The organism is Rhizobium sp. 2MFCol3.1, assembly GCF_000377565.1.
Taxonomy (GTDB): domain Bacteria; phylum Pseudomonadota; class Alphaproteobacteria; order Rhizobiales; family Rhizobiaceae; genus Rhizobium.
Genome location: NZ_KB898356.1, coordinates 471,005 through 520,475, shown reverse-complemented (window position 1 = coordinate 520,475; position 49,471 = coordinate 471,005). Strand labels below are relative to the sequence as shown.

The window sequence follows — 49,471 nt, the reverse complement described above, 5'->3', positions numbered from 1 at the left end:
CCCGCAGCCGCGCGTCACCGGGATGGATGGCGATGTCGAGATGGCTTTTGCCGACATCGATTCCGGCACAGATCATGCTATTATCGGTCATCTTCGTCGTCCCTGTCTTGGATACGAACCCCAAGGTTCCTGCAACCACACGGGCCTGATGAAGAGCCGGTTGCGATCCTGCTCCCCACAGCCCCGAACGGCTGAGAAGGTGACGATCCGACAACCAGCTGCCGGGCGGGTGGCCACCCGCCCGGCAGAAACAACTATCTCATATTTTGATCATCCAAGAAGGTGGCCCGAAGGGTCGGATGAGGGGGCTCCGGGCACTGAGGTCAGCCTAAACTACGCCCCCCAAAAACTAACCATTCCACCGCCGGATCACCGGCTCGCTGAGATCATGCTCATACCCCAGCACGCTGACGCTCGTCGTATCCAGCACGAAATGTGCCCCGCCCTCCGGCGGCAATCCCACCCAGCGAGCCGCCAGCACCCGCAGGAAGTGGGAGGAGGAGAAGATCAGGATCGGGGCGTTCGCCGCGCGGATTGCGGCGATGATGCGGTCGGCGCGGGTCCCGACGTCGGCGGCGTTCTCGCCATCGGGGCAGCCGTCGCGGAAGAGTTGCCAGCCGGGGCGGTTGGCGAGGATCTGCTTGGTCGTCACACCTTCATAGGCGCCGTAGTCCCATTCGGCGAGGTCGTCCTTGATCACCATCCGCTCGCCGAAGCCGGCAAGGCGGCAGGTGTTGCGGGCGCGCTGGGAGGGGCTCGACCAGACTTCGGCGACGGTCAGGCCTTCAAGGCGCGCGCCGAGGCGGCTGGCGGCGGCTTCGCCGTTTTCCGTCAGCGGAATATCGCTACGGCCGGTGTGGCGGCCGGACAGGCTCCACTCGGTCTCGCCATGGCGCACCAGCGTGATCTCGGGATAGGCACTGCTCATCTCGCAACCCTTTCAAAATGAAACAGCGGGAATAAAAAAGGCGCGGGTCTCGCCGCGCCTTTTCGTCAGGTCAGAGAATGACCTTTTCGAGCGGCGGACGCGTTGCCTCGAATTCCTTCAGCTTCGCCTCGTTCGCGGCGATATAGTCGCGATTGTCGGGAGTGGAATACTGGTTCTTGGAAATCTGGATCTGCATGATGAAGAGTTCGTCCCAGCGGAAGCCCATTTCGGAGCCGGCCAGATAGAACTCCCACATGCGGAAGAAGCGTTCGTCATAGAGCGCCACGGCTTCGGCCTTGCGCGCCACGAAGCGCTCGCGCCAATGGCGCAGCGTATAGGCATAGTGCAGCGGCAGGACCTCGACATCGCGGACCAAAAGGTTCGCCTTTTCGATGGCCGGAAGCGTTTCGCCGATCGAGGGGATATAGCCCTGCGGGAAGATATACTTCTCGATGAAGGCATTGGTGCCGAAGCTCGGCTTCGGACGGGCGATCGAATGCAGCACCATGACGCCGTCGTCTGCCAGCAGCTCATGCACCTTGCGGAAGAAGTTGCCGAAATTGCCGATGCCGACATGCTCGAACATGCCGACCGAGACGATGCGGTCGAACTTCTGACCCTTCATCGTGCGGTAATCCTGCAGCTCGAAGCGCAGCCGGTCGGTGAGACCACGCTTTTGCGCCCGCTCGCGCGAGATCTTCAGCTGCTCCTCGCTAAGCGTGATGCCGGTGAGATCGAGCCCCGGTGTGGACTCCGTCAGATACATGCCCATGCCGCCCCAGCCGGAGCCGATTTCCAGCGCGCGCTGGTTGGGCTGAAGCAGGAGCTTGGCGGCGATGTGGCGCTTCTTGGCGACCTGCGCCTCCTCCAGGCTGATGCCCGGCGGATTGTAATAGGCACAGGAATATTGCCAGTCCTCATCGAGAAAGAGCTCGAACAGCTTTTCCGATAGATCGTAGTGATGGGCAACGTTGCGCTTGTTGTGGTTGACGGGCAGACGGCTCTTCAGCTGCTGCAGGGCGATGCGGCCGATCAGGAGGGCCGCCATCGGTATGTCGAAGATTTCGTTGGTGGTGTTCTGTTTCACCAGGGCCAGGAAATCGTAGATGTTGCCCTGTTCCAGAATGAACCGGCCATCCATGTACATTTCGCCGAGCTTGAGGGTGGGGTCTCGGCGGATCAGTCGCTCCGCCTCCTCGTCGGCAACGCGGGCGGCAACCAGTTCTCCGGTGCCGTCCCCGATGGTGTGTGTCTCGCCATTGGCGAGTGTGAGCTTCAGGTTACCCTTGCGGATGATTTTTTGGACAATCGATAAGAAATTCGACGCCATAAGTAAGGCCTCGCAATGTGACAGGATAATCCAATCAACTTAGGCCGTCTGGCCTGCCTTACAAGCGCCGTATTTGACACTTCGGCGACATCGACGCCGAAGTGTGACATTTCTGCAAGGCTTATCCGTAAGCCCTTATTTTCGCTTCATGGCCTCGGCGAGTGCTGCGCCGAACGCCCCCTGGCTCTCCTGCTTGGGGCTCGACGAGCGACGCTCGTTTCCGCCGCGAGGGGCTGGATTTGAACGGGTTTCGCCGCGCGGCGCGGGGGCGCTCGCACCATCGTCCTTGCGCATGGAAAGGGCGATGCGCTTGCGTTTTGCATCCACCTCGACGACGCGAACCTTGACGACATCGCCGGCTTTCACAACTTCGTGAGATCTTTGACGAAGCGATCGGCAAGCTGCGAGACGTGCACCAGGCCGTCCTGATGGACGCCAATATCGACGAAGGCGCCGAAGGCGGCGACGTTGGTTACCGTTCCCTCAAGCGTCATGCCCGGCTTCAGGTCGGAAATCTCGTTGATCCCCTCCGCGAAGGTCGCGGTCTTGAAGCTCGGGCGCGGGTCGCGGCCGGGCTTTTCCAGCTCGGACAGGATGTCCTTCACCGTCGGGAGGCCGAACTTGTCGTCGATGAACTGGCGCGGATCGACCGATTTCAGCACCGCGCTATCGCCCATCAGTGTGCGCAGGTCGCGGCCGCAGGCGGCAACGATCTTCTTGGCGACGCCATAGGCTTCCGGGTGGACCGAGGAGGCATCGAGCGGCTCCTTGCCGTCGCGGATGCGGAGGAACCCGGCGCACTGCTCGAAGGTGCGCTGGCCGAGGCGGGCGACCTTGAGCAAATCACGGCGGGTCTCGAAGCGTCCGGTCTCGTCGCGATGCCGGACGATGGCTTCGGCGATCGAGGTGCCAAGGCCGGAGACACGGGCGAGCAGCGGCACAGAGGCCATGTTGAGATCTACGCCGACGGCATTCACCGCGTCTTCGACCACGGCATCGAGCGAGCGCGACAGCTTCTGCTGGTCGACATCGTGCTGATACTGGCCGACGCCGATCGACTTCGGCTCGATCTTGACGAGCTCGGCCAGCGGATCCTGCAGGCGGCGCGCGATGGAGACGGCGCCGCGCAGCGACACGTCGAGATTGGGGAACTCGGCAGCGGCGGTGGCCGACGCCGAATAGACCGAGGCGCCGGCTTCCGAGACGATGACCTTGGTGGGCTTCGTGCCCGGCAGATCGGCCAGCATGTCGGCCACCAGCTTTTCGGTTTCGCGGCTGCCGGTGCCGTTGCCGATCGAGATCAGCTCGACATTGTGCTTGCGGATCAGCGAGGCGAGCTCGATCTGGGCGCCGCGCACGTCGTTGCGGGGCTGGAAGGGATAGACGGTCGATGTAGCGACCACCTTGCCGGTGGCATCGGTGACGGCGACCTTGACGCCGGTGCGGATACCCGGATCGAGGCCCATGGTCGGACGCGAGCCGGCGGGGGCTGCGAGCAGCAGGTCCTTGAGATTGCGGGCGAAGACGTGGATCGCCTCTTCCTCCGCGCGTTCGCGCAGCTCACGCATCAGATCGAGCGACAGCGACATGGAGAGCTTCACGCGCCATGTCCAGCTGGCGACCTCCAACAGCCAGCGGTCGCCTGGGCGGCTGTTGCCGATCTCGTAGGCCGCAGCGATCATGCGCTCGACCGGCTTGTTCGGCGAGGCAGTCTCGGCGTCGGCCTCGATGGTCAACGTCAGCACTTCCTCGTTCCAGCCGCGCAGCATGGCAAGCGCGCGGTGGCCGGGGGCGGTTGCCCAGCGTTCGGAATGGTCGAAATAGTCGGAGAATTTTTCGCCCGCTGCCTGCTTGCCATCAACCACCTTGGCCTTGAGAAGCGCGGCACCGCGCATATGGGCGCGCAGCTTGCCGAGCAGGTCGGCATTTTCGGCAATGCCTTCGGCGACGATATCGCGGGCGCCTTCGAGCGCCGTCTTCACGTCGGGGACGTCTGATGTGATGTAGGCTTCGGCCAGCGTTGCTGGCTCTTTCGAGCGGTCGGCGAGGATCGCTTCGGCAAGCGGACCGAGGCCGCGCTCGCGGGCGATCTCGGCGCGGGTGCGGCGCTTCGGCTTGTAGGGCAGATAGAGATCCTCGAGCTCGGCCTTGGTGGCCGCGCCCTTCAGCTTTGCCATCAGCTCGTCGCTCATCTTGCCCTGGCCCGAGATCGATTCCACGATCGTATCGCGGCGGGCTTCGAGCTCGCGCAGATAGACGAGGCGTTCGGAGAGATCGCGCAGCTGCGTATCATCCAGCCCGCCGGTCACTTCCTTGCGGTAACGCGCGATGAACGGCACGGTCGCGCCCTCATCCAGCAACTCGATCGCGGCCTTCGCCTGCTCGGGCCGGGCATTGATCTCGGAGGCGATGACTGCGGAGAGCATGCGGATATCAGCGGCCATGATGGTTCCTGCGTTTTAATTGAGGTGGCGGACCACAGCGGCGAAAAGCGGCAAGGCAAGGATGGAGATGGGTTTCCACAGCGGAAGTGGGGCGCGTTGGGGCGTCATCGGGCCAAGGCTGGGATGCTACGCGCCAATTGCGGACCTCCCTCGAAGCACCCATGAAGGTCCGCTCTCGAGCGCATAGCTCAATCGCCAGGGCCGGCAAATAGGACGAGGTTTCCGTCTGGGTCTTGAATGATGAAGTCTCTGGCCCCCCACGGCTCCTTCCTGAGCAGTTGATGGAACGAAACCCCTGCGTTCTGAAAAATCAAAAACAGCTGCTTGATCTCGTCTGCCGTATCGACGGTGATCCCGGCGGAGAGCAGATGTTCGCTCTGGCGTATATTACCGACAAAGACGGGTTTGCAGACCAGCCTGAGAGCGAGGCGCGCACTGTCGCGGATGACCTGTCCGTAGAATGGCGGGTCACCGTAGATGAAGTCGACAGTGAAGCCGAGCTTGCCAACATAGAACTCACACGACGCCTTGACATCGGTGACGTAGAGCTGAGCTGACGTTGAGGTTAGCATCGGATTTGCCGGGCTTGGTTTTCGGTGATGTGCCATCGCTGGAGCCTCTGCTTTGAGCGCTTGCCAGCCTTCGAACCCCATTTGACGCGCGATCAGTTCTTGTGCGTCGGTAAGCTTAAAGCTTGCCTCGAATATTTGCATGTCTTCGAGATTTCGGAAACGCGGCAACGCGGCCCTGATCTCGGCAGCGACCGGATAGTACCGTTCGCGATGCCATCGCAGATATTGCTTGGCTTGCTTTTTGAGATTCTCAAGATTCGGCATGGGCGCAACTGTGGTTACAGTGTAGGTGGGCATTGCCCTTTCGACGTTGTGCCGATGCACCCTATGCAGCAGTGAAAGCGTGCCTGCGCCAAGGCCGATTGTCAATCAACTGAGCCGATCATTGTCGCTCGAAGGCTGCCGAAAGGCACTCCGGTTGCCCAAATCCCCTCCCCGCCCGCTGCATCCCGCTTTTGCAGCTTGTAAACCAGCGCCATTCTTTGCTAGCAGAGGCGACCGTTTTCAGACCCGCAAGGTAGCGCCTTCCCCGTGAAGGCAAGGAAAGTGACATGCCCGATCTGCTGTTAGAACTCCGCTCCGAAGAGATCCCGGCCCGCTTGCAGCGCAAGGCTGCCGGCGATCTGAGGAAGCTTGTGACCGACGCGCTCGTCGAGGCGGGACTTTCCTATGAGGGTGCCAGGGAATACTGGACGCCGCGCCGGCTGACGCTCGACATTCGCGGGCTGACCGCCCGCTCCGCCGATGTGCGCGAGGAACGCAAGGGACCGCGCACCGACGCCAACGAAAAGGCGATCGAAGGTTTTTTGCGCGCAGCCGGTCTGTCCTCGATTTCCGAGGCGCAGGTGCAGAGCGATCCGAAGAAGGGCGATTTCTACGTCGCGATCATCTCCAAGACCGGCCGCAGCGCCGAGGAGATCATCGCCGAGGTGATGCCATCGATCATCCGCGATTTCCCCTGGCCGAAGCCGATGCGCTGGGGCAAGGCCTCGTCGCAGCCGGGGTCGCTGCGCTGGGTGCGGCCGCTGCAGTCGATCGTCTGCCTTTTCGGCACCGAGCATGAGGAAACGACGGTCATTCCGTTCGAAATCTCCGGCATCGTCGCTTCCAACATCACCTATGGCCACCGCTTCCATGCGCCCGAGGCGATCACCGTCAAGCGCTTCGACGATTATGTCGCGAGCCTCGAGAAGGCCAAGGTCATTCTCGATGCCGAGCGCCGCAAGGACATCATCCTGCACGACGCCCGCGACGTCGCCTTCGCCAACGGCCTCGAACTGGTCGAGGACGAAGGCCTGCTGGAAGAGGTCTCCGGCCTCGTCGAATGGCCGCAGGTGCTGATGGGAAGCTTCGAGGAAGCCTATCTCTCGATCCCGTCCGAGATCATCCGGCTGACGATCAAGACCAACCAGAAATGCTTCGTCACCCGCAAACCGGGTGAAGAGACGCTTTCGAACAATTTCATCCTCGTCTCCAACATCGAAGCGACGGATGGCGGCAAGGAAATCATTCACGGCAACGGCAAGGTCGTGCGCGCCCGTCTTTCCGACGCGCTGCACTTCTGGAAGCGCGACCAGGGCGATCTGCCGGATCTTGAAACGCTCGAGGCTTCGGCCAAGAAGTTCAGCCTCAACCTGAAGAAGCCGCTCGACCAGCGCATGGCCAAGCTCGATGCGCTCAACGTCACCTTCCATGCCAAGCTCGGCACGCAGGGCGAGCGGGTGGAGCGTATCCGCGCCATGGCCGCCAAGGTCGCCTTCCCCGCCGGCGCCGACTACAAGCTGGTCGATCGCGCCGTGGTTCTCGCTAAGGCGGATTTGCGCACCGAAGCCGTCGGCGAATTCCCCGAGCTGCAGGGCGTGATGGGCCGCAAGTATGCCGCTCTTCAGGGCGAAGAGGCCGTGGTCTCGACGGCGATCGAGGAGCACTACAAGCCGCAGGGCCCATCCGATCAGCTGCCGCAGGACAAGGTGGCGATTACGGTGGCGCTTGCCGACAAGCTCGATACGCTGATCGGCTTCTGGGCCGTCGACGAGAAGCCGACGGGCTCCAAGGACCCCTTTGCGCTCCGCCGTGCCGCGCTCGGCGTCATCCGCATCATCCTGGAGCGCGGCGTGCACCTGACGCTGCTTCCGCGCATCGTCAGCCACATGGCGCGCATCGACATGGATATCGTAGAAAAGGTCAACGCTGAGAAAGCGAAGCAGGGCGGAGATGTCGTAGATGGACGCGGGCAGCTTGATGAAGGTATGTCGCGCCAGCTCGACCTGCTCTCGTTCTTCCATGACCGCCTGAAGGTCTATCTGCGCGACCAGGGCGCGCGCCACGACCTGATCGACGCGGTGCTGACGCCCGAGACCGACGATCTCCGCATGGTCGCCCGCCGTGTCGAGGCGCTCACGGCCTTCGTCAGTTCCGAGGACGGCAAGAACCTGCTCGCCGGCACCAAGCGCGCCGTGCAGCTGCTGGCAGCCGAGGAGAAGAAGGGTACCGTGGTCGCCGACGGCGTTTCGGATGCGCTTCTGAAGCTCGACGCCGAGAAGGAGCTTTTCGCGGCGATCAAGACGGTTTCGGCCGAGGCATCCGGCGCGATCGAGAAGGAAGACTTCCGCTCGGCGATGGCGGCTCTCTCGACGCTGCGCGCACCTGTCGACCGCTTCTTCACCGACGTGCTCGTCAACGACGAGGACGCGGCGATCCGCGCCAACCGCCTGGCGCTGCTGCGCCTCATCCGCGAAGCCACCGGCACCGTTGCCGACTTCTCGAAGATCGCCGGCTGATCCTTATCAGCCGACGATGCCTAGTGTGATCACCGCCAGGACCGCGTAACGCGCGGTCTTGGCGATCGTCACCAAAAGAAGAAAGACCGGCAGCGGCTCGCGCATCACGCCGGCAACGACGGTGATGGGATCGCCGACGATGGGCAACCAGCTTGCCAGTAGCGACCACTTCCCATACCGCCGGTACCAGCGCTGCGCCCGATCTAGCGCCACCTCCCCCACCGGAAACCACCGCCTGTGGCGAAAGCGCTCGATGCCGATGCCGAGCAGCCAGTTGACCAGCGAACCGAGGATATTGCCGACGCTGGCGACTGCGACCAGCAGCAGCGTGGAATATTGCCCGGAGAGAATGAGCGCGACGAGCCCGGCTTCCGACTGCGCGGGCAGGATGGTGGCCGCGATCAGCGAGATGGCGAAGAGGCCGGCATAGGCTGCAAGCGTGGTCATGTCGCTCTGGGCTCGGTGGTCTGCATGGTGGGGCTTTCGGTTTGGCGACGGCGTGCGTTTGGGTTTCATGATCATGTTGCGGGGCTGGGCGCAAGCGTTAAGGCGATTGAAAGGCGAGATCGACCTGCCTTGACATGATATCATATGCGATATCATATAACTGCCATGATCGTCGTTGATGCAAATGTCATGGTTTCGGCTTTGCGATCCTCGAAAGGCGCCTCGCATCAGCTTGTGCGCGAGATGCTTACCGGTGGCGTCGCCTTCGCTTTGTCGCCGGCGGTGGCGCTGGAGTATGAAGATGTGCTGAAGCGGCCGGGCATTCTCGGCAAGGCTCCCTGGCTCAGCGAGAGCAAGATCGACATCTTGCTCGATGCAGTGTTCAGCAAGGCTGTGCTCGTCTCGCCGTGGTTTCACTTCAGGCCGTTCCTCGCTGACCCGAAGGACGACATTTACATCGAGTGCGCCCTGGCAGCCGGAGCCACCTTGATCGTCAGCAACGATCGCCATTTCCGGCATCCCGCAGTCAGCGCCTTTGGCATGTCAGTCATGACCGCAGGAGATTTCATCGCACAAAGGAGACAAGAGACATGAGCACCTATCCTCTCAGATTAGCCGATCATGTGATGGAAGAAGCCAAGCGTGCGGCGGCGGAGGACAATGTATCGCTGAACCAGCTGCTTTCCGCTTTCATCGCTGATGGCATCGGGCATCGGCGGGCGATCATGAGCTTGAAGAAGCGCGCGGAACGGGGCGATGCCAGTGCGGCGCTCGCCATCCTCGACAGCGTTCCCGATAGCGAACCCGATGAAGGCGACGCATTGGTCGCTGCGAAGAAGGCAAGCGGGAAGTAGGAAGGCAAACGGCTGGGCAGTGCGGTGTACTGGGGAGTCTGTTCTCCGCAAGGTCCATTCACGTCGAGCCCATCGATACCAGCAGATGCTCGGGACGAGCCCGAGCATGACGTCGGCGGGTGGGGTGCGCCTCAGCAAGCTATTGAAAATAAACGTCTTCCCCATTCTCGACGTCATCCTCGGCCTCGTGCCGAGGATCTAAGCACGTCTCCAGGAATGCAACATGGATGGCTCTCACGCAAAGCCGCACCACTGATCGCGCGCGCCCAATAAACGCGAAACAGCCGCCGGATCGCTCCGGCGGCTGTCGTCATCTATCGCTGTTCCCGCAAGCCTTACGCGGCGCGGCGTGTCTGCGCTGCCCCGTACTCGGCCTGTGTGCCGACGCGGAAGCCGCGGATGAGGTTGAGGAGTTCGTCGGTGTCGCTGGCGAGCGATTCCGCCGAGGCTGTGGTCTCTTCGGCCATGGCGGCGTTCTGCTGGGTGGCGGCGTCGAGCTGGTTGATCGAGGAGGTGATCGAGCGCAGCGTCGTGTCCTGCTCGGAGGCGCTGTGGGCGATCTTCGAGACGATGTCGTTGGCCGCCTTGATCTGGTCGGAGATGCGCTTCAGCGCCTCGCCTGCCTCGCCGACGAAGCGAACGCCCTGTTCGACCTGGCCCGAGGAGCGGGCGATCTGGTCCTTGATCTCCTTGGCGGCGGCCGCCGAGCGCTGGGCCAGTTCGCGGACTTCCTGGGCAACGACCGCGAAGCCCTTGCCGCTTTCGCCGGCGCGCGCAGCTTCGACACCGGCATTAAGCGCCAGAAGGTTGGTCTGGAAGGCGATGTCGTCGATGACGCCGATGATCTTGCCGATTTCCTCGGACGACTTCTCGATGCCGCCCATCGCTTCGATCGCCTGGGTGACGACGGCGTCGCTGCGGCTCGCCTCGGAGCTCACCGAGTGGACGCGCTGGCTTGCTTCATGCGCGCCTTCGGCGGTCTGGCGCACGGCGACGCTGAGCTCGTCGAGGGCGGCCGAGGTTTCTTCCAGGCTTGCGGCCTGGCGCTCGGTGCGCTGCGACAGTTCGTTGGAGGCGCGGCGGATTTCTTCCTTGCTGACGGCGATGTCGCCGCCCTTGACCGAGACCTTTGACATGGCGGCCTCGAGATGGCCGAGCGCATCGTTGAAGTTGTCGCGCAGGGTGGCGTATTTCTGGCCGAGATCGGCGCAGCGGACCGTGAGATCGCCACGGGCGATCTGCTCCAGCGCCTGGCCGATGGTGGAGACCACATGGGCTTGGACGGCGGTTTCGTCGCGCTGGAGACGCTGGTTGTTCTCGCGCTCGTCGTCGAGCGCCATCTGCTGAGCAGCCTCGCGCTCGGACATGGCGTGGCGCTCGCGGACCTTTTCCTGCAGCGCCTTCGTGGCCTTGGCCATCATGCCGACTTCGTTGTTCATGTCGGTGTGGGGAATGGCGATCGTGACGTTCTCTTCGGCGACAGCCTGGAGGGCGGTGTGGATGCGGGTCAGCGGGCCGGAAATGCTGCGAACCACGAAGAAGGCGGCGGCGGCGCCCAAGAGCAGCACGACGAGGCCGCCCGACAGCGCCTTCAGCACGTCTGAGCGAACCTGCGCGTCGAGATCGTCGAGATAGACGCCGGTGGCGACCACGACCTGCCAGGGTTCGAACGCCTTGGTGTAGACAGCCTTGCGGAACTGCGCATCGGCCGGCTGGCCGGGCTTCGGGCCATAGAAATCGACGATGCCGCCGCCGGCGCGACCGACCTTGACGATCTCGTCGCGGTAAGGCTTGCCGCGGCTGTCGGGCGAGCCCTTGCTGCTCTTGCCGAGCTTCGGCGTATCATAGGTGATGCGCATGACGACGTCGTAGTCGTAGCCGATGAAATAGCCGTTGGGCTCGTAGCGGATCGACGAAAGCTGCTTATAGGCCAGCGCCTGCGCCTGTTCGCGGGTCAGCTCGCCTGATTTCTCGCGGTCGTAATATTGCTGCATGATGGACAGGCCGGATTCCACCTGCGTGCGCAGCATCTCGTTGCGCTCATGATAGATCGCATTGGTCGACGAGCGTATCTGCAGGTAGGAGGCGACGCAAAAGGCCACCATCAGGCCGGCGACGAGCAGAAACAACTGCCTGGAAATTCTGAGATTCTTCATTTGGCCTCGCAACGGAGCTCGGGTGAGATCATCCGGCGCGGTATCCTACCGCGTATGCGCCGGCGCCACGGCGCCCAACGCTGGTACTGCTGCGAAAACGACATGCGGCTACCGGTCGCAGCTAGAAATGGCCTGTTTTTTATAAGAAACACTTAACCAAGGACTAGATGATGTCCCAAACACGAAGTGGGTCCAAGCGCAGCGCCAGCCTGGGCCGGCGAAGTATAAAATAGAAAATGCGCCCCTGCTTCTCTTCAGGAGCGCATTTCACCACCCTTTTGAGGTGGAGCCCCGGATGACCAAAACTTTGGACGGGAGGGGCAGGGAACTTTAAATCAAGGTCTAAGCTTGAAATTAGAAACGTCGAGCGGGCGCGTTTGTTCCGCCGGCTGGCCTGCAGCACCTGCAACCACGGGCTTGGTATCGGCGCCAATGACGGCCGACGTCGTCGCCGTATCGACACCATCGACGGCTGGGGCAGCGGCAACTGCGACCGGCGCGGGCGCCTTGGTCACGAACACGACGGGGGAGCCGCCCATCCAGCCTTCGGTGCGAAACAGCTTCTTTTCGCCATCGACGTCGCGAATCTGCGAGTGCTCGAGCGTGCCGTCGGCGAGCGTCGGGACGATATATTCCTTCTTGGCTTCCACGACCTGAAGCGGCGGGCATGTGGTGCAGGTCATCTTGAGGATGCTGCTGTCGCTCGATGCCGCATTGGCGCCGACCACGTCGATCGACGACGCCATGGCGGAACCCGCCATCAACGCACCGACGACACCCAAAACAACCGCAGAAACCTGACGCATGGAAACACTCCGTCTTACCTTGCACACAGGTTTAACGCGGCTTTATTTCCATCCCGTCAGGGGAAAGGGTAAAAATTTAGAGAACTGATCCGATTTCGATATTGGATCACGCTTTTTCGCGCTTGATCGCCTGCCAGCCGATGTCGCGGCGGCAGAAGCCGTTGCCCCACTCCACCTTGTCGAGCAGCACATAGGCGCGGGCCTGGGCCTCGCCGACGGTCTTGCCGGTCGCGGTGACGTTCAGAACGCGGCCGCCGGTGGCGACCAGCGCGCCATCCTTCAGCGCTGTGCCGGCATGAAACACCTTGGCGCCCTTGCCCGCTTCGGGGATGGACTTGATCGGCGTGTTCTTGTCGTAGGAGCCGGGATAGCCCTTGGAGGCCATGACGACCGTCAGCGCCGGATCGTCGCTCCATTCGGCCGTAACCTTGTCCAGCGTGCCGGTGGCGGTCGCATAAAGGATCGGCAGGAGATCGCTCTTCAGGCGCATCATCAGCACCTGGCATTCGGGATCGCCGAAGCGGACGTTGTATTCGATCAGCTCCGGGCCCTTCCTGGTGATCATCAGGCCGGCGAAGAAGACGCCGGAGAAGGGGTAGCCGCTCTCGGCCATGCCGCGCATGGTGGGCTCGATGATCTCCTTCATCGTGCGCTCGACCATCTCAGGTGTCATGACGGGGGCCGGAGAATAGGCGCCCATGCCGCCGGTGTTCGGACCGGTATCGCCCTCGCCCACCCGCTTGTGATCCTGGGCGGTGGCGAGCGCCAATGCGTGCTTGCCGTCGCTCAGGCAGAAGAAGCTTGCCTCTTCGCCATCGAGATAGGCCTCGACCACGACTTCGGCACCGGCAGCGCCAAACGCGCCTTCGAAGCAATCGTCGACAGCAGCGAGCGCTTCATCGACGGTCATCGCAACGGTCACGCCCTTGCCGGCGGCAAGACCATCGGCCTTGACGACGATCGGGGCGCCCTGCTCGCGGATATAGGCCTTGGCCTTGGGGGCGTTGTTGAAACGCTGGTAGGCGCCGGTCGGGATATCGTAGCGGGCGCAGATATCCTTGGTGAAACCCTTGGAGCCCTCGAGCTGGGCTGCCGCTGCCGACGGACCGAAGACCGCGAAGCCTTCGGCGCGCAGACGATCGGCAACGCCCGCCACCAGCGGCGCTTCCGGGCCGACGACGACGAAATCGATCGCATTGTCCTTGCAGAAGGATACGACGGCGTCGTTGTCCTCGGTGTTGACGGGGACGAGCGTCGCGTGCTCGGCGATCCCTGGATTGCCGGGGGCGGCGTAGAGCGTGGTGAGTTCGGGCGATTGCGCCAGCTTCCAGGCCAATGCGTGCTCGCGTCCGCCCGATCCGATCAACAGAACCTTCATGCCCGTCCCTTTCCAGTTTGTGAGTGGCGGTTAAGGGCAGAGCGGCGAAAGGTCAAGCCTAAAGGCTACCAACCGCCGCCACCGCCACCGCCGCCACCGCCGCCAGAGAACCCACCTCCTCCACCGCCGGACGAGAAGCCACCGCCGCTGCCGCCGGAAAAGCCCGAGGAGGTCGAGGTCACGGGCGCGGGGAGCGTCGAGGCGATGGTGGAGGCCATCGAGGAGGAGAAGCCGCCGATGCTGTCGCCGAAACTGCCGGAATGGGTCGGATACCACATGGGCGAATAGGCGGCGGCCGCCGCTCCGGCTGCTGCAGCCGTCGCCAGCCAGGTCTGGAAGGCGTCGCTCCAGGGTTTTTCGACACCGAGGGCCACGGCATAGGGCAGCAGCGTTTCGAAATGTTGTGGCGACATGGCGGGGGCGCCCGCCATGTTCATGCGGTCCTTTTCGGCAACTGTCAGGTAGCGGCGCAGACCATCGATATGGTCCATCAGCCGGCTGCCGAGCGGCGTCGGCGCGCCCATCAGGAAAAAGAACACCACATTGATCATGACGATGCCGCCGACGGCGACGATGACGGGCCAGTGGTCGGCTGCTGTCAACTGTTCCACGGCGGCAGTGACGATGCCGGCGAGGATGGACAGAAGCGTGAAGCCGAAGAAGCCGCCGATGATGACGCCGCCGATCTTGCTGCGCAACGACGCCCCCTTGCGGAAACTGAGACCGAGACGCGACGACAGGATGCCTAGGAACACCGCCGAGAAAACGGTGGCGGCGATGAAGCCGCCGAGATCGGCATCGATTTCGCCAAAGGCCAGAACCGCGATGATGAAGATGACGCTGAGGACGATGCCGCCGACCGTGTAGAGCGCGTTCGAGTGATAATACTTGCCACGATGCTCGCCTTCGATCGCCTGGCGGAACTTCTGGCCGGCGTCGCGCACCTTTTCGCCATTGGACTTGCTGATCGCAAAGCTCTGGCCGGAGCGGCCAACGAGAGAAAGGAAGGCGGCCTGGCCTGATGGCAGGGCTTTCGGCAGCGGCTTGTCGGTGCGGGTGACCGTGATGCTAGAGCCGATATCGTCGAAGGTGACGTATCCCTTGACGGCGAGGTCGAGCGCGTTGGCCGAAAAGGCCGGCCAGCCGGCGCCGTTGAAGCCCTTGTTGTCGATATAGTTGACCAGCGCCGGCGACAGACCCTCGGGTGGGTCCCAGCGCGGCACGACGACACCTCGGACCGGATCACGCCCAACCCTCACCCAGAAGAACACGTAGTAGAGCGCGACGAGGAGAAGGCCGGCGACAGCGATGACATCGGCCATGTGATCGCGCAGCCACCAGGCGCGAAGCTGACTTGTCGATGGCGGGTCGATGACGCCCTTCGGCACGCCAGCGACGACGGTCAGCCCTTCGTTCTGCCCGAGCATGCGAGTCGTCGCGAAGATCGCCTGATTGCCCTCGATGCGCGACGTGGCATTCGTGGCTCGGGAGCCGAACGGCCCGGTATAGGCGGCAAGCTTCGTCACCTCGCCTGATGGCATGGTGATGCGCGCCGAGGCCTGCTCGATGGCAAACTGCCAGCCGGTGCCGGTGACATTCCAGTAGACCTCGTCGTGATCCGGGAAGTAGCGGATCATGCGGTCGGCCTTGTAGGTCAAGACATAGGTGTGCTCGCCTTCAGGCACGATGGTGTCGCTGGAGCCGGCATAGATGCGGATGCCGCCATCGATGCTTTCGGTCTTGTAGGGCTCGGGCCGGCCATCGCGAGTGACGGAGAGGAGATCGAAGCCGACGCGGACTTTACGCCCCTCGCCATCCAGCATGGTGAGCGGGAAATCGCGGAAGATGCCGCGCTTGACCTTGAACCCCTCGGCGACGATCGAGATCGTCTCGGTCACGGTGAGGTCGCCGTCCTTGGCGACCTCGACTTCCGAATGATAGGAGGTGATGCGCTCGTTTGCGGCGGCAAGAGATGCCGCCAGCAGAAGTATCAGAGCGGCAACGAGACCGGACAACCAACGCATCAAGACATTCTCCCCTTGTCTTTTCAGAATTGTCTTTTTTGGATTGCCCGGCGAGATCGGCTGCCGGTTATTCGTCCTTTATCGCAACGCCGAGCGTGGACAGCACCTTCCAGTAATCCGGGAAGGTCTTGCCGACGCAATCCGGGTCCAGAATGGTGATGCCATCGATCTTCAGGCCGGCGAGCGCGAAGCTCATGGCGATGCGGTGATCGGCGAAGGTGTCGATATCGGCCGGCAGGTGCTGGCCTGATAATGCCGGGTCGGAGGAGACGATCAGGTCGTCGCCGTCCTCGGTCGCAAGGCCTGCGCGGATGTTGTTGAGGCCGGTCGAGACGGCGTGGATGCGATCGCATTCCTTGACGCGCAGATTGGCGATGCCGATGAAGCGCACCGGCGTTTCATTGAAGGCGGCCAGCACGGCGATGGTCGGCACCGCATCCTGCATCTGCGAGCCGTCGATTTCGGCGGGAAGATGCGGGAACTGCTTGATGACGTCGTAAGCTTTCGCGTCCGGCTGGGTAAAATCCTCATTGGCGACGCCAAGGTCGATCGCGCCCTTGGTCAGCACTTCGGCGGCCCAGAGATAGGTGGCGGCGGAGGCGTCCGGCTCGATGACGAAATCGGTGGCGATGTAGCCGGTCGGCTCGATCACCCAGGAGGACGGCGTCGGCTGGCTGACCTTGGCGCCGAAGGCGCGCATGACTGATAGTGTCAGGTCGATATAGCCGCGCGCACCGATATCGGCACCGGCAAGCTCGATCGTGAACGGCTCGGAGCCGCAGGCGGCCGCCATCTGCAAAGCGGAGACGTACTGGCTGGAGAGGCCGGCATCGATGACGACCTTGTTGCTGGCAAAACGACCGTTGGCGTCGATCGTCACCGGCGGGCAGCCGGTCGGCGCTTCGATCGCAACACCGAGCGACTTCAGGGCATCGACCAGCGGCTTGATCGGGCGCTTGCGCATATGCTCGTCGCCATCGACCACATAACGGCCATGGCCGAGCGCGAGCGCTGCCGTGAGGAAGCGGGTGGCGGTGCCGGCATTGCCGAGGAAGAGTGATGCTGCGGGCGCCTTGAGCTCGCCGGAACTGGTGACGACGAAGGTGGTCGCGTCAGGCTCCTCCACCGTCACGCCCATGGCGCGCAGGGCTTCCGCCATATAGCGCGTGTCGTCGCTCTTCAGCGCGCCGGTCAGCCGGCTGGTGCCCTTGGCGAGACCGGCCAGAAGCAGCGCGCGATTGGTGATCGACTTCGAGCCGGGAGGCACGGCGCGGCCGGACAGCGGCTTGGCCGCCGGGATGATGGTGAGCTTGTCTTTACTCATGGGCTTGTCTTCACTCATTACGTCTTTTCCGGCAAATGCGCGCGGCCCTATCCGGCCGCGATCTTGCCCTGCTCATAGCAGTTTTTCGGCAAAGGCAAATGCCTGTTATGAGAACTTGGGGATCAGAACTTTACGCTCGGGACGGCGCGATCGGCCTCGTTGGTGATCTCGAAATACTCGCGCTTGCTGAAACCGAACTGGTTGGCGACGAGGTTCGAGGGGAAGCTTTCGACCTTGACGTTGAGATCGCGGGCGGAGCCGTTGTAATAGCGGCGCGCCATCTGGATCTCGCTTTCCATCGTCTCAAGCGAGGTCTGCAGCTCGCGGAAATTCTCGTTGGCCTTCAGATCCGGGTAGGCTTCGGCAAGCGCCATGACGCGGCCGAGCGCTGCACCCAGCAAACCTTCCGCCTGCGCACGGCCGGCGACATCGCCTGCCGGAACCGTCTGCGCCTGGTTGCGGAGCTTGACGACCTCTTCGAGCGTCGTCTTTTCGTGGGTGGCGTAACCCTTCACCGTTTCGATCAGATTGGGGATCAGATCGGCGCGGCGCTTCAGCTGCACATCGATGCCGGACCAGGCCTCCTCGGCCATCTGCCGGGCGCGCACGAGGCCGTTATAGACAAAGACCGCATAGAGCGCGATCAGGACGATGAGGCCAAGAATAATATACATCGCGAATCCCCCGTTACGACGCAAGGTCGGCCGGGAGACTATGCGGCTTGGCGGCGCTTGTCATCTCCCGCCGTTGTAGTTTGGCGCATCCCAAGATCTCGCGATACCGCCGCGGTCAGATAGGGCCTATCTTGACCATGGATCGGCCGACGGCGGCGGGATCCGAACAAGGTCACGAGGATCAATCAGCCATGAGCGCAGCCATCTTCCTGCTCAACATGCTTGCCATCGCTTCGTTCTTCATGCTCAAGGGCGCGCCGCGTCCGGCCGCGCGCACTGTCGAGGTCAAGGCCAACAGGCGTCGCTGATCGATCAGGCAGCCTTGCTGGCGAGATTGACGCCACCGGCGTCGGTCAACAGGAAGGCTTCGCCGCAGGCCTTGGCGAGCGTGCGCACGCGCAGGATATAGCTCTGGCGCTCGGTGACCGAGATCACGCCGCGCGCGTCCAAAAGATTGAACACGTGGCTGGCCTTGATGCACTGGTCGTAGGCCGGGAAGACGCACTTGTGCAGCTTCTGGTTATCGCTGTCTCCAGGCGCGCCCGCGGCGAGCAGCGCCTGGCATTCCTTTTCGGCATCGATAAAGTGGCGATGCAGCATCTCGGTGTTGGCGAATTCGAAGTTGTGGCGGGAATATTCCTGCTCTGCCTGCAGGAAGACGTCGCCATAGCTGATCTTCTCGTCGCCTTCGCGGCCGTTGAAGTTCAGGTCATAGACATTGTCGACGCCCTGGACATACATGGCGAGGCGCTCGAGGCCATAGGTGAGCTCGCCGGCTACAGGCGAGCATTCGAGGCCGCAGACCTGCTGGAAATAGGTGAACTGCGAGACTTCCATGCCATCGCACCAGCACTCCCAGCCTAGACCCCAGGCGCCGAGCGTCGGGCTTTCCCAGTCATCCTCGACGAAGCGGACATCGTGCAGCAGCGGATCGAGGCCGATCGCGGCGAGCGAGCCGAGATAGAGCTCCTGCAGGTTCGGCGGGTTCGGCTTCAGGATGACCTGATACTGGTAATAATGCTGCAGGCGGTTCGGGTTTTCGCCGTAGCGACCGTCGGACGGGCGGCGCGAGGGCTGCACGTAGGCGGCCTTCCAGGGCTTGGGGCCAAGCGCGCGCAGCGTCGTCGCCGGATGGAACGTACCGGCGCCGACTTCCATGTCGTAAGGCTGCAGCACCGCGCAACCCTTGTCTGCCCAGTAGCTGTGCAGCGTCAGGATCAGCGCCTGAAACGAGCGCTTCGGGTTCATGTGGTCGGGAATGCTGGGTGCAGACATGAGGTTAGTCGCCATTCAATTGGATCGGTGGGCGACAGGTGCCACGAGCAGCGATGAGGGTCAAGGGTTTCGCATCCCGATCTCTTCCCCACAGTTTGCAGGGAGGACAAGCGGTGTCGGTTGTCTTATAGTGAGTGCAGGTTTTGGCTTGGAGACGATTATGAGCGTCGAGATCACCGTGACATTGTCGGATCAAGACCTTCGCTTCGCCGAAGAACTGGTCGAGGAAGGGCGCTATGCCAGCGTGCCGGATGTGGTCAGCGCAGCGCTGACGCGGGTCCGGATGCTTGAGCGAGCTTTAGACGACCCTTTGGCGGGAATGGCGGACGAGATTCGGCGGCGCGCGGAATTGCCCAAGGATCAGAGGCTGCCTTGGGACGGCAAGGCCATGGCAGAAAGACTGAACGAAAGGCTGGCTCGGAAATTCAAGGAAGAGGCGCCGGATGCCGTACACGATCACGCAGCACCCGCTCGTCGAAGCCGATCTGTTTCAGATCGCTGAAGTCATCTCGGACTTCGCCGGGCTGCGGATCGGCCAAAGCAAAATAAACGAAATAACAGCGTTCATCGACCGCTTAACCGATTTCCCTCATATCGGCTCCATCCGAAGCGACCTTTATCCCGGGCTGCGCGCCATTCCGGCCTCGGAAAAGGCAGTCGTCTGCTTCACCGTCGACGACGAAGCCCAATCCGTCTTCGTTCTCTGCATCAGCTATGGCCGAGCGGATTGGCAGGCAAGGGTTCGAGAACGAGGCTGATCAAAGCCCTCCCCTCACTCATCATCCTTCTTCAAATGATACTCCCCCGTCACCGGGTCCTTCACCAGCGTGCCGATCGCTCCGGTCTGCTGCTCCCTCTGGGCGCGGCGGGATTTTTCCTGCAGGCGCTTGGCTTCGGCCACGAAGCGGCGGTAGAGGAGCCAGGCGCCCAGGACGAGCACACCCATGATCAAAAGCTGCGGCATGTCGTCTGTCTTCACCCCTCGTTATTTTAGCGCAATTGCCGACGCACAGCCGCGCTGTGCTTTTGCCGCAATTGCGTCAGAGCCCGTATCGGCTCCACAATGCCTTGTCTTCGGCCGTCTCGACAAGACCGGCTGCGAAGCCGGAGGCGGCTCCTTCAAGCGATGATGATATGCCGGGAATGCGGCGTCCGAAAAGCCCCCTTGCAGGCGTTACGAGTTCCAGCTTGGTTTTCGAGCCGTAGCGCTTCTTCAATTCCTGGCGCATGTCGCCGAGACCGTCGATGAGGCCGAGCTCTAGGCCGCGCGTGCCGGTCCAGAAAAGGCCGGAGAAGACCGTCGTGTCATCCTTCAGCTTGCCGGCGCGGCGCTCGCGCACCATGGCGATGAAGACCTGGTGGATCTCCAGCTGCAGCGTCTTCAGATATTCGATGTCCTTTTCCTTCTCCGGCTGGAAGGGGTCGAGGATCACCTTGTTTTCGCCCGCGGTATAGACGCGACGCTCGACGCCGATCTTCTTCAGAAGCTCAGGGAAGCCGAAGCCGCCGGAGACGACGCCGATCGAACCGACAATCGAGGTCGGGTCGGCGATGATCTCGTCGCCGGCCAGCGCGATCATGTAGCCGCCAGAGGCTGCCACGTCCTCGACGAAGACGATGACCTTTTTCTGCTTCTCGCGCGCCAGCTCGCGGATGCGGGTGAAGATCAGCCGCGACTGGACCGGCGAACCGCCTGGCGAATTGATGGAGATGGCAACCGCAGGGGCGTCCTTGAAGCTGAATGCCTTTTCAAGCACCTGCGCGGTCGAGGCGAGGTTCAGCGCCGGGCGGAACTGGCTGCCGCCGGTCATGATCGCCCCCTGGAGCCGGACAACCGGGATCACGATGCCCTCCTTGCGGAAGCGCTTCGGCATCAGTTTTCTCAACAATCCGGCCATTCCCATTCCTTCGTATAGGCTGCGTGAAACGTCTCTCCCATGTATGCGTCGCAACGGCAAACACAATGGGCGAGGCGCAAAACAACTGCGCGCCAAGTTTCTTGTTGCGAATGACTTGCATTATCATTCTAATCGGCCATATTGCTTTTATCGGTTAAACAGGCGGATGCTGCATGGACATTATGACACCCAAGGCCAAGACGGGCTGGCGCCACGAGCGCGAGGAGGCGTCGATGGCCGATGTCCACCGTACAATCGGAACGCAAAAGCACGCCTCGCGCTGGCGCCGCGCCATCGCCTTCGTCGGCCCCGGATATCTGGTGGCTGTCGGCTACATGGACCCCGGCAACTGGTCGACCTCGCTCGCCGGCGGCTCGAAGTTCGGCTACACGCTGCTGACGGTGGCGCTCTTGTCCAACCTGATGGCGATCGTGCTGCAATCACTCTGCGCGCGCCTTGCCATCGGCTCCGGCCGCGATCTGGCGCAGGCCTGCCGCGATGCCTTCCCGCGCTGGGTATCGATCCCGCTCTGGCTGTTTGCCGAAATCGCGATCATCGCCACCGATATCGCCGAGGTGATCGGCACGGCGATCGGCCTCAACCTTCTCTTCGGCATTCCCTTGGAACTCGGCGTGCTCATCACCGCGCTCGACGTCTTCCTCATCCTCTATCTGCAGAAGATCGGCTTCCGCTGGGTCGAGGCCTTCGTGATCGCGCTGCTCGGGATCATCACCGTCTGCTTCGGCGTGCAGATCTTCATGGCCGATCCGCAATGGGGCGACGTGATCCGCGGCTTCTTCCCGACCACGGAGATCGTCTCCAATCCGGAGATGCTCTATCTGGCGCTCGGCATTCTCGGCGCGACCGTGATGCCGCATAATCTCTACCTGCATTCCGGCATCGTGCAGACCCGCGACTACGGCCACAGTGTGCCGGAAAAGCGCGAGGCGCTGACCTATGCGACGATCGATTCCACCGTGGCTCTCTGCTTCGCGCTTCTGATCAATGCCTCGATCCTGATCCTCGCCGCCGCAGCCTTCCATGCCAATGGACGCACCGATGTCGCGGAACTCGGCGAAGCCTCCTCGCTTCTGGCGCCGCTGCTCGGGCTTGCGCTGGCGCCGACGCTCTTCGGCATCGCGCTTCTATGCTGCGGCCTGAACTCGACGGTGACGGCGACCATGGCCGGGCAGATCATCATGGAAGGGTTCCTGAAGATCAGGCTGCAGCCCTGGATCCGGCGGTTGATCACCCGCGCCATCGCCATCGTACCGGCCGGTTTCGTGACCATCTGGTATGGCGACGCGGGCACCGCCGAGCTCCTGATCCTGACGCAGGTCGTGCTCAGCCTGCAGCTTTCCTTCGCGGTCTTCCCGCTGGTGATGTTCACCGCCAACAAGGCGAAGATGGGCGATCTCGTGGCACCGCGCTGGCTCTCGGCCATCGCATACACGATCGCCATCATCATCGCCGGGCTGAACATCAAGCTGCTGTTCGATTTCGTGATCGGCTAACGTCTCGGATAGGCCGCGCGGCCGTTGTTGAAATCGTCGACGAAGGGGGAGAACTTGTGGCTCCCCTCTTCGTGCATGATCAGCGGCGCGCGCAGCGACAGACGGGCGCGTGAGCCCTTGATCGCGGTCACCAGGATACGAACGGCGTTTTCGCCTTCGCGCGGATGGATGGCCGTGATCTCGATGCCGCCGAAGCGACGGCCGCAGGCATCGATGATCTCGGCGATCGATTCCGGGCGGGCGATCAGCGACAGCTGGCCGCCGGGGATCATGATGGCGCCGGCCGTGCGCAGCCAGCTTTCGAACAAGTCCTCCGTCATCGCATGCGCCTCTGCCTTCAGCGCATCCGGCGTCTTGCGGTCGCCGGGATCGTTGAAGGGCGGGTTGAGGATGACGTGGTGGAAGCTCTCGTCGATGAGGCCGGCGTCATTGCGCGCCTTGGCCTTCAGCGTCACATCCGCCTCGATGACGGTGACGCGGCCCAGCATGTGGGTGTTTTCAGCAAGATCCAGGCTGCGGCGGGCGTAATCCGCCATCTCGGCGGAGCGCTCGAAGAGCACGACCTCGGCCTTCGGCAGCCGCGAGGCGACTGCGAGACCCGCCGCACCGGCGCCGGCGCCGAGATCGGCAACCTTCACCGCTCTCTCATCATCCACCAATGCGGCAAGCAGCATGGCGTCCATGCCGGAGCGATGCCCTCTGCCCTTCGGCTGGAGAATATGAAAGGCGCCGCGGTGGAAGGCGTCGATGGTCTCGGTTACGGGCTGATCGGGCGTGGGCTCGCTGGTCACGGGGTCGCTCACTTCTGCTCGCGCAATTCGTCGCCAAGGCCGGCGTCGATGAGGATGCGGCGGGCGCGGTCGGCCTGGTCGTCTTCGACAAGCAGGCGGCGCGGTAGCATGCCGAGCGAGCCTTCCAATATGCTCATGCCCTGATCGGCGATGAAGCAATGGATGCCGGCATCCTTCATCAGGCTTTCAGCGAAGGAGAGCAGCACGGGATCGTTGGCGCGGATAAGTTCATGCATTTACCGTGAAATCCCTTTCAATTTTCCGCGACGTGGCAATTTCGCCTCTTGCCGCTCAAGCCGCCCCTTTCTATTGTCAAATCCAATGAGTGAACAGGAGTCCGGGTCGTTGGGCGTGGTCATACCGCTTGAAGAAAGCAAAAACAAACTGGCATCCGTCAAGCCTTTGGTGGATCTAACCAAGGCGGACATGGAGCGGGTCAACCAGTTGATCCTTTCTAAGGCCGGTTCAGACGTGCAGATGATCCCCGAAGTGGCGAACCATCTGATCTCGTCCGGCGGCAAGCGCCTGCGCCCGATGCTGACGCTCGCCTCCTCCGCGCTCTACGGCTATCAGGGCGAAAACCACATCAAGCTCGCGACCGCGGTCGAGTTCATGCACACGGCGACGCTGCTGCACGACGACGTCGTGGATGAAAGCGACCTGCGCCGTGGCAAGTCCACCGCCCGCATGATCTGGGGTAACCAGGCAAGCGTGCTCGTCGGTGACTTCCTGCTCGGCCAGGCCTTCCGCATGATGGTCGACGTCGGCTCGCTCGATGCGCTCGACGTCCTCTCGTCCGCCGCCTGCGTGATCGCCGAAGGCGAAGTGCTGCAGCTTTCCGTCGCCAAGAACATGGAAACCACCGAGGACGACTATCTCTCGGTCATCCGTGCCAAGACGGCGGCGCTGTTTGCGGCCGCCGCCGAAGTCGGCCCGATCGTGGCGGATGCCGGCAAGGCCGGCCGCAACGCGATGAAGTCCTACGGCATGAACCTTGGTCTGGCCTTCCAGCTGGTCGACGACGTTCTCGATTACGGCGGCAAGGCTGCCGATCTCGGCAAGAATGTCGGCGACGACTTCCGCGAAGGCAAGATCACGCTTCCCGTCATCCTTGCCTACCGGCGCGGTACCGAGGAAGAACGCGCCTTCTGGCGCAAGGCGATCGAGGGTGGCGAAAGCAACGATCAGAACCTCGAAAAGGCACTTGGTCTGATCACCAAGTACGGAACGCTGAACGATACCATCGGTCGGGCGGTCCATTATGGCACGATTGCACGCGATGCATTGGCGCCGCTTCCCGATACGGCATGGAAATCCGCACTGATGGAAGTCATCGACTTCTGCATCGAGCGCGTCAATTAACCGACGATCATTGGTCCAAGGCTGATTTTCTTGCGGGGTCGCTTCAAAAAAGCCATCCTGTCGTGAATCAGTCTTCTCAACTGATTTTGCAGTCGACGCTGGTGGGCTGTTCTCACGAAAGGTTTTCTAATGCGGCGGAAATTTGCCATACGTCTTCTTTCGAGCGCGTCGCTTGCGGCAGTTCTGTCGCTGAGCGTGCTCGGCGGCGCCAATGCCGAAGACGCGGCCAAGAAGGACGACGCCAGCGCGACCGTGATCTTCGATCCTGACAGCGTCAACACCTTCTCCGGCGCATTGCTTGCCGCCCGCACCGCCGATGTCGACCACGATTACGAAACGGCAATCGAGCTCTACAAGAAGGCGCTGCAGATCGAGCCCGGCAATCCGGAGATCCGCCAGCGCCTGATGATCTCGCTGCTGCTCAATGGCGACATCAAGGACAGCGTGCGCTACGCCAACGAGCTGAAGAACGATCCGAGCATCGAGCGACTCTCCACCATCGTGCGCGGCGCCGATGCGATCCGCCGCGGCGAATACAAGACGGCCGAGAGCGCGCTGAAGACCACCGGCCCGACCGATCTCGACCGCGTCATGAACGACCTGATGGCCGCCTGGGCACGACTGGGCGCCGGCAAGGGCAAGGATGCGCTGTCGCAGGTCGAGAAGCTGAAGGGGCCGGAGTGGCTCGCCATCTTCCAGAACTACAATGCCGGCGCGATCGCCATCGTCAACGGCGACGTGCGCTCGGCGCGCAAGCACCTGAACGACGCCGTGCTCGACAAGGATGGCGCTGCCACTGCTCCCGATACCTTCATGCGCGCCATCATGGCGCTCGCTCGCCTGGAAGCGACGCAGGGCAACAAGCAGAAGGCGCTCGACACGGTTTCGGTTGGCGACAACCTGCTGCCCAACTACGCGCCGCTCAATGCGCTGCGCCAGAGCATCACCAAAGACGAAAAGCAGGTGCAGCAGATCACGACCGCCAAGCAGGGTGCGGCCGGCGTGCTGTTCTCCTTTGCCGGCGCGCTGAACCGCGACGGGGCGGAAGACATCGTCTCGCTCTACCTGCAGATCGCCCGCGCGCTCGACCCTGACAGCGCGGATGCGCTGGTCATGCTCGGCGGCATCGCCGAAAAGCAGAGCCAGCTCGACCGCGCCATCGCGCTCTACAAGGAAGTGCCCGACAATTCGCCGATGAGCCGCATTTCCGAGCTGCAGCTTGGCCTGGCGCTGGCCGAAGGCGGCAAGGTCGACGAAGCCCGTGCGCATCTGCAGGGGCTGATCCAGTCGGACCCGAAGGATATCCGCAGCTACCTCGCCTATGGCAGCGTTCTCTCCGACGCCAAGGACTACAAGGCGATGGCCGAGAACTACGACAAGGCTGTCGATGTGATCGGGCCGCTGCCGGGCAAGAACACCTGGACTGTCTTCTTCCAGCGCGGCATCGCCTATGAGCGGCTGAAGCAGTGGGACAAGGCCGAGCCGAGCTTCCGCAAGGCGCTTGAGCTCAACCCGAACCAGCCGCAGGTCTTGAACTATCTCGGCTATTCCTGGATCGACATGAACAAGAACCTCGACGAGGGTCTGGAGATGATCAAGAAGGCCGTCGATCTGCGCCCCGACGATGGCTACATCATCGATTCGCTCGGCTGGGCCTATTTCCGCCTCGGCAAGTTCGACGACGCCACCGAGGAACTGGAGCGCGCGGCACAGATCAAGGCCGGCGACGCGACGATCAACGACCATCTGGGCGATGCCTACTGGCGTGTCGGGCGCAAGCTCGAAGCCGTCTACCAGTGGAACCGGGCGCTGGGCTCGGAGCCCGAGGCCGCCGAGATCCCGAAGATCAAGGACAAGATCGCCAACGGCCTGCCTGCCGTGACCGACGACGCCAAGACCGTCGACAAGAAGATGCCCGATCCGGCCCCTGTCGACCCGAAGCCGGCCGACAAGAAGACCTGATCATCCATGGCTGACACAGGCTTCGCCGACGGCGTTGCGATCAGCGAGCATGCCTTTGCCAAGATCAATCTGGCCCTGCATGTGACGGGCCAGAGAGACGACGGCTATCATCTGCTCGAAATGCTGGTGACGTTCACGCGGTCGGGCGATCGGCTGGCCTTCGCGCCTGCCGATACCGACGAATTTCATATCTCCGGCCGCTTCGGCGACGCGCTTGCGGGAGATGGCGGCACCAATCTGGTGCTGAAGGCGCGCGATGCGCTGCGCGCGGTCGTGCTTGAGGCGGGTGGAGCGGCACCGCCCGTGAGTATCCACCTGCGCAAGGACCTGCCGATTGCCTCAGGCATCGGCGGCGGCTCGGCGGATGCGGCGGCGGCGCTACGCGGGCTGATGCGGTTGTGGGGCACTCCCTTGTCCGCCGCGACCATCGACGCCATCGCCATCAAGCTCGGCGCCGATGTGCCGATGTGTCTGGCGAGCCGGCCGCTGATTGCGCGCGGGATCGGCGAGCGGATCGAGACGGTGCGCGACCTGCCGGTTTTCCATATGGTGCTCGCCAATCCGCTCAATGGGGTTTTGACGCCGGACGTGTTCCGCCGGCTGGCGACGAAGACGAACGGCGCACTTGTGGTTGATCCGGGCCTTTCCTGGCTCGACGCGCTGCGCGGCATGCGCAACGATCTCGAACCGCCGGCGCGCGCCTTGCTGCCCGAGATCGCCGAGATTTCCGATATGCTCTCCGATCAAGGCGCGCTCTTCGTGCGGATGTCGGGATCGGGCGCGACGTGTTTCGGCATATTTGCAAGCGCGGACGAAGCGAAGGCCGCAGCGCGGGCGCTTCACGGCAAGCGGCCGGACTGGTATTTCGAGGCAACCGAAACATTGGCGGGAGACGATGATGACAGGCGTTGACGACACGCGTCCGTTCATTCCAGTGGGATTTGCCGTGCTGACGGTTTCAGACACGCGCACCACCGCAGACGATCGCTCCGGCGATACGCTGGCGGCGCGCATCTCGGAGGCCGGGCACCGGCTGATCGCACGCGCCATCGCGCCCGACGACCGGCAGGCGATCGCCGCGCAGGTGCAGGCCTGGACCGCGCAAGCGGATGTCGACGTGATCATCACCACCGGCGGAACCGGCTTTACCGGTCGCGACGTGACGCCCGAGGCGCTGGAGCCACTGTTCGACAAGCGCATGGATGGCTTTTCGGCTGTCTTCCACCGTATCTCGCAGGACAAGATCGGCACATCCACCGTGCAGTCGCGCGCGACGGCGGGGCTGATCGGCACCACCTTCGTCTTCGTGCTGCCGGGATCGCCCGGCGCCTGCAAGGACGCGTGGGACGGCATATTAAAGGCGCAGTTCGATTATCGCCACATGCCGTGCAATTTCGTGGAAATCATGCCCAGGCTCGACGAGCACCTGAAGCGCGGAGCTTAAGAGACTAGCCCCGCGCCGAACGCGCAACCCAAGACGGGATGAGCTCGGCCGATAGCTTGCGCAGCTTCTGCCCCTTGACGAATTCCGCCAGCTGCATGCCGCTGCGCGCCGTCGCCAGCGCATGTTTTTTCGGCAGCAGCAGGCCAAGCTCCAGCGGCGCCAGACGGCGCAGGCGCTGATAGAAAGGCCGGCGATAACCGCGCGAGGCGGTGAAGCGAGCGGGCAGCTTGTTCAGCGCCACATATTCGGCGATCTCGTCGATCCAGCCGCTCTGCGGGCGCGCGCCGGGCTCGACGAACAACAGCCATTCGCCGCGCGCCGAGCGCAGTATGTCCTTGATATCCCAATGCTGATGGAAGCGGCAGCCGGCGGCGTCCGCGACCTTGGACGAGCCATCGCGCGAGCCGTGGTCGAGCACCACCACGTCGCTCACCAGCCCCTCCACGGCACCAGCAACCAACACCGATAACGTCTGCGCCAGCTCAGGTTCCTGATCCCGGCATTCCAATACGACAGTCAACATTGCTCATTTATAGTGCGACGCACAAAACATTACCAGCGACAGTTTTCCAAATTTGTTCTTGCATTGTTCTCATTTCAGCGATAGGAATTTAATCACCAGAACGGATGGGGACGACGAGTCTTCCATCGACGGAGAAACCCGATGAACGAACAGTCCCTTGCAGGGCAGGCCGCATTCGCGCCTGCCAATACGGCGGATATTGCCGACGCGATGATCGTTTCTTCCGGCCTCAGGATCGAGGTCGACCGCCGGCGTGGCCGCGGTGCGGGGCTGAACCCGAGCGGGCGCTTCGAGCCACAGAGCCGCGAAGGCTTCGACGATGGCTGGCAGACGCTGGAAGAGTTGCCGCCGTTCAAGACCGAGGTGCAGATCGAAAAGCCGCGCACGGCAATCACCCGCAATGAATCGCCGGACATCCCCTTCGACCGTTCGATCAATCCCTATCGCGGCTGCGAGCACGGCTGCATCTATTGCTTCGCGCGGCCTACGCACGCCTATATGGGGCTCTCGGCGGGGCTCGATTTCGAAGCCAGGCTGTTTGCCAAACCGGATGCTGCCAAGCTTTTGGAGCGCGAGCTCGCAAAGCCGGGCTACAAGCCGCGGGTGATCGCCATCGGCACCAATACGGATCCGTACCAGCCGATCGAGAAGGAATGGCGCATAATGCGGGATATCCTCGAGGTGCTGGAGCGGGCAAACCATCCGGTCTCGATCGTCACCAAGTCGGCGCTCATCCTGCGCGACCTCGATATCCTCCAGCGCATGGCGGAAAAGAACCTGGTGCGCGCATCGCTGTCGGTGACGACGCTGGATCGCAAGCTGGCGCGGACGATGGAGCCGCGCGCCTCGACCCCGTCGAAGCGGCTCGATGCGCTGAAGGCGCTGAGCGACGCCGGCATCCGCACGTCTGTGATGATGGCGCCGGTCATTCCAGCGCTGAACGACCATGAGATCGAGCGCGTGCTGGATGCAGCGCATGCCGCCGGCGCCACGGAAGCGGGTTATGTGATCCTGCGTTTGCCACTGGAGGTGTCGCCACTGTTTCGCGACTGGCTGCTGCAGCACTATCCTGATCGTTACCGGCACGTCATGTCGCTGGTGCGCTCGATGCGCGGTGGCAAGGACTACGACGCCGATTTCAGCAAGCGCATGAAGGGCGCCGGTCCCTATGCGTGGCAGATCGCCCGGCGCTTCGAGATGGCCACGAAGCGGCTCGGCATGACCCGCCGCAGCATGCCTTTACGCGACGACCTGTTCGTGCCGCCCAATGGCAGCGGCGTGCAGCTGTCGCTGCTCTAGTTTTGCAGCATGTCGTTGTCGCAAAACCGCTGCACACTTTTGCGCGACATGCTCTGACATTCCCTTACGGACGGCTGACCCTGGCCTTCCGTTCTCAAGTCCCCGGCCCGCCGCCCTGATCCGGGGACTTGCAGGAAATCGGGTTGGCGTGCGAAGTTCAGCCGCATGAAACGTCGCACGCCACCCGATTCTCCCATGCTTTTCGAAGATGTCCCGCTGCTTCCAGATTTCCGGCTGGAGCTGAAGGCGCGCAAGGCCGGCCATTGGCCGGTTGCCGGCGCCGATGAGGCAGGGCGCGGGCCGCTGGCGGGGCCTGTCGTTGCCGCCGCCGTCATTCTCGATCCCAAGCGCATCCCCGATGGCCTGAACGATTCCAAGCAGCTTTCGGCGCAGAGACGGGAAGAGCTGTTCGAGCAGATCCTTGCCACCGCGACCGTCGCGATCGCCTCATCCAGCTCGCGCCGCATCGACGAAACCGATATCCGCAAGGCGAGCCTCGATGCCATGCGCCGCGCAATCCTCAGCCTCTCGATACCGGCAAGCTATGTGCTGACCGACGGGCTCGACGTGCCTCCCGGGCTTGATTGCCCCGGCCAGGCCGTCGTAAAGGGCGATGCCCGCTCCGTGTCAATCGCCGCCGCCTCCATCGTCGCTAAGGTCACGCGCGACCGGATGATGACCCGCGCCGACCTGATCTTCCCCGCCTATGGTTTCGCCGCGCATGCCGGCTACGGCACCGCGCGCCACCGCGCCGGCATCGACAGCCATGGCCCCTGCCCGCTGCATCGGATGAGCTTCGGGCGGCTCAAGCAGTTCCAGGTCACCGACGGCGAGTAAGCGACACCTCGGACGTCGTTTCAGCCGCTACCACGAACAACATCCCCAAAACGCAAAAAGCCCCGGCGAACCGGGGCTTTCAAATGCGATAGGACCGATCTCAGTTGAGGCGGGTCTTTACCTGGCCGAGGGCGTTGCCGAAGAGTTCGGACTGAACCTTGGCATCGGCCTTCTTGACGAGAACCGTTTCAGCGGCGGCGATGGCGAGGTCGACGGCTGCGGAACGAACCGCCTTCATCGCATCGGCTTCGGCCTGCTTGATCTTCGCTTCCGAAACCGCGGTGCGGTTGGCGACGAATTCCTCGGTCTTCTTCTTGGCTTCGGCGGTGAACATTTCCGCTTCGCGCTCGGCGGCTGCCAGGATATGGGCAGCTTCCGCTTCGGCTTCCTTGCGCTTGCGCTGATATTCGGCCAGCAGGTGCTGGGCTTCTTCACGCAGCCGCTTGGCTTCCGACAGCTCGTTGCGGATCTGATCGGCGCGGTCGTCGAGCGACGTCGCCATCATACCGGGAACCTTGAGGTAGACGACCAGCGCCAGGAACAGGACGAGACCGACGAATGCGAAGAATGTTGCGTCCAGTGCAAATTCCATCGATCAAGCTCCCTTCTTGGCCGCGGTAACGGCGGACGTGACTTCAGCCTTGGTGGCGGTGCCACCGATCAGCTGCTCGACGACGGCCTTTGCCGTTTCCTCGGCGATCGTGCCGACATCCGCGAATGCCTTCGCCTTGATATCGGCGATGTGGCCTTCCGCAGCCTTCAATTTTTCGCCCAGAGCGGCTTCGACCGCGCGGCGGTCGGCCTCGGCCTTGAGCTTGGCGGCGTCGCGCGCTGCCGTGCCGATTGCGTTCGACTTGGCGCGGGCTTCTGCGAGTTCGGCTTCGTAGGCAGCAACGTCTGCGTCTGCCTGCGCCTTCAGGCGTGCAGCCTCATCGAGGTCCTGGGCAATGCGCGTGTGGCGCTGCTCGAGGATACCGCCGATGCGCGGTGCAATGACCTTTTGCATGAGCACGAAGAAAATGACGAAGGTAATCGCCAGCCAGAGCAGCTGGGACGCATACGTCGAAGTATCGAAAGGCGGGAAAACGCCGCCATGGTGTTCGGCTGGCACGCCGGTCTCGGTATGAACCTCGCCTGCGGCCGGGGCAGCATGCGCGTCTGTACCGGTCGCTGCACCAGTTTCTGCGGTTCCCGCCGGGGCTTCTTCAGCGTAAGCCGGGGTCACAAAAAACATGCTCACCTCCAGGTGTACTGCAAATACAAAGGATCACGGCTCGCTGTTCGCAGGCCGTGATCCCTCAGTGCGCCGAAATTAAACGGCGAACAGCAGAAGGAGAGCGACGAGCAGCGAGAAGATGCCCAGAGCTTCCGTAACGGCGAAGCCGAATACCAGACGGCCGAACTGGCTGTCAGCGGCAGACGGGTTGCGCAGGGCGCCCGACAGGTAGCTGCCGAAGATGTTGCCGAGGCCGAGAGCCGTACCGGCCATACCAAAGCAAGCGAGGCCTGCACCGATGAATTTTGCTGCTTCCGCGTCCATGTTGTACTCCTTTGAAATGGTTGTTGCGGCGAATTGACTGACGCCCGCGGGCGTCAATGTCGGTATCCCTTAGTGGCCACCCGGATGGATCGCGTCGTTGAGGTACATGCAAGTCAGCACCGCAAAGACGTAAGCCTGGAGGAAGGCGACGAGGAACTCGAGACCCGTCAGGGCGACGGTCATGATGAGGGGAAGAACAGCGCCGCCGATACCAACAGCACCCATGGCTCCAAGCGAGGCAACGAAGCCCGCGAACACTTTAAGGGTGATGTGACCGGCCAGCATATTGGCGAAGAGACGAACGGAGAGCGAAATCGGACGCGACAGGAACGAGATGATTTCGATGGCGACGACCAGCGGCAGCAAGATGCCGGGAACGCCCTGAGGCACGAAGACATTCAGGAAGTGGAAGCCGTGTTTGTAGAAGCCGTAGACCAGAACCGTACCGATGACGAGCAGAGCGAGAGCAAAGGTGACGATGATCTGGCTGGTGATGGTGAAGAAGTATGGGAACATGCCGAGCAGGTTTGCGGTCAGCACGAACATGAAGAGCGAGAAGACCAGCGGGAAGAACTTCATCCCCTTGGATCCGGCGCCCTCTTTCAGCATTCCCGCGATGAACTCGTAGGACATTTCGGCGACCGACTGCGAGCGGCCCGGCACGATGGCGCGGTTCGACGTCGAGAAATAGAGGAAGCCGGCGGCCACGGCAGCGGAAGCCGCCATGAACAGCGAGGCGTTCGTAAACGAGAAATCAATCCCGCCGATTTCGATCGGCACAATCTTCTGGATCAGGAACTGATGAGTCGGATCGTTAGACACCGCTTGTTCTCTCTATATCTTATACCCGCACGAGACGGGATTATTGCACTGGATCGAACGCCTGAACGTTCCGCCCTATTTCCGGTCGCTTTCGCGCATATCGAGGTCAGGTTTCGCAACCTTGCCCGCAGCGCGCATCACGTTCAGCACGCCGGCACCAAATCCAAGAAGAAGAAGTACGATCAATCCCCAAGGCGCAGTGCCGACAAAACGGTCGAAGAGATAGCCCAGGACAGCGCCGACCACGACTGCGGAAATGAACTCGCTCGAAAGCTTCATCGCCTGGGCATAGCCCTTGCGGCTTACCTCGGCGCGGGCCTCGTCGGCCTCGTCCTTCCCCGCCTCGATGCGCTTGGTCGCGAGTTCCGCTCCCAGTTGCGCACGGCGCTTTTCCAGACTCTCCTCGCGGTCATCCGCCATCGTGCTCTCCTCCGCCTGCCGCCGTCCGCTACGCCGCTACCCCGGTTTACCGGACAACGACCCCAAGGCTGAAGAACCTTCCGGCCCGCTTTGAAGTCGCGCGCAACATAGTTTTAGCAAAATCCATAGTCAAGGCGTAGCAGGCCGATGTCCAGCCATAAAATAAGCGATCAAAAACATATGGTTAGATCGATACGGGCGGGTTGTGGCGGAATCGGGGGAAAGAATCCGAGGGCTGACGCGGCAATAAGGCGCGAAAACGCGCCTTTTACCGGGTTTTTGTCAGCTCCAGCCGCCGCCATAGGTGCGGTAGAAGACGTGCAGACCGATGCGGCCGACCTTTTCCATGGTCTTTGCCCATTTCGGGCGGACATAGACGGCGTGGTAGTGGGTTGCGGAGCCAACCTGGGGAAGCCAGATGCGGCCGGCGGTGACCGCCATCGCCACATCGCGAGCGATTCTCCAATGGGCCTGCGAGTTCACGCGGTCCTTGATGTTGTCGCAGGCGAAGGAGAACTGGCAGCGGTTGCGCCAATCCTCGTTCTGGTAGACGACGCCGCAGATGGTCTTCGGATAGGCCGGATTGCGCACGCGGTTGAGGATCACCTGGGCGACGGCCGCCTGGCCCTTCACGGTTTCACCGCGCGCCTCGAAATAGATACCTGACGCCAGGCACTGCTGCTCGGCCGGCGAGAAGACGCTGGCCGGTAGGATGCTGGCAGCCCAGGCGTGATCCTTCGGGCCGATCTGCGGCACGAAGCGGCCGTTGTCGGCCTTCTCCGTCAAGATCGAATCGAAGGGGGACTGGCGAGCATAATCGGGAGCGGCGGGGGCGAAGGCGGTTGCCAGCACGTCGGACTTGTTGCTGGTGACGAGATCGGCCAGCATCGGCGAGATGTCGGCTGCGGGCTTCGGCGGCTGCTTGCGATAGAAATTGGTGGCGATCTCGATTTCCTTGCCGCGGATCTTCGGCTTCACGAAGGCCGACTTGTCCTTCAGGTTGAAGGTCGGCTGAAACAGAAGACGGGTGCGCTGCAGGATCGAGCCGGCGGAAAAATCCTTCGGCGGCTGCACGCGCTCGACGGCGACCACCCTACCCTTCTTGGTGGCGCGGTTGACGCGGTCTTCATCGGGCGTGTCTTCGTGGCCCTTGTTCTCCGCAGTGAAGGCGACCTTGCGGCCATCGGGCAGCACCATGCCGGCGCCGGATGCGATGGCGCCGGTGACATCGGGATCGGCGAAGGCGAGCTCGGCCTGGTGGATGGAGCCGGCGGGAGAATTGGTCAGCACCATGCGCCAGTTCTCGCGACCCTGATCGAGGCCAGCCAGCAGAGCGGCCAGATCGGCATGCGAGGCCATGGTGGGAAACGCCAGCCACGCGCAGACGCCGAAGAGCGCGGGGGAACTCCATCTTTGCAGCAAGGGGCGCAGCTTATCGAAGCGGCGCGACGCACCAGGGGTGCGTGATTTGCCAGGGACACGACTATTTCGACGCAACACCAGACTCCGGCATGGGACGCATGAACATGCCGATAAAAATGTCTCATTAACCTTGATGCTTGGTTAATACGCCGCCCTCAATTGATACAGCATTTGCTTATAGACACTGAAACGCAAAAGCCCGGCGCGAGGGCCGGGCTTTCGAGGGATGGGCGGCGCCGTCAGATGATGACGTGCGAGCCGAGCTCGACCACGCGGTTGGCCGGCAGGCGGAAGTAATCCGACGGGTTGGCGGCGGCGTTGGCGAGCGCGATGTAAAGGCGGTCCTGCCAATAGGGCATGCCCGACTTCGCGTCCGGCACCAGCTTGCGGCGGCCGAGATAGAAGGAGGTCGACATGATGTCGAACTTCAGGCCGGTCTTGCGCAAGGTCGCCAGCGCCTGCGAGACGTTCTGCGATTCCATGAAGCCGAACAGAAGCTCGACGCGCGAGAAGCGCTCGGAAATCTGCTCGACCTTGTAGCGATCGGCGCTCGGCACGCGCGGCTTGTTGACCGTGCGGATCGTCAGGATCACGTTCTTGTCGTGCAGGACGTGGTTGTGCTTCAGATTGTGAAGCAGTGCCGCGGGTGCGGATTCCGGATCGCTGGTGAGGAAGATCGCGGTTCCCGGGACATGGGCCGGCGAGTGATCACTCTTGCGCTCGATCGAGGAGATGAACGAGGCCAGCGGAATATCCGTGTGGCGGGTCTTTTCCATCAGAAGCGCCGAGCCGCGACGCCATGTCCACATGACGACGACGAAGGCGGTGGCGATGAGGACAGGAATATAGCCGCCATCGTGGATCTTGATGAGGTTGGCGCCGAGGAAGATCATTTCCAGCACGAAGAGCGGAGCCAGCACGGCGGTCGCCGTCAGCACCGACCAGTTCCAGCGGACGCGCACGAACTCGAAGGCCATGATGGAGGTCACGACCATGGCGCCGGTGACGGAGATACCATAGGCCGTGGACAGCGAATCCGACGAACCGAAGGAGATGACCAGGAAGATCACGCCCAGGAACAATAGCAGATTGACCGACGGCACGAAGATCTGCCCGGTGTTGGTCTCCGAGGTGAAGAGGATTTCCATGCGCGGCAGGAAGCCGAGGTTGATCGCCTGGCGGATCAGCGAGAACGCGCCGGTGATAACCGCCTGGCTGGCGATGATGGTGGCGGCGGTGGCGAGGATAACGGCCGGCAGCAGCGCCCACTTCGGGAACATCAGGTAGAAGGGATCCGACATGGCATGCGGGTTGCCGAGCACCAGCGCGCCCTGGCCGAGATAGTTCAGCGTCAGCGCCGGGAAGACCAGCACGAACCACGCCCACTGGATCGGACGGCGGCCGAAATGGCCGAGGTCGGCGTAAAGCGCTTCGGCGCCCGTCAAGGTCAGGAACACGGCGCCAAGCACGATCACCCCGAAGAAGCCCTCATGCATGAGGAAGCTCACGGCATAATAGGGGTTGAAGGCGGCGAGGATGCCGAAATCATCCGAGATGTGCGAGATGCCGACAACGGCGAGCACAATGAACCAGAGCGCGGTGATCGGCCCGAAATAGCGCGCCATCGTTCCTGTGCCGCGCGACTGCACGGCAAAGAGCACGGCGAGAATGGCGACCGAGATCGGCACGATATAGCTGCTCAGCTGCGGCGCGACGAGCTTCAGACCTTCGACGGCCGACAGAACCGACAGCGCCGGCGTGATCATCGCATCGCCGAGGAAGAGTGCGGCGCCGACGAGGCCGAGCATCATCAAAAGCGCGGTGTGGCCGTTGGCGGTCTTCAGCAGAAGCGCCAGCAGCGACAGCGTGCCGCCCTCGCCTTCGTTGTCGGCGCGCAAGAGAAGCAGGACGTATTTGATTGTGACGATGATGGTCAGCGCCCAGATCATCAGCGAGACGACGCTGATGACCTCGAAACGGGTGAGGCCATCGGCGGCGACGGGCTTCAGCGCTTCGCGAAACGCGTAAAGCGGGCTGGTACCGATATCACCGTAGACGACGCCGACAGAGCCCAGCGCAAGATAGAAGAGCTTGCGCGGGCTCATGTTCTGGTCGTGTGAATGGCTGTCTGCGGACATGAAACAAAAACAGGCTCTTCAGAGCCAGCCTTTCCAACGGAAGAAGAAGAAGGGGATTACGGCGGAAACCAGCATCAACCCGAGCGAATAGGGATAGCCCTGGGCGAAATGCAGTTCCGGCATGAATTCAAAATTCATACCATAGATGGAGGCGACCAGCGTCGGCGGCAAGAAGACCACCGATGCGATCGAGAAAATCTTGATGATCGAGTTCTGCTCGATGTTGATCAGACCCAGCGATGCATCGAGCAGGAAGGTGATGTTGCCGGCGATATAGGACGAGTGCTCGTTCAGCGACTGGATATCGCGCGAGACGGTGCGGCACAGTTCCTTGGTGGCACGGTCCTGCTGGACGGCAGGGACATTGTAGAAGAAGGTCATCAGCCGCGACATGGAGGCCAGGCTGTCGCGCACCTTGCTGACGAGACGCTGATGGGCGGCGATATCGCGCAGCTTCTCCTCGAGATAGTTCGAGGGCTTGCGGACCTTCTTGGCGCGATCGCCGAAGACGTGGGTCGACAGTATATCGATGCGGGCGACCGAGATTTCGAGAATCTCGGCGGTGCGATCGATGATGGTCTCGAACAGCTTGGCCAGCAGCGAGGCGCCATTGCGCCAGTGGGCGGGAATGCGATGCAGGGCCGCGATGAAGAGCGCGAAGGACTTGGGCTGCGCGTAGCGGATGGTGATCAGGCGCTTGCCAGCGAGGATGAAGGCAACATCCGTCAGGACGGGCGCATCGGTCTCGGCCTTCCAGACCAGCGAGGCAGTCATGAAGACGGCGTCGCCTTCGGTATAGAGACGGGCTGAGGGCTCGATGTCCTTCAGGTCCTCGCGGGTCGGCACCTCGATGCCGAGCGCCTTCTCGACATAGGCCTCTTCCTCGCGCGTCGGCTCGATCATGTCGATCCAGACGATATCGTCGCGCATGGTCTCGACCTTGGTGAGATCACCGAGCTCGACCGATTGGCAATTGGAGCAGTAGGCAGTGATCACCGGGCGCGTCTCCCGTGATCCAGGGCTGTGAGGGCCATCGCCGTTCGCATCAAAAAACCTTCCGCGAAGCGCCAGAAAAAGCGGCGCTCAAGCTGCAAGTCTTCGAGATTAACGAAAGCGGCTGAAGAATGTTCATCAATATCCCGTCATAGCCGGCCGAAGCTCGGGTATGCACTATGCTCAACCGCATCGCAGTCACCAATCCTTCGATCGACAAGAGAACTCCGAACATGCAGCTGGCATTCGCCGCTGCAGGGCTGGCTATCATCGAGCATTCGCACACGCCGCCCTCATGGCGACGGCGCGCCATATGACGGAAACCCACGCAAGAATCAAGACATCTTACGTGAACTGCGTTGTTTGATCACATTTTGCCCGCAATTGGGAGTCTAGCCGCACGCCCTGAAACGGCACACTTTACTCGAATACGATAGCGGGAGCGGCACGCTGCGGCTTCTGCTCGAGCTGCGCCCAGACCTTGGCGGCGATGTCGCGATAGATGCCGGCGACGATGCCGTTCGGCTCGCTGGCGACCAGCGGAGTGCCGGCGTCGGAGGCTTCGCGGATGTTGATCGTCAGCGGCACTTCGCCGAGGAAGGGCACGCCGATGCGCTCGGCTTCGGCGCGGGCCCCGCCATGGCCGAAGATATCGTAGCGCGCGCCGGTATCGGGGGCGATGAAGTAGCTCATGTTCTCGACGATGCCGAGAACCGGCACTTCCACCTTTTTGAACATGTTCAGCCCCTTGCGGGCATCGATGAGCGCCAGGTCCTGCGGTGTCGAGACGATGACGGCGCCGGCGAGCGGCACCTGCTGGGCCATGGTCAGCTGCGCGTCGCCGGTGCCGGGCGGCATGTCGACGACGAGAACGTCGAGCTCGCCCCAGGCGACTTCGCGCAGCATCTGCATCAGAGCCGACTGCACCATCGGGCCGCGCCAGATCATCGCGGTTTCCTCATCGACGAGGAAGCCCATCGACATGACCTTGAGGCCGTAATTCTCCATGGGATTGATGATGCGGCCATCGGTCTGTGTCGGGCGGCCGGAAATCTGCAGGAGGCGCGGCATGGACGGGCCGTAAATATCGGCGTCGAGAATGCCGACGCGCAGGCCGTTTGCCTGCAGGCCGAGCGCGAGGTTGACCGACGTGGTGGACTTGCCGACACCGCCCTTGCCGGAGGCGACCGCGACGATGGCGCCGATCCCAGGCACGCCGATCTTGCCGGCACGCTGCTGCGGCTGCGCGTGTGCGTGGCCTTCATGACCATGGCCGGCATGGCCATGGCCAGCCTGCGGCGGCGTGCGGGAGGCGGCAGCGCCCGAGGGCGCGCCCTTCTTGTCGGCCGTCAGCGCGACCAGGGCGCCCTTGACGCCGGGCATTTCCTTGATGACGCGCTCGGCGGCGAGCCGCAGCGGCTCCAGCTCCTTGGCGCGCTCGGCGGGGACGGTAATGGAGAAGTAAACCTTGCCATCCGAGATGAACACATCGGAGACCATGCCGAGCTCGACAATGTTATGCTCGAGATCGGGGCCGCGCACCGTTGCCAGCGTTTCCAGCACCTGTTCCTTGGTGACTTCAGTCATATCGTCCTCACACCCTTATCTGGCTCTGTAGATAGAGGAGCGCGAAGTGATCGCCAAACAAAATCGGTGACGATCAATAGCCGGGAACGAGGGGAGTTTCCAAAGGAGACCGCTGAGCCATCAAGTCCGCCGGGCTTTCGCCCTGATGGCACAACGGTCACCCAAGTGGATAAGGGGTTTCTAGGGCGTCAGATCTGAAAGACCAGTCAGAATTGAGGGAAAAATGCATGAGCCCGCGCTTATAGGCCGGGAGGCGTATCCCAAAAACAACAAACCGCCGCTCGATGTCCAGCGCACTAGGCTGCCGGGATCGAGCGGCGGGTTGAAGGTCGCGCCTTTAATATGGCGTCTTTGCCAAGTCCCCTCTGGACCGCTGACAATCAGGAAGCAGAAAGCGTGCCAATTCGAAATGGCGCCGAATCTGGCCCTATCCGCAGCGAACGAGGCTGGATTGCCGGCGCCCTGGCGCAATTTTTAGGCTGCCGCGACAATAGCGCACAGTATTTGGGCAGCTACTTGATCAGGCCGATGCGCAACGCCTTGGCAACGGCCTGCGTGCGATTGACCGTGTCGAGCTTCTTGGTGGCGCGGTTGAGGTAGTGATTGACCGTATGCTCGGACAGGCCAAGGATGTCGGCGATCTCAACGCTCGTCTTGCCGGCAGCGGTCCAGTTGAGACAATCGATCTCGCGGTCGGTCAGGGCATCGACCACCCGGTTGTCGAGCGCGCGGATCTCGGCCAGCCTGTCGAAGACATGCGTCGAGATATAATGAAGCTCCAGCATCTCCTCGGGCGCGAAGGGCTCGCGATCGCCGGAGAAGGAGACCGCGCCGCGGGCGCCGGAGGGATCATGCGTCGGGAAATAGGCGCAGCGCATCATGCGGAAGCGCTCGAACAGGGCCATGACAATACCCGACTTGCCGTCCGATCGATCCAGCTTCGCTTTCGACAGGTCGTTGAAGAACGGCACTGTCGATGAGCGCAGCTTGCCCATGACGGGACTGTTGGTCAGCAGCGCCTCATGATCATAGGCCGACAGAAGCTCGGCCGGCCAGTTGGTGATGACGGTGTTGCTCTGCAGATCGCGTGCGGTGGCCGAGGGAAGATTGAGCACCATGAAGGCGCGAACCCGGTAGGCTTCCGTCAGCCTCTTCATGAAACGAAAGATATCGAACTGGGTGTTTAATCCCGATACCTCATTTACGTATACGTTCACGGAAGTCTGGTGCGGCAAAGGGTTCATGGTGACATCAGCTCAAAAAATCAGAAACGTGGTAAGCGGCATGCTTGGATCGCACGCCGACGGCAGCATCGCCGTCAATATAGCCTACGGCACTACACCCCAGGACTTGGGGTTGACAACTGGCAATTGTGATGATTCTTCACAAAATCACAATATGCCTACACCGTGAAAATAGGCATATTTCTGTACGAAAGGTGATGGACCGTCTCCAGATTTGACAATTGTCAAATTGGCAGGGTGTCAGCGGCGCGGGCCAAGGCCGATCCGCATGCCGCTCATGATGCTTTCGGCGGCCCGGCGGACGGGCAGCGCCCACTCCTCCAAGCGCTCGAATGTCAGCCGATAGGCCGGTCCGGTGACGGAAACACCCCCGACGAAAGAAAGGTCCTCGGAGTAGACGGGTGCCGCCACACAGCGGATGCCGACCTCGTGTTCCTCGCGGTCGAAGGCATTGCCCGAGTGGCGGATGTCGCTGATCTCGCGGCGCAGCGTTTCCGGCGTCAACGTGTGCTCCGTGAATCGCTGGAACGAGACGCTTGATATGATCGCGTCCAACCGCTCGTCCGGCAGCGCCGAGAGCGCCGCCTTGCCGACACCGGTGCAATAGATGGGCGAGGCATTGCCGATCTGCGAATACATCCGGACGGGCTGGCTGCCCTCGACCTTGTCGAGATAGATAACGGATGCACCGCGCAGGACACCGAGATGCACGGTCTCGCCAGTCAGCTGCTGCAGGGCGTTCAGATGCGGCTCGGCGATCAGCCGGAATTCGTTGCGCGCCCAGCTGCGCGAGGCGAGATCGAGAAGGCGCAGGCCAGGTGCATAGCGGCCGTCGGCCAGCACTTCCAAGAGGCCTTCCTCGGTGAGATGGCCAAGCTGGCGATGCAGCGTGCCACGCGGCTGGCCGGCGACCGCGAGAATGTCGGTGAAACGCATCGGGCTGTCGGCGTGCGTGACGATATCGAGCAGCACCATCAGCTTGCCGAGCGTGCCGGTCTCACGTTTGTCCGCAGACTCATTTTTATCCATGATGTCGCCATCAGTCGCGCTCATGCTGGTCCTCATGCCTTGACAGAGACCCAAGGCTAATCCGATAATTCCATATAGTCAAATTGAGTTCTGAATAATGGAACTATCGGGAGGATAGTGGTGGCGGAGCTTGGAGCGCAATATCCCGAATTCAGGGACCGAAGCGTGGTGGTGACGGGCGGCGGCTCCGGGATCGGTGCCGCCATCGTCGAGGGGTTCGCGCGCCAGGGCGCCAAGGTCTCCTTCATCGATATCGCCGAGGACGAGAGCCACGCGCTGGTCGACCGCCTGTCGCGCGACAGCCTGCACCCGGTGCGCTTCCACCATGCGGATCTCCGCGATGTCGCGGCGATCCGTGCGACCATCGAGGCGATCGTCGCCCATTCCGGCCCGATCGGCGTGCTCGTCAACAATGCGGCGCGCGACGACCGGCATGATTTCGATGAGGTGACGCCCGAATACTGGGACAACAATCAGGCGACCAATCTGCGGCACGTGTTCTTCGCGGCGCAGGCGGTGGCGCCATCGATGCGCGAGGCCGGCGGCGGGGCGATCATCAACATGTCGTCTATAGCCTTCATGCTCAACATGCCCGACTTCCCGGCCTACACGACGGCGAAGGCGGCGATCATCGGGCTGACGAAGAGCCTGGCGGGCAAGCTCGGACCCGACAATATCCGCGTCAACTGCATCCTGCCGGGCATGATCGTAACCGAGCGGCAGATGAAGCTGTGGCTCACCGAAGAGGGCATTGCCGGGATGATCGAGCGGCAGTGCATCAAACGCGTTTTGCAGGCCGACGCCATTGTCGGGCCCTGCCTGTTTCTAGCATCCGACGGCGCCTCCGCAGTGACGGCGCAGTCCCTTATTGTCGATGGAGGCATTTTCTGATGGCAACACCCCGATATATCGCGGTCGACTGGGGCACGAGCAGCTTCCGGCTGTGGCTGATCGGCAGCGATGGCAGCGTGCTGAATGAAAGCCGCAGCGATGAGGGCATGACGACGGCGGCCAAAACCGGCTTCGCCGAGGTGCTGGCCAAGCATCTGGCCAAGGTCGAAGCGCCCGCCGATATTCCCGCCATCGTCTGCGGCATGGCCGGTGCCAAGCAGGGCTGGGTCGAGGCCGGTTATGTCGACGTGCCCACGTCGCTTTCGGCGATCCTGACCGGGGCCGTGCCTGTGCCCGGCCAGAGCCGCGACATCCGCATCCTGCCGGGCCTTGCCCAACGCGACCGGGCATCGCCCGACGTGATGCGCGGCGAAGAGACCCAGCTGCTCGGCGCGCTCGGCCCTGACAGTACCGGCGCGCAGGCCGTCTGCATGCCCGGAACGCATTCCAAATGGGTGCATGTGCAGGAGGGTGAGGTCATCGGCTTCTCCACCTTCATGACAGGCGAGCTGTTCGACGCGATCACCAAGCACACGATCCTGTCGCATGCGGTTGCCGGAGCCGAGCAATCGCCGGCCGACAACTCCGCCTTCAAGGCATCGGTCTCGACCGCCTTCCGCCAGCCGCAGATGGCGACCAACCTGTTGTTCACCGCCCGCTCCGGCCAGCTGCTGCACGGCATGACCGCTTCGGCGGCGCAGGCGCGGATTTCGGGCACGCTAATCGGCCTGGAGATTTCCGGCGCGCTGGCCGACGCGGCCAACGACACGCCGATCGCGCTCGTCGCCTCCGGCCGCCTGCAGAAGCTTTACGAGACCGCCTTCAAGGCGCTCTCGCTCAACGTCACGACCATCGATGCCGATACGGCGGTGCTTGCCGGCCTTTCGGCCGCCGCAAACGCCATCTGGCCCAACTAAGCCCAATCAAGAAAGAACAGAGCGATGAACCGCATCCCCTTCCCCGCCATGAAGCGCCCGCTGATCGCCATCCTGCGTGGGATCAAGCCCGAGGAGACCGAAGGCGTCGTCGGCGCGCTGATCGAAAACGGCCTGACCGCGATCGAGATCCCGCTGAACTCGCCAGAGCCGTTCAAGTCGATCGAGATCGCCGCCAAGATGGCGCCCGCCGACGTGCTGATCGGTGCCGGCACCGTTCTGACCACCGAGGCGGTGGATAATCTCCACAACGCCGGCGGCAAGCTGCTGGTGACGCCGAACGTCGAGCCAGACGTGATCATCCGCGCCCGCGACTACGGCATGGTGACGATGCCCGGCGTCTTCACCCCCACGGAAGCGCTTGCCGCGGCGCGCGCCGGCGCCACGGGGCTGAAGTTTTTCCCGGCCAGCGTGCTTGGCCCCTCCGGCATCACGGCTATCCGCGCCATCCTGCCGCCGGAGCTGACGATCGCGGCTGTCGGCGGCGTCTCCGACAAGAATTTCGCCGAATACACCAAGGCCGGAATCCTGGCCTTCGGTCTCGGCACGAGCATCTACAAGCCGGGAATGACTGTCGCTGAGGTTGCCGAGCGCGCCAAGGCAACCATTTACGCATACGACGCAGCAGTGGGAGCTTGAGCGTATGACCGACATTCATGAGTTCGCGGGGCGGACTTTGTCGAGCACCAATTCGGTGCTGGGCGAAGGACCGACCTACGATCCCGATACCAATACCATCTGGTGGTTCAACATTCTCGGCAAGGAATTGCACGAGCTGAACCTCTCGACCGAAGAGAAGAAGGTGCACGCGCTGCCTGTCATGGCGAGCGTGCTGGCGCGGATCGATGACAAGCGGCAGCTGCTCGCGACCGAGCAGGGCCTGTTCGTACGCGATATCGAAAGCGGCGGCCTGACATTTTACGCGGCACTCGAAAACGACCGGCCGGAAAACCGATCCAACGACGGGCGCATGCATCCCTCGGGCAGCCTGTGGATCAGCACGATGAGCAAGCGGGCCGAAACCCAGGCCGGCGCGATCTATCATGTGGCACGCGGCAAGGTGACGAAGCTCTTCGGTGGCATCACCATTCCAAACTCGATCTGCTTTTCGCCCGATGGCTCGGTCGGCTATTTCACCGATACGCATCTCAGCCGGCTGATGCGGGTGATGGTCGATCGCGAGACCGGCCTGCCGACCGGCGAGCCGATCGTGCTTGTCGACAGCATGGAGGAAGATGGCGGGATCGACGGCTCCGTGGTCGATGCCGACGGCTATATCTGGAACGCGCGCTGGGGCGCCGGCACCGTCGATCGCTATAGCCCCGATGGCCTGCGCATCGCCCGCTACAAGGTGCCCGCGGCACAGCCCTCCTGCCCTGCCTTCATCGGCCCGGATGCGGACCGGCTGGCGGTCACCACCGCCTGGGAAGGCCTCGACGACGCAGCCCGCGCCAACCAGCCGGATGCCGGGGCCCTGCTTGAGCTCGGCGTCAGTGTCCGCGGCGTATTCGACGCGGCCTATATTCTCTAAGGCATCCTCCAGGATGTGTTTTAAAGGGCGTCCCTCGGGGCGCCCTTTTGCGTTGCGAGCGAGCGATGATCTTGCACCCGCGCAGTCCCGGCGCCTGAAAAGTTCCGAAAATTCCGTCAGTTTCTGCGTGTATTTTTCTGGGAACCATTAGCCAACCCATTCATTTACTTCACGAACCGGCCGAGCTGATACAGCTCTCGCTAGAAGAGAAAAGCTTGGCCAGAGATCACCCAAGGACACTGAAAGTAGGTACGATATGACACGCAAACTTCTCACCACCGTTGCCGCTGGCGCCCTGTTTGCCACGGCCTTCGCACCGGTCGCTTTCTCGCAGAGCGCGACCCAGCCGGCCTCGCCGAGCGCACCGTCCATGTCGGCACCGGCCGACCCGGCAGCGCCGAAGCCGGATGCCATGAAGCCGGCAGGTGATGCCGCACAGGCGACCGCACCGGCTGCCACCACCGATACCGCACAGGCGGGCGGCGGCACTTATCTGACGGAGCAGTCCGCGGATCAGGTCAGCGCCAACACCTATATCGGTCAGGCCGTCTATAACGGCACGAACGAAAGCATCGGTAACGTCAACGACCTGATCATGAAGAAGGATGGCGGCCTCGTCGCAGCCGTGATCGGTGTCGGCGGCTTCCTTGGCATCGGCGAAAAGAACGTCGCCGTGCCGATGGACAAGATCACCGTGGCCCAGAACACGACGGATGGCAGCGTCAAGCTGACGACCTCGGAAACGGCCGAAACGCTGAAGGCAGCGCCGGAATTCAAGACGCTGCAGATGCAGTCGGCCGAAAAGGCCCCGGCTCCGGGTGCGATGGACAACACCGCAACCGGCTCCACGACAGCCAAGTAAACACTGCATCGTTAGTCGCAGTGCATGCGTAACCGATGGCGTCCGAGAGGGCGCCATCGGCTTTTGTGGTATGTGGAGTTCGTTGCGGTTGAGTTGCAGAGGTGGCACAATCGGCGGCATGGAACATCGCGCCGCCAAAGCCATCACTGATGACATGCGTTCGACGCTGAACACAGTGCTCGGACAGCTGGCGCGTATCGACAGCAAGCTCGATTCCAAACCCGATCAGGGCTGGATCATCAATGTGGTCTGCAGCATTCTCGGCGTCGTGCTCGCCGCAATCGCGGCCACCGCAGGCCTCTTCACGCTGATCAAGTAAAGACCGGCGCTTACGCCATCGCCCGTTCGCCGGTATCGTATTCGTTCTCGTGCAGGAACCTCAGCGTCGCGATGGCGTCGGCCGGCTTGCCGAAATAGTAGCCCTGCCCCATGCCGCAGCCGAGCATGCGCAGTTTCGCAGCTTCCGAGTAATCCTCGATCCCTTCAGCGACGACTTCAAGATCGAGGCCTTCGCACATGGTCAGGATCGCCTTGATGATGTGCTCCGAAGCGCGGTCGGAATTGATGCGCGAGACGAAGGCGCGGTCGATCTTGATCTTGTCGAACATGAAGTCGCGCAGGCGGCCGAGGCTGGACTGGCCGGTGCCGAAGTCATCCAGCGAGATGCGCACGCCGGCCTGGCGCAGGTCGGCGATGATGCGGTTGGCGGTGTCGGCCGAGCCCATCACGGCGGTCTCGGTGATCTCGAGTTCGAGACGGTGCGGATCGAAGCCGACGCGGCCGAGGATCGACAGCACGTTGGCGCTGGTGCCAGGGTCCATCAGCTGCGCGGATGAGAGGTTGAAGGACAGGAACATTTCGCGCGGCCAGGAGAGTGCCGCTTCGGCCGCCTTGCGCAACAGCGCTTCCGAGAGCGCATCGATGAAGCCGCGTTCTTCGGCGAGCGGCACGAAGACGCCTGGCGAGACGAAGCCGAGATCCGGGTCGTTCCAGCGCGCCAACGCCTCGAAGCCGAGGACCTGGCTGGTGGCGAGTGAGACGATCGGCTGGAAATGCACGTCGATGGCATCGGAGATGATGGCGTTTCGAAGCGCCTGCTCGAGCTGCGTGGCGCGCTTCATCTCCTGCGCGATCTCGCGCGAATAGACGGTGATCTGGCTGCGGCCGCGGCGCTTGGAGCGATAGAGCGCGGTCTCGGCGCTCTTCAAGAGTTCCTCGAACTCCTCGCCCGCGAAGGGATAGATGGCGAAGCCGAAGGAGGCCGAGAGGCGGACGTTGCGGTCGCCGAGATCGTAGGGCGCCGACAGGACCTCGCGGATCATCTGGCCGAACTTTTCGGCGCTGGCGCGCTCGAAAACCAGCGGCAGGACGAAGGCGAATTCATCTCCATCATGGCGCGTGACGACGGCGCCATCGGGAATGCAGGCTTTCAGGCGGTGGGCGACCTGGCAGAGAATTTCGTCGCCGGCGGCCGAGCCGAAGAGGTCGTTGATCGGCTTGAAGCTATCGAGATTGGCGATGCCGATGGTAAATGGTGCCGGATCGTCGGCGCGTTCGGCCGAGATCTGGGCGATACGGTCGCGCATGCGATAGCGGTTTCCGAGCCCGGTCAGCGGGTCGGTATAGGCCATCGTCTGAAGCTCGTTCTGGCTTACCGGTGCCAATGGCATATCCGCCAACATCATCATTCTGATCCAGAGCTTCCCCAATACCCGGCAGAATGGCGGGCAAGTCTTAAAAATTCGATATTCGACAACCCTGGATCATCGTGAATTGCCTCCCAAGAATTGGGGAGTTGACCGCAATCAACGCTTAAAGAGAGGCCCGCTGTGCTTCCGGCTGCATGAATTTCTGGAAGACCGTTTCCAGAATATCCGGACTGACGGGCTTCATGATCACGTCGTCCATGCCGGCATTGGCGCATTCGGCGCGGTCACGCTCGAAGGCCTGGGTGAGTACACCGATGATGGGGGTGCGGGGTCCATCGCCTTCCACCTGGCGGATCAGGCGGGCGGCCTCGAAACCGTTGAAGCCGGGCAACGAGATGTCCATCAGCACGATCTTCGGCCGGTATTCCGTCCACATCCTCACGGCTTCGTCGCCGGTGGCGGCGATGCGGTAGCGGTAGCCGAGGCCTTCGAGGATCTGCGAGAAGACGATCTGGTTGATATCGTTGTCTTCGGCCACCAGCACATCGAGCTCAAGCTGGTCGTCCGACGTGGTGATCTCCCAGTCGCTATCGATCCGGTCGGCCATGGCGCCGCGATTGTTGCGGTTGAAATGACGGGCGATCTGGAAGGTGAGTTCGGTGGAAATCTGGAAACCATCCATGACCAGCGACGAGATGCCGTACTGCTCGGCAAGTTCCAGGCAGCGCATGCCCATCTGGTTGTCGATGATGACGAGATCGAGCGAAAGGCCGGCCGACGAGGCGATCTCCAGGAACTGCTCCTGCTCGTCCTCATTGCGCACCGAGCATGCCTCGAAGCCATATTTGGCCAGCGTTCGAAGCGCCGCGGTCTCGGCGGCGATATCGCCCGTGACGACGAGGATGCGGCGGCCGGAGAAATTCTCGGGCACGATGGCTTCCATGGCGGCCGGCTCGCGACGCTCGCTGCCGCCATCCATCGGAACATAGGCGCGGCGATAGCTGCTCTTGGCCGATGTCGTGACGCTCGATGCCTTTTCGAATTCCTCGAGATCGCCGCCCTCGCGCGGCAGGTCCTGCATGGTCGAGACCAGGAAATAGCGTCCCGGCTTGCCGATGCGGTGCTTGCGCGAGATGATTTCGCGCTCCGAGCCGTCGCGGGCGATCTGGCGCTGGCGCACGACCGACATTTCGCCGGTTTCGAGAACATGGCGGTCGCTTTCCTCGAAGCGGGCGGCAACTTCGGGCGAGAAGAGTTCCGTGCTCTTGCGGCCCAGCACCTCATCGGCCGTCGTCTGGTACTTCTCGCAGAAGGCGACGTTGACGGCGACGTAAGTGAGGTTGCGGTCCTTGACGAAGAGCGGGAATGGCAGGTTGTCGAGAATATCCTCGGTGAGCTGCACGCGCTCGAGATCGAGACGCCACTGCTCCTCGCGCTTCTTCACTTCCGAGATATCGGAGATGACGCAGACGCCATAGCCATTGGCGAGCCGGCGCTTCTGGAAACCGACCCAGCAATCGTTGCCGTAGCGCTCGACCGCTTCGTAGCGCTCGCGCCAGTGCGTGGCGATCTTCTGCGACAACCAATCCTCGCGGCTGAGCGCGCCCTGCTTGCCGGCCGAACGGCTGCGGATACCGGTCTCGTAGACGGCGCCGAGGAAATCGCGAAGCCGCGTTCCGGGCTGCAAGAGATCGGCACAGATCGGGAAGAAATCGAGCACCTGCCGGCTGCCGAAGACGATGTGATCGGTCTTGTCATAGACGATGAAGGCGGAGGACAGGCTTTC

General features: G+C 62.5%; 47 protein-coding genes and 1 pseudogene (1 of these 48 only partly in view). 18 read left to right on the top strand and 30 right to left on the bottom strand.

Annotation, left to right across the window (positions count from 1 at the left end; translation table 11 throughout):
* Positions 1–349: 349 nt before the first annotated feature.
* The 4 genes and pseudogenes from D460_RS0111260 to D460_RS0111245 form a co-directional block, all read right to left on the bottom strand.
* Positions 350–928 (bottom strand): histidine phosphatase family protein, encoded by a 579-nt coding sequence (locus D460_RS0111260; RefSeq protein ID WP_018898650.1) that lies wholly within the window; start codon positions 926–928, stop codon positions 350–352.
* A 70-nt stretch (positions 929–998) separates the two neighbouring features.
* Positions 999–2,258 carry a cyclopropane-fatty-acyl-phospholipid synthase family protein gene (locus tag D460_RS0111255; protein ID WP_018898649.1) on the bottom strand — a complete coding sequence of 420 codons (1,260 nt, stop codon included), beginning with the start codon at positions 2,256–2,258 and terminating at the stop codon, positions 999–1,001.
* 135 nt (positions 2,259–2,393) lie between these two features.
* Positions 2,394–4,702 (bottom strand): annotated as a pseudogene (locus D460_RS32910) (Tex family protein).
* Positions 4,703–4,890: 188 nt separating this feature from the next.
* Positions 4,891–5,538 carry a VOC family protein gene (locus D460_RS0111245; protein ID WP_026283032.1) on the bottom strand — a complete coding sequence of 216 codons (648 nt, stop codon included), beginning with the start codon at positions 5,536–5,538 and terminating at the stop codon, positions 4,891–4,893.
* A 287-nt stretch (positions 5,539–5,825) separates the two neighbouring features.
* On the opposite strand from D460_RS0111245, the gene glyS reads away from it, so the two are divergent.
* On the top strand, positions 5,826–8,054 hold the full coding sequence (gene glyS / locus D460_RS0111240) for a glycine--tRNA ligase subunit beta (protein WP_018898647.1): 2,229 nt from the start codon (positions 5,826–5,828) through the stop codon (positions 8,052–8,054).
* Between the two features lie 6 nt (positions 8,055–8,060).
* Here the strand turns inward: glyS and D460_RS0111235 are convergent, their stop codons facing one another.
* Entirely contained in the window at positions 8,061–8,501 is a 441-nt protein-coding gene (locus D460_RS0111235; RefSeq protein WP_018898646.1) for a YqaA family protein, read from the bottom strand.
* Between the two features lie 144 nt (positions 8,502–8,645).
* On the opposite strand from D460_RS0111235, the gene D460_RS0111230 reads away from it, so the two are divergent.
* Positions 8,646–9,095, top strand: a complete 450-nt coding sequence (locus D460_RS0111230; RefSeq protein WP_196809332.1) for a putative toxin-antitoxin system toxin component, PIN family — start codon at positions 8,646–8,648, stop codon at positions 9,093–9,095.
* Complete coding sequence (locus tag D460_RS0111225) at positions 9,092–9,355, top strand: hypothetical protein (RefSeq protein ID WP_018898644.1); 264 nt, start codon at positions 9,092–9,094, stop codon at positions 9,353–9,355. Before D460_RS0111230 ends, D460_RS0111225 begins: the two co-directional genes overlap by 4 nt.
* 335 nt (positions 9,356–9,690) lie before the next feature.
* On the opposite strand, the gene D460_RS0111215 is transcribed toward D460_RS0111225, so the two are convergent.
* From D460_RS0111215 to D460_RS0111180, 7 genes are all read right to left on the bottom strand, one after another.
* A complete protein-coding gene (locus D460_RS0111215) occupies positions 9,691–11,511 on the bottom strand; it encodes a methyl-accepting chemotaxis protein (RefSeq protein ID WP_018898642.1) in 1,821 nt (606 codons plus the stop codon).
* Between the two features lie 335 nt (positions 11,512–11,846).
* Entirely contained in the window at positions 11,847–12,317 is a 471-nt protein-coding gene (locus tag D460_RS0111210) for a plant virulence effector HPE1-like domain-containing protein (protein WP_018898641.1), read from the bottom strand.
* 106 nt (positions 12,318–12,423) lie between these two features.
* Positions 12,424–13,695: a phosphoribosylamine--glycine ligase gene (gene purD / locus D460_RS0111205; RefSeq protein ID WP_018898640.1), complete on the bottom strand. Its 1,272-nt coding sequence runs from the start codon at positions 13,693–13,695 to the stop codon at positions 12,424–12,426.
* Positions 13,696–13,760: 65 nt separating this feature from the next.
* A complete protein-coding gene (locus D460_RS0111200) occupies positions 13,761–15,719 on the bottom strand; it encodes a DUF2207 domain-containing protein (protein WP_018898639.1) in 1,959 nt (652 codons plus the stop codon).
* A gap of 67 nt (positions 15,720–15,786) precedes the next feature.
* A complete protein-coding gene (locus D460_RS0111195; RefSeq protein ID WP_026283031.1) occupies positions 15,787–17,043 on the bottom strand; it encodes a 3-phosphoshikimate 1-carboxyvinyltransferase in 1,257 nt (418 codons plus the stop codon).
* Positions 17,044–17,165: 122 nt separating this feature from the next.
* Positions 17,166–17,717, bottom strand: coding sequence for a LemA family protein (locus D460_RS0111190; protein ID WP_018898637.1), 552 nt, complete (start codon positions 17,715–17,717; stop codon positions 17,166–17,168).
* Between the two features lie 312 nt (positions 17,718–18,029).
* Complete coding sequence (locus tag D460_RS0111180; RefSeq protein ID WP_026283030.1) at positions 18,030–18,992, bottom strand: glycine--tRNA ligase subunit alpha; 963 nt, start codon at positions 18,990–18,992, stop codon at positions 18,030–18,032.
* A 160-nt stretch (positions 18,993–19,152) separates the two neighbouring features.
* On the opposite strand from D460_RS0111180, the gene D460_RS32905 reads away from it, so the two are divergent.
* Together D460_RS32905 and D460_RS0111170 are read left to right on the top strand one after the other, a co-directional pair.
* Positions 19,153–19,494, top strand: coding sequence for a hypothetical protein (locus tag D460_RS32905; protein WP_196809331.1), 342 nt, complete (start codon positions 19,153–19,155; stop codon positions 19,492–19,494).
* Entirely contained in the window at positions 19,436–19,750 is a 315-nt protein-coding gene (locus D460_RS0111170; protein WP_018898633.1) for a type II toxin-antitoxin system RelE/ParE family toxin, read from the top strand. The genes D460_RS32905 and D460_RS0111170 overlap by 59 nt, the downstream gene beginning before the upstream one ends.
* A 14-nt stretch (positions 19,751–19,764) precedes the next feature.
* Here the strand turns inward: D460_RS0111170 and D460_RS0111165 are convergent, their stop codons facing one another.
* On the bottom strand, positions 19,765–19,956 hold the full coding sequence (locus D460_RS0111165; RefSeq protein WP_018898632.1) for a membrane protein: 192 nt from the start codon (positions 19,954–19,956) through the stop codon (positions 19,765–19,767).
* A gap of 76 nt (positions 19,957–20,032) precedes the next feature.
* Positions 20,033–20,890 (bottom strand): S49 family peptidase, encoded by an 858-nt coding sequence (locus tag D460_RS0111160; protein ID WP_026283029.1) that lies wholly within the window; start codon positions 20,888–20,890, stop codon positions 20,033–20,035.
* A 173-nt stretch (positions 20,891–21,063) separates the two neighbouring features.
* On the opposite strand from D460_RS0111160, the gene D460_RS0111155 reads away from it, so the two are divergent.
* Entirely contained in the window at positions 21,064–22,404 is a 1,341-nt protein-coding gene (locus D460_RS0111155) for an Nramp family divalent metal transporter (RefSeq protein ID WP_018898630.1), read from the top strand.
* Here the strand turns inward: D460_RS0111155 and D460_RS0111150 are convergent.
* Both D460_RS0111150 and D460_RS0111145 read right to left on the bottom strand, forming a co-directional pair.
* Positions 22,401–23,195, bottom strand: coding sequence for a methyltransferase (locus D460_RS0111150; protein ID WP_051110789.1), 795 nt, complete (start codon positions 23,193–23,195; stop codon positions 22,401–22,403). The genes D460_RS0111155 and D460_RS0111150 overlap by 4 nt on opposite strands.
* A gap of 8 nt (positions 23,196–23,203) precedes the next feature.
* Positions 23,204–23,431: a DUF2007 domain-containing protein gene (locus D460_RS0111145; protein WP_018898628.1), complete on the bottom strand. Its 228-nt coding sequence runs from the start codon at positions 23,429–23,431 to the stop codon at positions 23,204–23,206.
* A gap of 109 nt (positions 23,432–23,540) precedes the next feature.
* On the opposite strand from D460_RS0111145, the gene D460_RS0111140 reads away from it, so the two are divergent.
* From D460_RS0111140 to moaB, 4 genes are all read left to right on the top strand, one after another.
* Positions 23,541–24,557 (top strand): polyprenyl synthetase family protein, encoded by a 1,017-nt coding sequence (locus D460_RS0111140; RefSeq protein ID WP_018898627.1) that lies wholly within the window; start codon positions 23,541–23,543, stop codon positions 24,555–24,557.
* 129 nt (positions 24,558–24,686) lie between these two features.
* Positions 24,687–26,519: a tetratricopeptide repeat protein gene (locus tag D460_RS0111135; RefSeq protein WP_018898626.1), complete on the top strand. Its 1,833-nt coding sequence runs from the start codon at positions 24,687–24,689 to the stop codon at positions 26,517–26,519.
* A gap of 6 nt (positions 26,520–26,525) precedes the next feature.
* On the top strand, positions 26,526–27,431 hold the full coding sequence (locus D460_RS0111130; RefSeq protein WP_018898625.1) for a 4-(cytidine 5'-diphospho)-2-C-methyl-D-erythritol kinase: 906 nt from the start codon (positions 26,526–26,528) through the stop codon (positions 27,429–27,431).
* The gene (gene moaB / locus D460_RS0111125) at positions 27,418–27,963 is read left to right on the top strand and encodes a molybdenum cofactor biosynthesis protein B (RefSeq protein ID WP_018898624.1); all 546 of its coding nucleotides are present in this window, start codon (positions 27,418–27,420) and stop codon (positions 27,961–27,963) included. The genes D460_RS0111130 and moaB overlap by 14 nt, the downstream gene beginning before the upstream one ends.
* A gap of 4 nt (positions 27,964–27,967) precedes the next feature.
* Here moaB and D460_RS0111120 read toward each other — a convergent pair whose 3' ends face one another.
* The gene (locus tag D460_RS0111120; RefSeq protein ID WP_026283027.1) at positions 27,968–28,486 is read right to left on the bottom strand and encodes a glycosyl transferase; all 519 of its coding nucleotides are present in this window, start codon (positions 28,484–28,486) and stop codon (positions 27,968–27,970) included.
* A 141-nt stretch (positions 28,487–28,627) separates the two neighbouring features.
* On the opposite strand from D460_RS0111120, the gene D460_RS0111115 reads away from it, so the two are divergent.
* Both D460_RS0111115 and D460_RS0111105 read left to right on the top strand, forming a co-directional pair.
* On the top strand, positions 28,628–29,785 hold the full coding sequence (locus tag D460_RS0111115; RefSeq protein WP_018898622.1) for a PA0069 family radical SAM protein: 1,158 nt from the start codon (positions 28,628–28,630) through the stop codon (positions 29,783–29,785).
* Between the two features lie 165 nt (positions 29,786–29,950).
* On the top strand, positions 29,951–30,622 hold the full coding sequence (locus tag D460_RS0111105) for a ribonuclease HII (protein ID WP_026283026.1): 672 nt from the start codon (positions 29,951–29,953) through the stop codon (positions 30,620–30,622).
* Between the two features lie 100 nt (positions 30,623–30,722).
* Here the strand turns inward: D460_RS0111105 and D460_RS0111100 are convergent, their stop codons facing one another.
* From D460_RS0111100 to D460_RS0111040, 11 genes are all read right to left on the bottom strand, one after another.
* Positions 30,723–31,214 (bottom strand): F0F1 ATP synthase subunit B, encoded by a 492-nt coding sequence (locus D460_RS0111100; RefSeq protein ID WP_018898619.1) that lies wholly within the window; start codon positions 31,212–31,214, stop codon positions 30,723–30,725.
* A 3-nt stretch (positions 31,215–31,217) separates the two neighbouring features.
* Positions 31,218–31,856 carry a F0F1 ATP synthase subunit B gene (locus tag D460_RS0111095; protein WP_018898618.1) on the bottom strand — a complete coding sequence of 213 codons (639 nt, stop codon included), beginning with the start codon at positions 31,854–31,856 and terminating at the stop codon, positions 31,218–31,220.
* A gap of 78 nt (positions 31,857–31,934) precedes the next feature.
* The gene (locus tag D460_RS0111090; protein WP_015338972.1) at positions 31,935–32,162 is read right to left on the bottom strand and encodes a F0F1 ATP synthase subunit C; all 228 of its coding nucleotides are present in this window, start codon (positions 32,160–32,162) and stop codon (positions 31,935–31,937) included.
* A gap of 69 nt (positions 32,163–32,231) precedes the next feature.
* Positions 32,232–32,984 (bottom strand): F0F1 ATP synthase subunit A, encoded by a 753-nt coding sequence (locus D460_RS0111085; RefSeq protein WP_018898617.1) that lies wholly within the window; start codon positions 32,982–32,984, stop codon positions 32,232–32,234.
* Between the two features lie 75 nt (positions 32,985–33,059).
* Positions 33,060–33,404 (bottom strand): F0F1 ATP synthase assembly protein, encoded by a 345-nt coding sequence (locus tag D460_RS0111080; RefSeq protein WP_018898616.1) that lies wholly within the window; start codon positions 33,402–33,404, stop codon positions 33,060–33,062.
* A gap of 282 nt (positions 33,405–33,686) precedes the next feature.
* Positions 33,687–34,763 carry a cell wall hydrolase gene (locus tag D460_RS0111075; protein WP_018898615.1) on the bottom strand — a complete coding sequence of 359 codons (1,077 nt, stop codon included), beginning with the start codon at positions 34,761–34,763 and terminating at the stop codon, positions 33,687–33,689.
* 302 nt (positions 34,764–35,065) lie between these two features.
* A complete protein-coding gene (locus tag D460_RS0111070) occupies positions 35,066–36,964 on the bottom strand; it encodes a potassium transporter Kup (protein ID WP_018898614.1) in 1,899 nt (632 codons plus the stop codon).
* An 18-nt stretch (positions 36,965–36,982) separates the two neighbouring features.
* Entirely contained in the window at positions 36,983–37,960 is a 978-nt protein-coding gene (gene corA, locus D460_RS0111065; RefSeq protein ID WP_018898613.1) for a magnesium/cobalt transporter CorA, read from the bottom strand.
* Positions 37,961–38,377: 417 nt separating this feature from the next.
* On the bottom strand, positions 38,378–39,544 hold the full coding sequence (gene apbC, locus D460_RS0111050; RefSeq protein WP_018898610.1) for an iron-sulfur cluster carrier protein ApbC: 1,167 nt from the start codon (positions 39,542–39,544) through the stop codon (positions 38,378–38,380).
* Positions 39,545–40,056: 512 nt separating this feature from the next.
* The gene (locus tag D460_RS0111045) at positions 40,057–40,788 is read right to left on the bottom strand and encodes an autoinducer binding domain-containing protein (RefSeq protein WP_026283024.1); all 732 of its coding nucleotides are present in this window, start codon (positions 40,786–40,788) and stop codon (positions 40,057–40,059) included.
* Between the two features lie 240 nt (positions 40,789–41,028).
* On the bottom strand, positions 41,029–41,841 hold the full coding sequence (locus D460_RS0111040) for an IclR family transcriptional regulator (RefSeq protein ID WP_018898608.1): 813 nt from the start codon (positions 41,839–41,841) through the stop codon (positions 41,029–41,031).
* Positions 41,842–41,937: 96 nt separating this feature from the next.
* Between D460_RS0111040 and D460_RS0111035 the strand changes: the two genes are divergently transcribed.
* The 6 genes from D460_RS0111035 to D460_RS0111010 all read left to right on the top strand — a co-directional run bounded on the left by D460_RS0111035 (position 41,938) and on the right by D460_RS0111010 (position 46,355).
* On the top strand, positions 41,938–42,708 hold the full coding sequence (locus D460_RS0111035; protein ID WP_018898607.1) for an SDR family oxidoreductase: 771 nt from the start codon (positions 41,938–41,940) through the stop codon (positions 42,706–42,708).
* Complete coding sequence (locus tag D460_RS0111030) at positions 42,708–43,625, top strand: 2-dehydro-3-deoxygalactonokinase (protein ID WP_018898606.1); 918 nt, start codon at positions 42,708–42,710, stop codon at positions 43,623–43,625. Before D460_RS0111035 ends, D460_RS0111030 begins: the two co-directional genes overlap by 1 nt.
* Before the next feature lie 24 nt (positions 43,626–43,649).
* Positions 43,650–44,282: a 2-dehydro-3-deoxy-6-phosphogalactonate aldolase gene (locus D460_RS0111025; RefSeq protein WP_018898605.1), complete on the top strand. Its 633-nt coding sequence runs from the start codon at positions 43,650–43,652 to the stop codon at positions 44,280–44,282.
* 4 nt (positions 44,283–44,286) lie between these two features.
* Positions 44,287–45,174, top strand: coding sequence for an SMP-30/gluconolactonase/LRE family protein (locus D460_RS0111020; RefSeq protein ID WP_018898604.1), 888 nt, complete (start codon positions 44,287–44,289; stop codon positions 45,172–45,174).
* Between the two features lie 256 nt (positions 45,175–45,430).
* Positions 45,431–46,036 carry a PRC-barrel domain-containing protein gene (locus D460_RS0111015; protein ID WP_018898603.1) on the top strand — a complete coding sequence of 202 codons (606 nt, stop codon included), beginning with the start codon at positions 45,431–45,433 and terminating at the stop codon, positions 46,034–46,036.
* 88 nt (positions 46,037–46,124) lie between these two features.
* Complete coding sequence (locus D460_RS0111010) at positions 46,125–46,355, top strand: hypothetical protein (protein WP_155947725.1); 231 nt, start codon at positions 46,125–46,127, stop codon at positions 46,353–46,355.
* A gap of 10 nt (positions 46,356–46,365) precedes the next feature.
* On the opposite strand, the gene D460_RS0111005 is transcribed toward D460_RS0111010, so the two are convergent.
* Positions 46,366–47,724: an EAL domain-containing protein gene (locus tag D460_RS0111005; protein WP_018898601.1), complete on the bottom strand. Its 1,359-nt coding sequence runs from the start codon at positions 47,722–47,724 to the stop codon at positions 46,366–46,368.
* Positions 47,725–47,848: 124 nt separating this feature from the next.
* On the bottom strand, positions 47,849–49,471 hold the 3' portion of the coding sequence (locus D460_RS0111000; RefSeq protein ID WP_018898600.1) for a response regulator. The gene runs 96 nt beyond the window's last position; 1,623 of the gene's 1,719 nt are visible here — the last part of the coding sequence; the start codon falls outside the window, past its right edge — the gene reads right to left on this strand; it ends in the stop codon at positions 47,849–47,851.

Coding starts and splice junctions, on each gene's coding strand:
- D460_RS0111260 (WP_018898650.1), bottom strand. CDS start 928: ATGAGCAGTGCCTATCCCGAGATCACGCTGGTGCGCCATGGCGAGACC.
- D460_RS0111255 (WP_018898649.1), bottom strand. CDS start 2,258: ATGGCGTCGAATTTCTTATCGATTGTCCAAAAAATCATCCGCAAGGGT.
- D460_RS0111245 (WP_026283032.1), bottom strand. CDS start 5,538: ATGCCGAATCTTGAGAATCTCAAAAAGCAAGCCAAGCAATATCTGCGA.
- glyS (WP_018898647.1), top strand. CDS start 5,826: ATGCCCGATCTGCTGTTAGAACTCCGCTCCGAAGAGATCCCGGCCCGC.
- D460_RS0111235 (WP_018898646.1), bottom strand. CDS start 8,501: ATGACCACGCTTGCAGCCTATGCCGGCCTCTTCGCCATCTCGCTGATC.
- D460_RS0111230 (WP_196809332.1), top strand. CDS start 8,646: ATGCGATATCATATAACTGCCATGATCGTCGTTGATGCAAATGTCATG.
- D460_RS0111225 (WP_018898644.1), top strand. CDS start 9,092: ATGAGCACCTATCCTCTCAGATTAGCCGATCATGTGATGGAAGAAGCC.
- D460_RS0111215 (WP_018898642.1), bottom strand. CDS start 11,511: ATGAAGAATCTCAGAATTTCCAGGCAGTTGTTTCTGCTCGTCGCCGGC.
- D460_RS0111210 (WP_018898641.1), bottom strand. CDS start 12,317: ATGCGTCAGGTTTCTGCGGTTGTTTTGGGTGTCGTCGGTGCGTTGATG.
- purD (WP_018898640.1), bottom strand. CDS start 13,695: ATGAAGGTTCTGTTGATCGGATCGGGCGGACGCGAGCACGCATTGGCC.
- D460_RS0111200 (WP_018898639.1), bottom strand. CDS start 15,719: ATGCGTTGGTTGTCCGGTCTCGTTGCCGCTCTGATACTTCTGCTGGCG.
- D460_RS0111195 (WP_026283031.1), bottom strand. CDS start 17,043: ATGAGTAAAGACAAGCTCACCATCATCCCGGCGGCCAAGCCGCTGTCC.
- D460_RS0111190 (WP_018898637.1), bottom strand. CDS start 17,717: ATGTATATTATTCTTGGCCTCATCGTCCTGATCGCGCTCTATGCGGTC.
- D460_RS0111180 (WP_026283030.1), bottom strand. CDS start 18,992: ATGTCTGCACCCAGCATTCCCGACCACATGAACCCGAAGCGCTCGTTT.
- D460_RS32905 (WP_196809331.1), top strand. CDS start 19,153: ATGAGCGTCGAGATCACCGTGACATTGTCGGATCAAGACCTTCGCTTC.
- D460_RS0111170 (WP_018898633.1), top strand. CDS start 19,436: ATGCCGTACACGATCACGCAGCACCCGCTCGTCGAAGCCGATCTGTTT.
- D460_RS0111165 (WP_018898632.1), bottom strand. CDS start 19,956: ATGCCGCAGCTTTTGATCATGGGTGTGCTCGTCCTGGGCGCCTGGCTC.
- D460_RS0111160 (WP_026283029.1), bottom strand. CDS start 20,890: ATGGCCGGATTGTTGAGAAAACTGATGCCGAAGCGCTTCCGCAAGGAG.
- D460_RS0111155 (WP_018898630.1), top strand. CDS start 21,064: ATGGACATTATGACACCCAAGGCCAAGACGGGCTGGCGCCACGAGCGC.
- D460_RS0111145 (WP_018898628.1), bottom strand. CDS start 23,431: ATGCATGAACTTATCCGCGCCAACGATCCCGTGCTGCTCTCCTTCGCT.
- D460_RS0111135 (WP_018898626.1), top strand. CDS start 24,687: ATGCGGCGGAAATTTGCCATACGTCTTCTTTCGAGCGCGTCGCTTGCG.
- D460_RS0111130 (WP_018898625.1), top strand. CDS start 26,526: ATGGCTGACACAGGCTTCGCCGACGGCGTTGCGATCAGCGAGCATGCC.
- moaB (WP_018898624.1), top strand. CDS start 27,418: ATGACAGGCGTTGACGACACGCGTCCGTTCATTCCAGTGGGATTTGCC.
- D460_RS0111120 (WP_026283027.1), bottom strand. CDS start 28,486: ATGTTGACTGTCGTATTGGAATGCCGGGATCAGGAACCTGAGCTGGCG.
- D460_RS0111115 (WP_018898622.1), top strand. CDS start 28,628: ATGAACGAACAGTCCCTTGCAGGGCAGGCCGCATTCGCGCCTGCCAAT.
- D460_RS0111105 (WP_026283026.1), top strand. CDS start 29,951: ATGAAACGTCGCACGCCACCCGATTCTCCCATGCTTTTCGAAGATGTC.
- D460_RS0111100 (WP_018898619.1), bottom strand. CDS start 31,214: ATGGAATTTGCACTGGACGCAACATTCTTCGCATTCGTCGGTCTCGTC.
- D460_RS0111095 (WP_018898618.1), bottom strand. CDS start 31,856: ATGTTTTTTGTGACCCCGGCTTACGCTGAAGAAGCCCCGGCGGGAACC.
- D460_RS0111090 (WP_015338972.1), bottom strand. CDS start 32,162: ATGGACGCGGAAGCAGCAAAATTCATCGGTGCAGGCCTCGCTTGCTTT.
- D460_RS0111080 (WP_018898616.1), bottom strand. CDS start 33,404: ATGGCGGATGACCGCGAGGAGAGTCTGGAAAAGCGCCGTGCGCAACTG.
- D460_RS0111075 (WP_018898615.1), bottom strand. CDS start 34,763: ATGGCCTCGCATGCCGATCTGGCCGCTCTGCTGGCTGGCCTCGATCAG.
- D460_RS0111070 (WP_018898614.1), bottom strand. CDS start 36,964: ATGTCCGCAGACAGCCATTCACACGACCAGAACATGAGCCCGCGCAAG.
- apbC (WP_018898610.1), bottom strand. CDS start 39,544: ATGACTGAAGTCACCAAGGAACAGGTGCTGGAAACGCTGGCAACGGTG.
- D460_RS0111045 (WP_026283024.1), bottom strand. CDS start 40,788: ATGAACCCTTTGCCGCACCAGACTTCCGTGAACGTATACGTAAATGAG.
- D460_RS0111040 (WP_018898608.1), bottom strand. CDS start 41,841: ATGAGCGCGACTGATGGCGACATCATGGATAAAAATGAGTCTGCGGAC.
- D460_RS0111030 (WP_018898606.1), top strand. CDS start 42,708: ATGGCAACACCCCGATATATCGCGGTCGACTGGGGCACGAGCAGCTTC.
- D460_RS0111025 (WP_018898605.1), top strand. CDS start 43,650: ATGAACCGCATCCCCTTCCCCGCCATGAAGCGCCCGCTGATCGCCATC.
- D460_RS0111020 (WP_018898604.1), top strand. CDS start 44,287: ATGACCGACATTCATGAGTTCGCGGGGCGGACTTTGTCGAGCACCAAT.
- D460_RS0111015 (WP_018898603.1), top strand. CDS start 45,431: ATGACACGCAAACTTCTCACCACCGTTGCCGCTGGCGCCCTGTTTGCC.
- D460_RS0111005 (WP_018898601.1), bottom strand. CDS start 47,724: ATGATGATGTTGGCGGATATGCCATTGGCACCGGTAAGCCAGAACGAG.